This is a genomic window from Streptomyces sp. NPDC008125 (assembly GCF_042957125.1).
Classification (GTDB): Bacteria; Actinomycetota; Actinomycetes; order Streptomycetales; family Streptomycetaceae; genus Streptomyces.
In genome coordinates this window covers 214,431-256,940 of the sequence record NZ_JBIBHR010000013.1, presented here as the reverse complement: position 1 = coordinate 256,940, position 42,510 = coordinate 214,431, and the positions used below count along the sequence as shown (strand labels likewise).

34 protein-coding genes and 3 pseudogenes (1 of these 37 cut by a window edge) are annotated in these 42,510 nt (G+C 71.1%); 15 read left to right on the top strand and 22 right to left on the bottom strand.

Translation table 11 applies throughout. The features are described 5' to 3' along the window. Positions 1-864: 864 nt before the first annotated feature. Entirely contained in the window at positions 865-1,185 is a 321-nt protein-coding gene (locus ACFZAX_RS23275) for a hypothetical protein (protein WP_390963877.1), read from the bottom strand. A gap of 900 nt (positions 1,186-2,085) precedes the next feature. On the opposite strand from ACFZAX_RS23275, the gene ACFZAX_RS23270 reads away from it, so the two are divergent. Beyond that, on the top strand, positions 2,086-2,331 hold the full coding sequence (locus tag ACFZAX_RS23270; protein ID WP_390963875.1) for a hypothetical protein: 246 nt from the start codon (positions 2,086-2,088) through the stop codon (positions 2,329-2,331). A gap of 389 nt (positions 2,332-2,720) precedes the next feature. Here ACFZAX_RS23270 and ACFZAX_RS23265 read toward each other — a convergent pair whose 3' ends face one another. The 3 genes from ACFZAX_RS23265 to ACFZAX_RS23255 all read right to left on the bottom strand — a co-directional run bounded on the left by ACFZAX_RS23265 (position 2,721) and on the right by ACFZAX_RS23255 (position 6,378). After that, positions 2,721-4,427: a hypothetical protein gene (locus ACFZAX_RS23265; RefSeq protein WP_390963874.1), complete on the bottom strand. Its 1,707-nt coding sequence runs from the start codon at positions 4,425-4,427 to the stop codon at positions 2,721-2,723. Between the two features lie 521 nt (positions 4,428-4,948). Beyond that, positions 4,949-5,902, bottom strand: coding sequence for a phosphotriesterase (locus ACFZAX_RS23260; RefSeq protein ID WP_390963893.1), 954 nt, complete (start codon positions 5,900-5,902; stop codon positions 4,949-4,951). A 17-nt stretch (positions 5,903-5,919) separates the two neighbouring features. Then, the gene (locus ACFZAX_RS23255) at positions 5,920-6,378 is read right to left on the bottom strand and encodes a carboxymuconolactone decarboxylase family protein (protein ID WP_390963873.1); all 459 of its coding nucleotides are present in this window, start codon (positions 6,376-6,378) and stop codon (positions 5,920-5,922) included. Positions 6,379-6,459: 81 nt separating this feature from the next. Here ACFZAX_RS23255 and ACFZAX_RS23250 point away from each other — a divergent pair, with 81 nt between their 5' ends. Beyond that, entirely contained in the window at positions 6,460-7,017 is a 558-nt protein-coding gene (locus ACFZAX_RS23250; RefSeq protein ID WP_390963871.1) for an ABATE domain-containing protein, read from the top strand. Positions 7,018-7,501: 484 nt separating this feature from the next. Beyond that, positions 7,502-8,737, top strand: coding sequence for a carbohydrate-binding protein (locus tag ACFZAX_RS23245; protein ID WP_390963870.1), 1,236 nt, complete (start codon positions 7,502-7,504; stop codon positions 8,735-8,737). A 117-nt stretch (positions 8,738-8,854) separates the two neighbouring features. On the opposite strand, the gene ACFZAX_RS23240 is transcribed toward ACFZAX_RS23245, so the two are convergent. The 3 genes from ACFZAX_RS23240 to ACFZAX_RS23230 are packed head-to-tail and all read right to left on the bottom strand — an operon-like array spanning position 8,855 to position 11,740. Beyond that, positions 8,855-9,058, bottom strand: coding sequence for a hypothetical protein (locus tag ACFZAX_RS23240; RefSeq protein ID WP_390963869.1), 204 nt, complete (start codon positions 9,056-9,058; stop codon positions 8,855-8,857). A 7-nt stretch (positions 9,059-9,065) separates the two neighbouring features. Then, positions 9,066-10,172, bottom strand: coding sequence for an alpha-L-rhamnosidase C-terminal domain-containing protein (locus ACFZAX_RS23235; RefSeq protein ID WP_390963867.1), 1,107 nt, complete (start codon positions 10,170-10,172; stop codon positions 9,066-9,068). Further along, entirely contained in the window at positions 10,169-11,740 is a 1,572-nt protein-coding gene (locus tag ACFZAX_RS23230; protein ID WP_390963865.1) for a discoidin domain-containing protein, read from the bottom strand. The genes ACFZAX_RS23235 and ACFZAX_RS23230 overlap by 4 nt, the downstream gene beginning before the upstream one ends. Before the next feature lie 932 nt (positions 11,741-12,672). On the opposite strand from ACFZAX_RS23230, the gene ACFZAX_RS23225 reads away from it, so the two are divergent. Further along, the gene (locus ACFZAX_RS23225; protein ID WP_390963864.1) at positions 12,673-12,948 is read left to right on the top strand and encodes a hypothetical protein; all 276 of its coding nucleotides are present in this window, start codon (positions 12,673-12,675) and stop codon (positions 12,946-12,948) included. 96 nt (positions 12,949-13,044) lie between these two features. Here the strand turns inward: ACFZAX_RS23225 and ACFZAX_RS23220 are convergent, their stop codons facing one another. Continuing rightward, complete coding sequence (locus ACFZAX_RS23220) at positions 13,045-13,197, bottom strand: hypothetical protein (protein ID WP_390963863.1); 153 nt, start codon at positions 13,195-13,197, stop codon at positions 13,045-13,047. 343 nt (positions 13,198-13,540) lie between these two features. Between ACFZAX_RS23220 and ACFZAX_RS23215 the strand changes: the two genes are divergently transcribed. The 3 genes and pseudogenes from ACFZAX_RS23215 to ACFZAX_RS23205 all read left to right on the top strand — a co-directional run. Continuing rightward, a complete protein-coding gene (locus tag ACFZAX_RS23215) occupies positions 13,541-14,710 on the top strand; it encodes a DUF5954 family protein (protein ID WP_390963862.1) in 1,170 nt (389 codons plus the stop codon). Positions 14,711-15,492: 782 nt separating this feature from the next. Continuing rightward, the gene (locus ACFZAX_RS23210) at positions 15,493-16,065 is read left to right on the top strand and encodes a DUF308 domain-containing protein (protein WP_390963861.1); all 573 of its coding nucleotides are present in this window, start codon (positions 15,493-15,495) and stop codon (positions 16,063-16,065) included. A 350-nt stretch (positions 16,066-16,415) separates the two neighbouring features. Continuing rightward, positions 16,416-16,813, top strand: a pseudogene (locus ACFZAX_RS23205) (TetR/AcrR family transcriptional regulator); the annotation flags it as partial. Between the two features lie 154 nt (positions 16,814-16,967). On the opposite strand, the gene ACFZAX_RS23200 reads toward ACFZAX_RS23205, so the two are convergent. The 5 genes and pseudogenes from ACFZAX_RS23200 to ACFZAX_RS23180 form a co-directional block, all read right to left on the bottom strand. Next, positions 16,968-17,441, bottom strand: coding sequence for a TRIC cation channel family protein (locus ACFZAX_RS23200; RefSeq protein ID WP_390963860.1), 474 nt, complete (start codon positions 17,439-17,441; stop codon positions 16,968-16,970). Positions 17,442-17,532: 91 nt separating this feature from the next. After that, a pseudogene (locus ACFZAX_RS23195) lies at positions 17,533-17,739 on the bottom strand (TRIC cation channel family protein); the annotation flags it as partial. A gap of 96 nt (positions 17,740-17,835) precedes the next feature. After that, positions 17,836-19,659, bottom strand: a complete 1,824-nt coding sequence (locus ACFZAX_RS23190) for an alkyl sulfatase dimerization domain-containing protein (protein ID WP_390963859.1) — start codon at positions 19,657-19,659, stop codon at positions 17,836-17,838. Positions 19,660-20,055: 396 nt separating this feature from the next. Further along, positions 20,056-20,310, bottom strand: a complete 255-nt coding sequence (locus ACFZAX_RS23185) for a hypothetical protein (RefSeq protein ID WP_390963857.1) — start codon at positions 20,308-20,310, stop codon at positions 20,056-20,058. A gap of 100 nt (positions 20,311-20,410) precedes the next feature. Next, positions 20,411-21,097 carry a sortase domain-bontaining protein gene (locus tag ACFZAX_RS23180; RefSeq protein WP_390963856.1) on the bottom strand — a complete coding sequence of 229 codons (687 nt, stop codon included), beginning with the start codon at positions 21,095-21,097 and terminating at the stop codon, positions 20,411-20,413. Positions 21,098-21,330: 233 nt separating this feature from the next. Between ACFZAX_RS23180 and ACFZAX_RS23175 the strand changes: the two genes are divergently transcribed. Further along, the gene (locus ACFZAX_RS23175; RefSeq protein WP_390963855.1) at positions 21,331-22,236 is read left to right on the top strand and encodes an NAD-dependent protein deacetylase; all 906 of its coding nucleotides are present in this window, start codon (positions 21,331-21,333) and stop codon (positions 22,234-22,236) included. A gap of 677 nt (positions 22,237-22,913) precedes the next feature. Here ACFZAX_RS23175 and ACFZAX_RS23170 read toward each other — a convergent pair. From ACFZAX_RS23170 to ACFZAX_RS23155, 4 genes and pseudogenes are all read right to left on the bottom strand, one after another. Then, positions 22,914-23,105 carry a hypothetical protein gene (locus ACFZAX_RS23170; RefSeq protein ID WP_390963853.1) on the bottom strand — a complete coding sequence of 64 codons (192 nt, stop codon included), beginning with the start codon at positions 23,103-23,105 and terminating at the stop codon, positions 22,914-22,916. Positions 23,106-23,108: 3 nt separating this feature from the next. After that, entirely contained in the window at positions 23,109-23,621 is a 513-nt protein-coding gene (locus ACFZAX_RS23165) for a hypothetical protein (protein WP_390963852.1), read from the bottom strand. Positions 23,622-23,730: 109 nt separating this feature from the next. Next, positions 23,731-24,237: pseudogene (locus tag ACFZAX_RS23160) on the bottom strand (sugar phosphate isomerase/epimerase family protein); the annotation flags it as partial. A gap of 485 nt (positions 24,238-24,722) precedes the next feature. Then, positions 24,723-25,880, bottom strand: coding sequence for an ROK family protein (locus tag ACFZAX_RS23155; protein ID WP_390963850.1), 1,158 nt, complete (start codon positions 25,878-25,880; stop codon positions 24,723-24,725). A gap of 178 nt (positions 25,881-26,058) precedes the next feature. Here ACFZAX_RS23155 and ACFZAX_RS23150 point away from each other — a divergent pair, with 178 nt between their 5' ends. Beyond that, the gene (locus ACFZAX_RS23150) at positions 26,059-29,250 is read left to right on the top strand and encodes a glycoside hydrolase family 3 N-terminal domain-containing protein (RefSeq protein WP_390963849.1); all 3,192 of its coding nucleotides are present in this window, start codon (positions 26,059-26,061) and stop codon (positions 29,248-29,250) included. A 177-nt stretch (positions 29,251-29,427) separates the two neighbouring features. Next, on the top strand, positions 29,428-31,053 hold the full coding sequence (locus tag ACFZAX_RS23145) for a CehA/McbA family metallohydrolase (RefSeq protein ID WP_390963848.1): 1,626 nt from the start codon (positions 29,428-29,430) through the stop codon (positions 31,051-31,053). A gap of 161 nt (positions 31,054-31,214) precedes the next feature. Here the strand turns inward: ACFZAX_RS23145 and ACFZAX_RS23140 are convergent, their stop codons facing one another. Continuing rightward, on the bottom strand, positions 31,215-32,843 hold the full coding sequence (locus ACFZAX_RS23140; protein ID WP_390963846.1) for a family 43 glycosylhydrolase: 1,629 nt from the start codon (positions 32,841-32,843) through the stop codon (positions 31,215-31,217). A gap of 304 nt (positions 32,844-33,147) precedes the next feature. On the opposite strand from ACFZAX_RS23140, the gene ACFZAX_RS23135 reads away from it, so the two are divergent. Further along, the gene (locus ACFZAX_RS23135; RefSeq protein ID WP_390963845.1) at positions 33,148-34,410 is read left to right on the top strand and encodes an amidohydrolase family protein; all 1,263 of its coding nucleotides are present in this window, start codon (positions 33,148-33,150) and stop codon (positions 34,408-34,410) included. Between the two features lie 23 nt (positions 34,411-34,433). Here ACFZAX_RS23135 and ACFZAX_RS23130 read toward each other — a convergent pair whose 3' ends face one another. After that, entirely contained in the window at positions 34,434-35,309 is an 876-nt protein-coding gene (locus ACFZAX_RS23130) for an acyl-CoA thioester hydrolase/BAAT C-terminal domain-containing protein (RefSeq protein ID WP_390963844.1), read from the bottom strand. Positions 35,310-35,520: 211 nt separating this feature from the next. Between ACFZAX_RS23130 and ACFZAX_RS23125 the strand changes: the two genes are divergently transcribed. Then, positions 35,521-36,348, top strand: a complete 828-nt coding sequence (locus ACFZAX_RS23125; protein ID WP_390963843.1) for a SpoIIE family protein phosphatase — start codon at positions 35,521-35,523, stop codon at positions 36,346-36,348. 57 nt (positions 36,349-36,405) lie between these two features. Continuing rightward, positions 36,406-37,413 (top strand): MASE1 domain-containing protein, encoded by a 1,008-nt coding sequence (locus ACFZAX_RS23120; protein WP_390963892.1) that lies wholly within the window; start codon positions 36,406-36,408, stop codon positions 37,411-37,413. A gap of 21 nt (positions 37,414-37,434) precedes the next feature. Here ACFZAX_RS23120 and ACFZAX_RS23115 read toward each other — a convergent pair whose 3' ends face one another. Continuing rightward, the gene (locus ACFZAX_RS23115) at positions 37,435-38,703 is read right to left on the bottom strand and encodes a D-arabinono-1,4-lactone oxidase (RefSeq protein WP_390963841.1); all 1,269 of its coding nucleotides are present in this window, start codon (positions 38,701-38,703) and stop codon (positions 37,435-37,437) included. A gap of 455 nt (positions 38,704-39,158) precedes the next feature. Here ACFZAX_RS23115 and ACFZAX_RS23110 point away from each other — a divergent pair, with 455 nt between their 5' ends. Both ACFZAX_RS23110 and ACFZAX_RS23105 read left to right on the top strand, forming a co-directional pair. Further along, positions 39,159-39,359 carry an Rv0909 family putative TA system antitoxin gene (locus tag ACFZAX_RS23110; RefSeq protein WP_390963840.1) on the top strand — a complete coding sequence of 67 codons (201 nt, stop codon included), beginning with the start codon at positions 39,159-39,161 and terminating at the stop codon, positions 39,357-39,359. 335 nt (positions 39,360-39,694) lie between these two features. After that, the gene (locus tag ACFZAX_RS23105; protein WP_390963838.1) at positions 39,695-41,515 is read left to right on the top strand and encodes an FUSC family protein; all 1,821 of its coding nucleotides are present in this window, start codon (positions 39,695-39,697) and stop codon (positions 41,513-41,515) included. Between the two features lie 64 nt (positions 41,516-41,579). On the opposite strand, the gene ACFZAX_RS23100 is transcribed toward ACFZAX_RS23105, so the two are convergent. Together ACFZAX_RS23100 and ctaD are read right to left on the bottom strand one after the other, a co-directional pair. Continuing rightward, positions 41,580-41,921 (bottom strand): hypothetical protein, encoded by a 342-nt coding sequence (locus ACFZAX_RS23100; protein ID WP_390963837.1) that lies wholly within the window; start codon positions 41,919-41,921, stop codon positions 41,580-41,582. A gap of 45 nt (positions 41,922-41,966) precedes the next feature. After that, positions 41,967-42,510, bottom strand: the final stretch of a protein-coding gene (ctaD, locus tag ACFZAX_RS23095) for a cytochrome c oxidase subunit I (protein WP_390963836.1). It continues 1,187 nt past the right edge of the window; the window shows 544 of its 1,731 coding nt (coding positions 1,188-1,731); the start codon falls outside the window, past its right edge — the gene reads right to left on this strand; its stop codon occupies positions 41,967-41,969.

Genomic DNA, 42,510 nt, shown 5'->3' with positions numbered 1-42,510 from the left:
CCCGCGGAGCGGGTACCTATCCGCTGCGCGGATAGCAAGCGGGGAATGCGCTGCGCGCATTCTGAAAGGCGCTGCGCGCCTTTTGATAAACCGCTGCGCGGTTTATGGGGAATTCCCGCAGGCGGGAATTCTAATTACCGCTGCGCGGTAATTGAGTGGGGTCTCTCCGCTTGCGCTCCGAGACCGGGCGTCCGCTGCGCTCCCGCCCTCCCGGCTTCGCCGGGGCTGGCTACGGGCGGGGAGGGTGCATCAGGCGCAGGCCTGTGTAGGGCTTGGGGTTTCGGCCCACCACCCCACGGGGCCGGGCCCGGCTGACGGGCCACCAGGAGGACGCGGGAGCAGGGCAGGGACGGCCGGGACGATGGGGTACGGGATTCCGGGTGACGCTGCTTCAGACCGGGGCCGGGATGAACTCTGGAACCAGCCCACTCCCCCACTGCATCAGCTGATGCCGCATGTACCTTTGGCGAAACTTGGCCACACCCCCTGACGGCCCACCACCTCAGTGCATCAACCTGACAGGCCGTGTAGCGATTGGGAATCTGGGCCACCACCGGATTCGTCCGGAGCGCCTTTTGATGCGCGGGTAGAATCACGAACCGACCACCACCACCGACCCCCGGAAGGAGAAGAGATTGTGGTTCTTTTCCTTCCGGATGGACGCGACCATAAAGCCAGCGCGCGAAAAGCCGGGAGGGGTTTCCGGTCTGCTCGGGAAAAACTCCGCGCGGACCGGAAAGAAAGGGGAATGGGCCGGTTACCTGAAACCGGCCCATTCCCGGGTTGAGGGCGGGTGGGGGGACGGCCCGTCCTCAACCCGCCCGAGAGTAGGGCGCTATTTCATCGGCAACAAGGGCGCCCGGGTCACGGTCGCCGGGCGAGAGCGACGACACCGGCAAGGGAGCCCGCCGCCGTGCAGACGGTGCCGATCACGGTCACCGGCACCAGGGCCCCGGGCCAGAGGTGCACGACGATCGCCAGGACCACGCCCGCCAGGAGCAGCACCAGGACGGCGGCGAGGACGGCGGGGATCATCCACGACGGCGCGGTCCGGAACGGAACCGCGGGGGCGGGGGTGGTGGGGGCCGGGAGCGGGACCGGCACCGGCGCAAGGGCGAGGGCGGTGGCGGGGGCGGCGGGGGCGGCGGGGGCGGTGGTGGTGGTCAGCTGCTGGACGGTGGTCACGGCGGGTCTCCTCGGTCGTCGGGTGTCCCCCACCGTGGTGGTGGCGGGGAACCCCGCACGGTCGGCCGGCGGACGCTCGGTCGGGCCGGTCACGGCGGGGCAGACAGCACAGTGCGACGAGCCGGGGCAAGCCGCACAAGCCTCCTACGAAGTACTTATGGGGTGGACGGCCCGCTTTCCCACGGTCCCCGTCCGACTTTGTTGAGGAAGTCGGTCACCTGAGGGCTGCCATGGGTGCTGCCACACCGACACCAGAGGTGGGGGTTGAGGGGAGTCCGTCCAGGTCCAGCACCCATGGCAGCAACCGCGCGGCACCACCTGCGGCAGCACCCATGGCACCACCTGCGGCAGCTGGCCGAACGGCCCGACCGGTGTGGGCCCGGCGCGCTCCGCGACGGGCCGCGAGAGGCCGGCGCAGCGCCGTACGCCTTCCCCGAGGCCCCGTCACCCGTCCCGCCCACCACCTCCATCCAGCAGACAGGCCCGGGGAACGAGGGGAAGTCCGGGGTGCTCACCACGCCGTATCCGGTGTCTGAGCTGCGGTGGGGCGTGGTGAGCGGGCGAGAGGGCGCAACAGATGTTGCTACCCATGCCGCTACGGATGCCGCTACGGATGCCGCTACGGATGGTGAAACCCATGGTGAAACCGATGGTGCTGCCTCCTGGTGGCCACCAGGTCGAGAGCGAGCACGGCGGCCGGGGGCAGGGGCGCCCCGGCAGGTCGCGCCTCTGGTCGCACCGGCGGGGCAGCCACGGGACTGGTCAACACCAGGTCAGGCCGTATTTTCCGGGGCGTGGACGCCGACTTCTTCCCTGGGGGGCCCTGGCGGGAAGCGGGCCGTTTATGGTGCACCTGTCGTTGTCCGGGCCGGTCCCGGGCCGAACTTGAGGGGTGGGGCCATGGAAAAGACCTGGTTCGAGAGCGTGTTCCGCAGGAGACCCCATCCGGTGCTGCGTCTGCTGGGCAACCTGGTGCTCTGTGCGATGCAGGTCGCCTGGGTGATCTGGGGGCTCGTCTCCTTCCACAGTGCGTGGCGGTGGCTCGTCGTCCCGATCGGGCTCATGGTGCTGCTCAGCTACAGCCGGGGCGTGGTCCTGGCGGTCCGGGACCTCCGGAAGCACAACAGCTCCCCCGTACTCGACTGAAACGCCCATGGGCGGGCCGCCGCGGGCCCCGCACCGCCCGGCCACCGCTCCGGCACCACCACCCCGAGCCGTGGTGACCTCCCACCCGCCACCCCGGGTAGCGGTGGCCGACGCGAGACCGAACCCGAACACCGGCCACCACATCACCTCCGCTCGCGCGGAGAGCACTTCACGGTGGCCGGGATGTCCTCCAGTATCTGCGGTTCACCTCCGCTCGTGCGGGGAGCACGCCGCGGCCGGCGGCTGCGGCGGACATTGCGCGATTCCTGACGGAACGCAGTCACCACCGACACCAAACCGAGAAATCGCACCCGACTGGGCCGTCCCGGGCACCGCGCAACTGGTGAGGGTAGCGTCCCTGGGAGGGGAGGTGCGAAGTACCTGGGGCGTCAGCAGTCCCGAGCGAGCACGGTGAGTTCGTGGTCGTCGCCCAAGACGCGGGTGAGTGCGGGGACAAGCTCGGCAAAGAGAGCGGTGGCCTGGCTGCGCTTGCCAGCCTCTCCTGTGTAAAAGGCGTGGTCGTAGCGGGCGTCAAGAGTGTCAGGGTGATCGGGCCCCAGGGCGTCGGTGCGGTCGATGACCAGATCGCTGAACAAGTTCATCGCGCGACGATGATCACCGCTCGCCCCTACACTCGCGGCAAAGTCGCTGCGGGCGCGCAGGGTGTCGATGTGTTTGGGCCCGTGAAGGTGGGTGCGGTCGGTTACGAGCGCCTGGTACTGAATCGCTGCCAGGCCATAGTCACCGACCCCCGACGTGCAGCACGCGCGGAGTTGACGGCCGCTCAGAGTCTTCTCATCATCAGGACCCCAAAGACGCCGGAGGTCCGTGACGAGATCATCAACCAGTTCGGAAGCCTGCTCGCAATCGCCGGCATCAACCAGGTTCGCTACGTATTGCGCACGCGCGTTGAGGGTGTCTTCGTGGGTGAAGGACAGAACATCCGTGAAGTCAGCAACGAGAGTCTTGAACAAAACCACCGCCCCACCATGATCACCAGCAAACCCCACATTAAGTGCGTTGTTGTAACGGGCGCGCAGGGTGTCGATGTGTTTGGGCCCGTGAAGGTGGGTGCGGTCGGTTACGAGCGCCTGGTACTGAATCGCTGCCAGGCCATAGTCACCGACCCTCGACGTGCAGTCCGCGCGGAGTTGACGGCCGCTCAGAGTCTTCTCATCATCAGGACCCCAAAGACGCCGGAGGTCCGTGACGAGATCATCAACCAGTTCGGAAGCCTGCTCGCAATCGTCGGCATCAACCAGGTTCGCTACGTATTGCGCACGCGCGTCGAGGGTGTCTTCGTGGGTGAAGGACAGAACATCCGTGAAGTCAGCAACGAGAGTCTTGAACAAAACCACCGCCCCACCATGATCACCAGCCAACCCCACATAGAGTGCGTTGTTGTAACGGGCGTACAGGGTGTTGATGCCGTCATCACCCTCAACGCGGGCCCATTCGAGAGCGAGATCGCCGAAGAGAGCGGCGGCGTGGGCGTAGTCACCGTCATCCGCCACGCGTCCGGCCCGGTCGTGGCCAGCCAGCAGGGAAGGCTGGCTCGGAAGGTCGTCCGATCCACGGTGCGGGGTGGGAACAGTCTTCTGGGCCGCTTCGGCCGCCAGCCTCTTGGCGCGGGCCGCGAGAGTGGCTTCGAAGCTGGTGGCCTGCGGTGACACCCCGGAAACGACTTCTTCAACGAGCCGCTGGTTCTGTTCGCGCAGTACGCCGACCTCCAGCTGCAGAGAGCGGGCCTGCTCGCGTTGTTCGGAGAGCTCTGTCTCGACCTGGTGGATGTAGTCCTGGGCGTGGCGGAGCTTGTCCTGCTGGGTGTGGACGGTGTCTTGGAGGGTTGCTCGTGCGGCTTCCGTGGTCTGTACGTCGTGAAGTGCCCGGGCCAGTTGGTCGGTGAGTTCTTGGGCTTGGGCTTCGAGGAGAGCCAGGCGGCTGTCGGCGACGTGTCTCGCCTGGCGCTGCTCTTCGCACAGATGGGTCAACTCTTCTCGAAGCTGGAGGATCTGGACGGCAGGGGACCCGCTGGCGGCATGCGCCTGCCCGCACAGACGGTCCAGCCGCTCATCGGTGTCCTGGTCCCAGGGCATGGCCCGGGACGGATCCTGCAGTCATACCCCTGGCCCGATGCGCCGCGAACACGGCCCTCCTCTCGTCAACGGCCTGGGGGGCATCGGTGCAACGGGTGATCGGCGAGAACGAACACGGCCTGGCCGGCATGGGAGTTCAAACGCGTTCTCGCGGTCGCGGCGGACCCTGCGCTGAGTCGGAACCACCGGGGCACCCGGCGGCGAGCCGCCGGCGGCGGGCCAAGGAATCTCGGGTACATCGCACGGCCGGCGGTCACGCGCAGGGTGTAACCCCGGCTGCGCCGTCCAGTCTCCCGGTGGTCGAGCGCGGCACGCTCGTCGGGCTCCAGGTCGGCGCTGCGGAAGCCCTCAGCAGATGCGCTGGCCGACCATGATCAATCCCAGAGCCGACGACCGTACCGATGCCCCCCTCCAACACCCACCGCGTCGGAGGGGAACAGGCCACACCCATCCCGGAGGCTGCTCCACCCCATCGGTACGGCAGTGGTTCACTCACAGCCCGCATCTCCCGGACAGACGGATCAGCGAAGCCCTCCAGGCGTGATCGGCATCCCCGGCGATTGTCGCGCCGGGTCCCGCCAGTGCGCCGCGAAGGCACGGGCAGGGTTGTCGACGAAGATCGCATGGGCCACGTCACTACCGATCTCCTGAGCGATGCGGGGAGCGACCCCATCCAGGACGTGACGCATTCCTGGCCCGTCCGCCGACGAGCGGGCCGACGCCACCACGGTGTCGCCCCCGATCAGCACCCGGTCGGCATACCCGGCGTCGGCAAGTGCCGCCACGCATTCCACCAGTCGGTGGTCACCGGCGTGATGGGCCCGGGAAGGCCCGTCGAACGCCACGTACGCCCCGGCTTCCGCGACACGAAGGTGAACAGCGAGATCGGGATGACGCAGAAGGTGGCCCAGGATCACCCGGTGGGCCGGTACGCCGAGGCCCGCGCAGAGGAAGTGGAGGGTTTCCAGGGCTGCGGTGCCGCCCTCCAGATGGACGCCGATCGGTGCACCGGTGGCGTGATGGGCTGCCGCCGCTGCGGCCATCGTCCGGCGAGCGTGCTCGTCCAGGCGGTGGAAAGCACCAGCGACTTTGATCAGACCCGCTCTCACCGGGCTCCGGGTGAGTTCCCGGACGAAGAGTCCCGCCAACTCGTCGACTCCGCGCGCGAACCGGCCGCCTTCGTAGTGCTTCGCCTGATGCAGGCCGGTCGCCGCGATCAGGTGCACGCCACTGTCCCGGGAGAGCGCCGCAAGGGCGGACAACCGCCGTCCCATGCCCCAGGGCGTCCACTGCACCACGGCCTGCCCCCCGGCCCGCGCGAAAGATTCCAGCTCCGAACGTGCCGCTGCGGTGTCCTCGAGCTCCTCACCGGGAAGACGCGGGCTTCGCAGGAACAGGTGATCGTGGGCATCGCAGACGCCCAGGTCACCGGGGTCGATGTCACCGAGTACGGTCCTCACCGCCAGCCCCGTCATATCGTCCGTCACGCCAGTCACCGGCGATCGCTCCGATCAGCCTCACCCGGGACCGGCGTGTCCTCCAGCGCCGCGGCGGCGACCCGCAGGCCGGCCAGCGCCCTGGGCACTCCGACATAGGGCGCCAGGTGGACGAAGACCTCGACCACCTCGTCGGGTGTCAGGCCCGTCCGTAGCGAGGTGACGACCTGCCCGGCCAGCTGCGGGTCGACGCCGCCGAGCGCCGTGAGCGCCCCCAGGTTCACCAACTGACGCTCGCGGGGGGAGAGTCCGGGGCGCTGGTAGGTGCCGCCGAAGAGAGTGGTGATCAGCCAATCGGGAAAGCCCGGAGCCACATCCTCCAGCCAAGGGAAAAGCGACTGGGTCGCCGGGTCCTGAAGGGTGTCGAGCATCCGATAGCCCGCCTCCCGGTCGAGAAGAGCAGTGGTCAGCCGCTCGGAAAGGGGCACGGGGTCGACAGGTCCGGGATCAGCCATGGTTGGTCTCCTCGTCAGCAGGTAACGGTCAAGGCGTTACGACGCTAACAGAAGTAACGCCTGAGGCGTTACAATCGGGTCATGGCCACCGACGACCTGCACAGCTTCCGCTTCGACTGCGGCGCCACCTGGCTCAACCTGCTCGCCACCCGGGGCCGCGCCTTCAGCACCCACCCGGTCGAACGCCTCGGCTCGACGGATCTGCTCGCGGAATGGCTGAGGATGAGCGAGCTGGCGCCGCACGGCAGGCCCACGTACGCCGACCTGGAACGCACGCGGCAGCTGCGGGAGTGCCTGCGCGCCCTGGCCCTTGCCACCACCCGGGGTCAGACCCCTCCAGATGAAGCAGTCGCCGAGTTGAGCGACTTCATCGCGACCGACGACCCGGTGAAACTCACCGGCGGCGACCGCCTGCGCCGCAGCTCGCCGGCCACCGTCGCCGAAGCTCTCGTCCGCATCGCGCGGCAGGCCGCGGACCACCTGACCGGCGCGGACCGGACCGGGCTCAAGGTGTGCCCCGAAAACGACTGCCAGGGCGTTTTCGCCGATCCCGCCGGCCGCCGCCGGTGGTGCCCCTCCCCGGCGTGCGCCAGCCGCGGACGAGTCCGCGCGCACCGCGCCCGGCGGGCGGCGCCCTGAACTCAGGCGCAAAACCCCCTGAACCGTGACCAGCCCCGTCGAACTGCGCACACAGACGGTCCGTAGGCGCGGCGGGGGTCGCGGTGCTGCCCGAACAAGTCCGTCGCCGTACGGGCCGTCGCCCGGAAGCCCGGGGGCCGGCGAGGCTCCCCGGCGGCGAGATGGGCCCGCTCGTCCGGGGCCGCCGCGCGACTGCGGGTCAGCGGGCGCAGCACGTAGTGCCGGAACACCGCGACGATCAGCCCCTACCGGATTGGCTTGTGGTGCTTGCCGCCGCTCCCCCACCGGATCTGCGCGACCGACTCACAAGTCAGCAACGTGATAACCCCGCGCCCCTCCGGAACCGCCCAACGAGGAGGGCCGGCCGCCATCCGCACTGTCGCAGCTGCGTGTTCTTCAAGAGAGGGCAATGGTCTAGGCCAAATGGTTGACGTGCATGCGTCATCAACCGATTCTGGCGACACCTCTCCCGACAGGAGTCCCCATGAAGCGTCTTCGCGCTCTGCTCTGCGGTGTCGCAACCGCGGCACTGGCCACCGCCGGACTTGCGGCGTTCACCGTCCAGCAGGCTTCGGGTGCGACCGCCGCCACCACCGCACTCAGTAACCGGTGGTACGCCGCCGCGCCGTATCTGATGCCGCACGACAACAACCCGCCGGACGCGGGCGCCATCATGGACGCCACTGGGCTCAAGGCGTTCCAGTTGGCGTTCGTCCTTGCCCCCAACGGGGGCGGCTGCACTCCGACGTGGGACGGGACGTCACCGGTCTCGTCGGACACGGCGGTGGGGGCGGTCGTCAGCGCGATCCGTGCCAAGGGCGGCGACGTGTCGGTCTCCATCGGCGGGTACGGGGGAACCAAGCTCGGCCAGGCCTGTTCCGACGCGGCGTCCACCGCGGCCGCCTACCAGCAGGTCATCACCAAGTACCAGCTGAAGGCGATCGACTTCGACCTGGAGGAGCCGGAGTACGAGAACGCGGCCGCCATCGCCCATGAGATCGGCGCGGCCAAGATCCTCCAGCAGAACAACCCAGGACTCTACGTCTCGGTCACCACCGCGGGAACCGCCGACGGCACCGGCTGGTTCGGCAAACAGATGCTCAACGAGGCCAAGGCACAGGGCTTCACGCCGAACAACTTCTCGATCATGCCCTTCGACGGCGGGTTCAACGGTGCGGCGGCGCAGACGAGCGCCCTGACGAACTTCAACTCCCTTCTGCAGTCCACCTTCGGCTGGGACGCGGCAACCGCGTACGCACACCAAGGGTTCTCCGGGATGAACGGCCGCAGCGACACCGGCGAGTACTTCAGTCAGGCCGATTTCCAGACGGTTCTGGACTACGCCACCAGCCACCGCATGGACCGCTTCACGTTCTGGTCCCTCAACCGCGACCGTCAGTGCACCCCGCCCGACAACAACGGCACGACGTCCGGTACGTGCAGCAGCGTGGCCCAGTCGTCCTGGGACTTCGCCAAGTACTCGGTGAAGTTCGCCGGAGTCACCCCGCCGACGACCACCCCGACGACCACACCTCCGACCACCACTCCCCCGCCGGGCGGCCACTGCTCCGCGGCAGCGTGGAGCAGTGGCGCCGTCTACACCGCGGGCAGCACGGTCTCGTACGGAAGCCACACCTGGAAGGCCAAGTGGTGGACGCAGAACGAGACGCCCGGCACCACAGGTGAATGGGGTGCCTGGCAGGACCTCGGCGCCTGCTGACAGAAAGCCGTCAAGCAAGGTGCGGGCCGAGTACCGCCACACCCCGCAGGGCCGCCCCTCCGGGGAAGGCCCTGCGGGGTACCCGATGCCGCCCCGCCGTAGCGGCGTTCGGCATCTTCAGGAGGCCGTCTCGTACCCCACGACCGCGTTCGGGCACGCCTCCGCGAGCTTCGGCAGCGCGTCGCTCTCGGTTTGGTCGGCGCTCAGCCCCCGGCGGAGCCCGGTCGCCATCCGGTCGCTCACGTGGACGCGGCCCGCGTCCTCGGACGGCAGGTGCCGGGAGCCTGGCCTCGGCGGGCCGTGGGACTCTTGCCCCAGCAAGTGGTGACTACCGATGACCGGCCGTGAAGGTGTGGACCCCCGGTCCCAGGTCCGACAGGGTGATACGGCCGTTGGTGAACCGGACCGATCGGTCCGCCCCCCGGCGTCCGTCCCAGCGCACCGTGTGTCCCTCGCGTACAACCGTCTTGTTCGCGTCGCCGGGAAGGGCGAGGGATCCGCGTGTGCCGGCGGGAACCTTCAGAGTCACGGTGAACCCGGCAGCGGAGTTCTGCCAGGAAACCTGCAATGCACCGTTGGGCGTGGGAAGTTGTCCCTGTGCCCAGACGACGTCACCGGGGTGGGGACGGACCTCCCACGTGGCGTAGCCCGGCGAGGTGGGGCGGGCACCGAGGAGTTGGTGGGTGAGCGCGGGCAGTACGCCGGTGGACCACCCGTGCGCCATGCTCGTGTACGCGTCCTCGTACAGGGAACCGTCCGGCCCGATGCCTTCCCAGTTCGTGATGCCGGGGTCGTTGCGGTCCATCCAGCCGTAGGTGCGGCGGATCTGGTCGAGCGCGGAGTCCGCTCGTCCGGCCTCAAATCTGGCCACGATCTCGGGGTACGACGTGAACGCGTACACACGTCGCGAGGCGCCGTCGAAAATCGTGTCGTTGTCCATGAAGGCGTTGCCGTACGGCTGGCGTGTGGTTGCGTCGAGGTGGGCGAGTGCCGAGGCGGCCCGGCCGGCGTCGGCGACACCCGCCACGACGGCGATCCCGTTGCCGTCCTGGGCGTGCCGCACCGCGCCGGTGCCGGAGTCCAGGTAGGCTCCCGCCTCTTCGTCCCACAGGTGCGCGTTGACGGCTTCGGCCACGCGGACCGCCCGGTCCTCCCACCGGACCGCGTCGCCGGTGTGACCCAGCCAACGGGCCAGGCCGGCCGCGTTGTTCAGCGCGTGCACGTAGAGAACGTTGTAGTACGTGATCCTGCCCGTGCGGTTCAGGAAGGCGTAGTCACCGTAGCCGCCGGTGCCGTTGAGGCCCTTGCTGAGCAGTCCGGCGTCGTCGGTGACGCTGGGGTACCAGGTGTCCAGGACTTTCCGGAGGTTGGGGTAGTACTGGGCCGCGTAGGCGTGGTCACCGGTGTAGAGCACGTAGTCCCAGCTGCACGTCACCCACCACAGCGGATAGTCGAACAGCGGAAGCGTGTAGTCGCTGATCGACGCCGGCGGATCCAGCCGTCCGTCCGCTGGTGGTCGGCCAGGTCGGCGAGTACGTTGCGCGCGGCAGCCGCGGCTTCGTCGTGCGTCAGGTAGAGAGTACGGGCCGAGACCGCCAGATCGCCGACGTAGGGATCCCGGTCACGCTTCGCACCGTCGTGCAGGACCAGCTTCCCCTCAAGGGCCGCACTCCACGCGTTGCGGGGGTCGACGTCGTCGCGGCGGAAGGTGTCGGTGACGAGTTCGTTGGTGTAGGACGCCCCGTACCAGTAGCGGTTCAGGTCGTCGTCGGAGCACAGGAACCAGCCACGGTACGTGCTCGGTGTACCCAGGTACGCGGTGAAGTCCAGGCTCACGGAGTCGATACCGACGGTGCCCCACGACTGCGCGGCGGGAGCGTCCGACGTCAGCGCGTCCAACGTGATCTTGAGATAGCGGAAGCCGTGCAGCCCATCCGCGAAGACCTTGTCACCGGCCTGGAAGCCTTTGTGGTCGAGCCAGTCGGCGCCCTTGGCAGGCACGACGAACTGGTCGGTACCCTGTCCGGCCCCGCCGGCCTGGTCGGAGCGGGTGAAGTCGCTGCGCTCGGTCAGGAACTGCCTGGTCTCGGAGAAGGCCACCCGGACGCCGGGCGAGTCGTCGGAGGCGGAGCTGAAGCGGATACGGGGATGGCCGACGACGACCTTGCCGAAGTCGACCGTGACGCTGGGCGGTTCCTCCACCGCCACGGCCTCGGGCCAGACCTCGTTGATGCGTGTGAACACGCCCTGCGAAGTCTGCTGCACCGCCGTCACGGTGATGCGCACTCCAGACGCCTGGACCGGGGCCGCGAACGGCACCGCTCGCTGGATGACATCGTTGTCAGAGAGTGTGGCGACCCGACGCCACGCGCCGTCGCTCCACACCTCGACGGTGAAGTCGGCGGGCACACCGTCCCTGTTGGACAGCACGGTGATGCCCGACAGCTCACGCGGGGCGGGGAGCGACACGGTCAGCGTGTCAGGGAAAACGTGTTCGGTGTCGTCGTTCCAGAAGGTGCCGGGATCGCCGTCCACGGCGTGGGAAGCATCGTAGGAACGGGGCCGCCCGTCGCTTCCGTTGTTGCCCGCATGCACCGAAGAGGCCTCCGCCGTGGTGCCCTCGGGCCAGCGAGGAGCCGGGGTCGGCTGTGGGCGGCGCAGGACGGTGACCGGCCCGCCGGGCTTGAGCAACGCGTCCGGCCTCACGACGTCGCCGGTCGAAGCCAGGGTGCTTACGGGACGCACGGTCCGGGACGCGGGCCCCTGGACGTAGCGCTGCCAGCCAGTTTCACCCCGGGGCGGACCGGCCGCGGGACGCCGGGGAACGTCACCGCTCGACGCCAGCGCTGGAGCCGCGCCCGCGAGAGGGACTCCGGCCGCCGACAGGGCCACCGCCGCAGTACCGGCCGCGATCACGGAGCGGCGGGTGGGACGGGCGGCGGGGGTGGGCTGCGTGCCGGGGACGGACTCCGTGTCGTTCTCGGACGATCGATCCGGTGTCATGACGCCTCACTTCGTGACGATGCCAACTTTATGATCATGCGACTTGAAACGTTTCAGTCTCGATGGGCGTGGTGACGGTACCGCAAAAGCCGGGGGGCGTACAGGTCTTGGGCAGCCCACCGAGCCGGAATGACGGACCGGCCGAAGTCGCGTACCGCCGAAGCCCCGGCCCGCGTCCACAGCTCGGCGTGCGCAGGATCCGGACTCGTGAGCCCTCCTGCCCGGAGGGCTCAGGGGCGAGAACCAGCACAGCACCGAGATGATCGACGACCTCGGTCAGGACTCGCCGCCGCACTTCGAGGCTGATGGCACGTCCCCGCTCCGTGAGCACGGGGCCACACCTCGCCGATGGCCGGGTGACGGTCGAACGGTCCACTCCGGACCGGCGGGCAGGCGCGCGTGGCGAAGGTGTACAAGTCAGACCGACAGCCGGTCGGCGAAGCCCGTGCGGCGCCTCGCACCGGCACCCGTCGCACGCTTCCTCGGCCGGGGGCCCGACCTGGTGGCGCTCACCGCGACGGTCCCGCCCCGGCCACGAGTTCAGCCAACGAACGCGGCGGTCGGCAGGCCAGTGATACTCCGGTCGTCGATGATCGCTGTGTGCGTCACGTCCCCACCACCCGCCCGTGATCGACGACCCACTGCTCGACGCCCCCATCGCCCACGAGCTCGTCAGACGCCGTTGACGCACCGATGACGAGGCCTGCCGATCGAAGAGCCCCGTTCACTTTCAGCAGCAGCGACTGTCCGGCAGTTCGAGCAGCAGCTGAAGGCGATCGGGCTCGGGGTTCACGACAGGTGTCACCGGCTCGGCTTCCGCGGCGGCCAGCCCGCCGCTGCCGCCTGCCAGACTGACGCCGTACGCGTCGCGGCATGCGACGTCGAGGGGATAAGGAACCGATCACGAGATGCCTCAATGGATAGTCCTGGCCGTGCCCGTCAGCGGCGTGTCGGACGCAGGTCATGACGGGCGGACCATCGCGGAGTTCGAAGGCAGCGTGGAAGAGGCGGAAACGGCTCTCCTGCATGCGGCGCACACGCACGAGCACGGTCTCTGGAAGGTGCGCCGCCGCGAGATCTTCAAGTGTTCGAGCAGGTCCTACTTCATTCGCCTCCGGAATCGTCTGGCGGCGTACGGTTTCCTCATCCAGCTTGCCGAACTGATCCACGACTCCGATACGAAGCAACTGGACCGTCCCGCCACCTGATGGATCACTGTCATGGACGGTCGTGCCAGAGCACGAGCGATGACGTCCGCTCATGGGGGCGGCTCCGCCGCCCGCACGGGTGGCGGAGCCGCCCGTTCAGCACCTGGAAGTGGAGTGCGGGGACGCGTGGTCGAGTTCGCTGTCGCCGAACCCGTCGATGCGGAGCAGGTCGACGCGGTCGTAGCGGGCGATGGTCTTGCCGAGCGCGTTTCCGCCGCCGAAACCCCCGCGCCATGCATCATCGGACACACACCCGCCGCTCCCGGAGAAGCAACGTCTGCCGAGACCTCACACTCGTTCGTACCGAAGCCCGCGCCGGCACTCGCCCCGGCTCCAAGTGCTCGGACTGCCGCGGGCGCAGCGCGCTCGCAGCAGCGCATGAAGGCCCCTCAACGTGATGCGGACCCAGGAAGCCGGCGCCCCGGGAACTCCGGAACCCGGGTGTACGGGCTGCCCGAGTCGCCGAAGGAGCCCCCTCGTCCGCCCGTCCACACGGTCGAAGGGCCGTCACCCGTGCGACAGCCGGGGACTTCGCCGAGCCAGAATGCGCGAAGCCGCAGCGGGCTCGGGACGCGGTCGCCAGGATGGGTGCATGAACCATGACGACGTCACGCAGGCGGGCCGATGGAGGCCACTCACGGTGAGCTCGCCCGAGGGCCCGGTGGCCGCGGTTATGGAGGCCGACGCGGTCGACGCCGTGCGCAACCTTCGGACGCTGCTGGTGCGAGGCCCGGTGTTCGGGGTGGTCGCGCAGCACCCGCGGGAGGCGCCGCGTTGGCGGGTGATCGAAGAGGTGACGGCAGGCTGTCCCCAACTGGCCCGGGACAGCCTGAACTCGACCCTGTGGTTCCGGGCCAAGGACGAGGCCCGGAACCGGGAGGAGCGGCGCGCCCTGCTGGCGGCCGTCGCTCTCCTGGAGAAGGAGCCGGTCGACGAGCTCACCGTACTGGGCACGCGCTACCGGGTGGTGCGCGCCGAGGAGTACGCGGGCGGGGGGCGGGACGACAGCGGGCCCGAGAAGCCCCGTCCGACCGATCCCGAACCGGCCGTCCCGGTCTGGGACAGCCGCGACACCGACCCGCGACCGGATGAGGGCCTGATCCTGGACCCGGACGCCCCGGTCACCCCGGCACAGGCCGCAGAGCATCTGCTGCTGCGCGAACTGACCTACGGCGGACTGCGGTTGTCGCTCTCCGGAGACGTACTGGCCGACTCCCGGCGGGCGTTGGAGAGCCACCCCGAAGTGATGCTGATGCCCACCCTGTTCCGGGTGGTGGAGCGGCGGGGCTCGGGCAGGTGGTCCCCGGGCGGCAGCCTGCACGCCCGGGCGCACGACGCCCGCAGGGCGCTCGAGTTCGGCCTCACCTGGCTGGAGCCGCGGCGGCGGGGACTCATCCCCGAGGACACCATCGACCGTGACATCGACGCCCGCTCGGTGGCGGCCGACACCACCCACCCCGCCGCGGAAACGCTGGCCCAGTACGCCCGCGCCGCAGATCTGCTGCGAGAGAAGCGGGCCGACGAGGTCGAGTGCCACGGCACGGTCCATCGCATCTGCCGTGTGGGGCGGCTGCTGCGCTGGGGCCCCGACGGGCCGGAGCGCGTACGCCCCTCCGACGTCAGCAGCTATCCGCCCACGCGGATCCACCCTTTCCTCGACGACGACGGCATCATCCACCACGACAGGGACGACGACGAGGACACGGATGAGGAAAGGGGTATGGACGGGATCGGGGGCGAGGGCAGAGGTGAGGGTGGTTGAGCGCCGCGTCGCACGTACGCGTCCACGACTGAGGGGCCGGCCGTCCCGCGACCACGGCCCCGCCAACAGTGAGAAAGCCGCCGCCGGGCGGGGCGAGCGCAGGGACTGCACAGCTCGTCCAGCGAACCACTGAACGCAGACCAGCGGCTCGCGCAGAAAGGCCCCGTTCCTGCTACAGCAGGAACGGGGCTTCCCAAGGAGCGCTGGGCAGGCCTTGCACCTGCATTTCCCCGCGGGAAGCGGGGCGTCCTTCCTTGGACGACCAACGCACAGGCAATCGCACCGTCGAAACGACCCGCGCCCTCAAGATCAACTATAGCCCGGGGCGACCGGAGTTTGCACACACCTGGTCGAAGAGGTGCGGGGCGGGACCACGCCTGATCCCCTTACGGCCACACGCCCCCGGGCCCGCGACACGCCGATACGGCGGCGCGCCCCCACGCGACGGGCGAGTTCCCGGTGCGAGGCGCTCGCCGGGTGGGAGCCGCACAGCGACGACCTTCCGGTCCGACTCGGCGCACCACGAGCCGGCCCGGCCACCCCAGGTGGCGACACCTGCGCGGAAAACCTCCGGAGTCCGCGAGCTCGCCGAGCCGGCTCGTACACCCAACGGGAAGAGATAGAACGTTCGGTCTTGACAGGCGGTGGCGACCTGGCCACTCTGGGAACAGAACGTTCGGTCTTGCCAGGTTGGTTTCCCGCGGCATCCGAACCCGCTGGGCCGGCTTCCCCTCCATGGGTTTCCCCTCCGTGTGTCCACGGAGAAAGCGAAAGGGATCGTTGTGAGCGCTGTTGCTGCTTCATCAGGCTTTACCGAAACTGCTTCTGCACTGCGTCGGCTGTATTTCGTACGGTTCGCGTTCGCCATCGTGTGGGCGCTGGTGATGTTCACGATGGCGGAGGAGATCAGCCCGGCCGGGGCCGCGCTGCTGGTGCTGTACCCGCTGTTCGACGTGGCTGCGGCCGTCGTCGACGCCAGGGCGTCCCGCCTCACCGGAGCGCCGGGGACGCCGGTCCTGTTGTACGTGAACATGGCGGTGAGCCTGGCCGCGGCTGTGGGCGTGGGCGTGGCGTGTGCGTCGGGGATTCCGGCGGTGCTGCAGGTCTGGGGCGTCTGGGCGATCGTGTCGGGGCTGGTGCAGCTGATCGTGGCCGTGCCCCGTCGCAAGCTGGGTGGTGGCCAGTGGCCGATGATATTCAGCGGCGGCATTTCCGTACTGGCGGGCGCATCGTTCGTCGCCTCAGCCGGCGCCGACGACCCCGCACTCACCAGCGCGATCGGCTACGCCGTCCCGGGCGGCATCTTCTTCCTCGTCTCCGCCCTGCGCCTCGGCCGCGCCGCGGAGCAGGACTGACAAGAAGACGACCACCATGGGGTTGGCCGGCCGCCCGGCCAACCCCGTTGACCGGTTCACACCCCACTCGGAGTGGTGTCGGAGCGGTGGGCGGTGAGGTTCGCCGACTCGTCGTCGGCGGCCTTTCTTCAACCGGAAACCGGCACCGGCCTCTTCTGTTCGCTGCTGCAGCGCGCGCATGAAGCCCGACGACCTCGATCAGCGTTGGGGCGCGGGAACAAGCAGACCCGACCGACGGCGACGAGCCGGTGACACGGGCCTCGATGTTCCCGATCGCCCCGCTGTCCCCCGCAGCAGGTCTCTTCTGCCGAGACCGATCGTTCACTCTTCCCGTTCGGTGCCCTGGTTGCATGAGCCGGAGGGCGCGAGAGAGCGGCACCTCGGAGGCGCGAACGTGGCTGCTGTCCACGGCGACCGGGAGCTTCTACGCGGAGGGCATCCACTCCGTCGGCGTCGACCGGATCGTGGCGGAGACGCAGGTCACCCGTGCCACGCTGTACCGGCACTTCGAGGGCGAGGAGGAACTCATCCTCGCGTACCCCGGTGAGGCCGACCGGCAGCTCCGGGCGCAGGCCGAGGCCGCTCAGGGCGGGCGAGGTGTGGGCGGCCGACAAGATTCGGGCCGTCTGCCGGACCATCACCGCGGGCCCGCTCCCCCGGATTACGGGGTTGCGCGTTCCTCGACGCGGCGGCGGAACACCCCGATCCGGAACACCCGGTGCACCGGGCCGTCCTGGCCCACCGTCGGACATGTCCGCCGGACGGGAGGACGGCCGCCTGCGGCGCACGAACAGCGCTGAGAACCCCCGGCGGCCGGACCCGCGGCCAGGGCGCACGGAACGTTCTGCGGTGCCGGTTCCGGTGGACCCGACTGCACTGGTCGTCGGGTTCGACGGTCAGGTTCACTGGTCGTCGGGTTCGACGGTCAGGCCGAGGAGGCGCAGTTCGCGTGTGGACTTGCCGGCGATCTTGCGGCCGAGGAAAGGGCGGCCGTCGTCGTGGCGGTACACGCCGGCCGGTTCGGCGGCCAGTGGTTCCTCCCAGCCCCGGTAGAGGGCGGTGAGACGGACGGCGAAGCCGACCAGGAACGCGAGCGGCGCGCTCGCGCCGCGCGGGAGCCCCGCCTGATCCAGGGCGATCCACACGGCTCCGGTGAGCGCTGCGATGACGACGAACCACTCCCCACGGACGAACTGCTTGGGCGGAACACCGCAGGAGACGTCGATGAGGAAGCGCCCGGCGGTTGGCCCCACGACGGCGAGGACGAGGGAACCCACGACGGGCAGGCCGACGTCCGCCCCGGTCTGCGCCCCGACGACGGCGTACCAGGGCAGGGCGAAGGAGGTGACGAACTGGAAGAGGCCCTCGCGGAACAACTGGCCTTCGAAAGTAGGCCAGGTGGTGGCCGATGAGCCCGGCGAGCAGGCACAGCACGACGTAGGAGGAGTTGGTCAGCGCGGCCGGGACGCGGCCGACCATGATGTCGCGGCAGGCTCCGCCGCCGATGCCCCCGAGCAGGGCCATGAGGAGGATGCCGACCACGGTGAAGTTCTTGTAGTGGTCGGGGCGGCGGGCCAGCAGTGCTCCGTTGAGGGCGTTGGTCGTCGCTGCGACCAGGTTGATGAACGTACCGCCACCAGTGAAGGCGAACGACCCGAAACCGGCGGTTCCCATCGCCCACTGTGTCTCGCTCACGGGACTCCTCCGGTGGGTGCGACGGGTGCGGGTCCGACGGGTGAGAATGCAGCGGGGGCCTGCGGGCGCCGGTGGTCAAGGCGTGACGAGGGCGAAGTCGGGGTCCGGGGTGTCGAGCAGGCCCGCGAGCGTCGCGAAGACCTGGGGGTCGCCCTGGACCTTTACGTCGTCCAGCCCCTTGCCGGCGAGGACGGCGAGCAGTTGTGGCTTGGTCAGGGTCAAGGTCAGATCGGCGGCCGGGGCCCGCTCGTCCGTCTCAGGCCCGTCGCTGCGGTAGGTGAGAGCTCCGTTGGAGAGCAGAAGGCGCCAGGTACGTCCCTCGTCCGTGACGTTCCAGTTCATGGTCAGCCTCTCGTCCCACGCCCGTGGGCCGTCGACGCGGATGGCAAGGGAGTCGATGATCATGTCGACGGTGAGCGCCATCGCCATCTCGGGGTTGGTCGTCTCCAGCGCGGTGTGCGCGATGGTGCCGCGCAGTTCCTGGGCGCCCATCAGGTAGAAATTGCGCCACGTTCCGTTCTCCGCTCCGAAGCCGAGCTTCTCGTACACCGACGCGAGCGCCTCCTTGGCCGCCGTGTCCCCGGGAGCGGCGAACACCGCGTGCCCCAGCAGCGTCGCGGCGAAGCGCAGGTCTCCGGCAGCGGCGTACTCCTCGCCCTTGGCGACCATCGCGGGCACACCGCCGTAGTCGGCGGCGAACCGCTTGGCCGGTTCGACCGGCGGGTGCTCCCACAGATGGGCGGGGTTGCCGTCGAACCAGCCCATGTACCGCTGGTAGATGGCCTTGACGTTGTGGCTGACCGAGCCGTAGTAGCCGCGGTCGGCCCACCGGTTCGCGATGGCCGGCGGCAGCTCCATCCGCTCGGCGATCTCCGGGCCGGTCAGCCCCTGGTTGGTCATGCGCAGGGTCTGGTCGTGCAGATAGGCCCACATGTCGCGCTGACCGGCCAGGTGCTCGACGATGTGCTTGCGGCCCCAGGTGGGCCAGTGGTGGGAGGCGAAGGCGACCTCCGTCAGGTCACCGAACAAGGCGATCGTCTCGCCCAGGTAGTGCGCCCAGATGCGGGTGTCGCGGACCACCGCGCCGCGCAGGGTCAGGATGTTGTGCATGGTGTGGGTCGCGTTCTCCGCCATGCACAGCGCGCGCCGGTCGGGGAAGTAGAAGTTCATCTCCGAGGGTGCCTCGGTGTCCGGCGTCATCTGGAAGACGATCCGCACCCCGTCGAGGATCTCCTCCTGGCCGGTGCGGGTGATGTCCAGAGTCGGCGGTACGAGGGTGATCGTGCCCTTGGAGGTCGTCATGCCCAGCCCGGCACTGATCTGGCCGGAAGGACCCTTGCGCAGTTCGGCCCCGTACATGTAGACGGCACGGCGGGTCATCGCGCCGCCCGCGTACACGTTCTCCGCGACGGCGTGCTCCAGGAACCCGGCCGGGGCGAGGACGGGCACCGGCGGGTGGCCGTGCGGCAGGATCCCGCGCGAACCGCCGAAGTGGTCGCCGTGCGAGTGCGTGTAGATCAGTCCGGTGACCGGGCGGTCCCCGCGGTGCTCGCGGTAGAGGGCGAGGGCGGCGGCCGCGGTCTCGGCGGAGATCAGCGGGTCGATGACGATGACCCCGGTGTCGCCCTCGACCAGCGTCATGTTCGACAGGTCCAGGTTACGCACCTGGTAGATCCCCTCGGTGACCTCGAACAGGCCCTGTTTGTTGCACAGTTGGCTCTGCCGCCACAGGCTGGGGTGCGCGGTGTCGGGGCACTCGTCGTCGAGGAACGCGTAGGTGCCGCCGTCCCAGATCACCCGGCCGTCGTCGGTGCGGACGACGGCCGGCGAGAGAGCGGCGACGAAGCCCCGCCCGGCGTCCTCGAAGTCGGACCTGTCGGCGTAGTCGAGATCACTCATGGGCAACGCATAGCCCATGGAGCGTCACATCGCCCGGTCATGTCCCGCGCGCCTCGCGATGTGGTCCCGATGCCGGACCCACGGGGCCGGGGACGGAGAGGTACCCGATGACGGGACGGTGGTAGCTCTTGTTCCCCCCGGTCCGCTCGAGAGCCCTGTGCTCGGCCCCGCACGTGCGGACGTACCCGTCGCACACCGCGAGTTCACCGACCGGTTCGCCCGGGCGCGTCCGGCTCCGGAGACGAGGCCGGGGCCGGCCCCCCAGGACGGGCCGTGGAGGGGGGACGACGGACGACGCGCCCTCCGCTTCGCACCCGTCGCGTCCCGCGCCGGAGCGCGAGACAGGAGAGACCGGTCGGGTCGAACCGACTTCCGCACTCGGGAACAGGGGCCCGGTCAGTGGCTCCCACCGTGGAAGGGGCGCGGCTCCGGGCGACGCGGGGCCCGTACGTGGCGTCCGGAGGAGCCGGTGGTGGTCGGGGGTTCGCCCTCGTACCTGGGGCATCCGGGGTTGTGGCACGGACCCGGGACCCAGCGGGGTACGAAGATGCCGAGGGTTTTGCGCCGTGCGACCACGCTCTCGACGGGCTGCTCACATGCCGGGCACACGTCGTCGGCCTGCCGACCGGCCGGGCGTTCGGTTCTGGCCATGGCTTTACGGTAGCTCGGTGCCCGGTCGCCCGACACAGCTCGCCCGGGCGCCGGGCGCGGTGTTCCCGGCAGGGAGCTCCCGACATGCACGGTTCATGGTTCAGGCCGGCCGAGCGGACACCAGTACTCCGATCTTGTCGATGCGGTGCTCCGGGTTGTCATGGGCGTCGCGCCAATGATGTCCGGCCGCGTCGTCCTCGGGAGTGGCGCAGGTGGACACCGTGATCATGGCCCGGATCGGTTTCTCGCCCGGTTTGCCCGGAACCTCGGCCCGCTGCTCGGCGAGCGAGCGGGCGGAGCGGAACGAGGTCTCCCGGGTTCCGGTGATCCGGTACTCGTACACCGTGCCGTCCTCCGTCACGAGGACGACGTCGCCCCTGCCGAGCGACGGAAGATCGTGCAGCGGTCCCCCGGCGGCCAGCCGGTGGGCCGTCACCAGGTAGTTCCCGATCTCACCCGGCCCCACGCCTCCGTCCTCGCCGTACGGACTCGCGGCCTCTCCGCCGTCCTGGATGCGGGTACCCGGAGTGTCGTCCGTCGTGCCCTCGTACGGGACGACGCGGAGGTCCGTGATGCCGATCGCCGGAATGGCGAGAGCGGCGGCCTCGGTACGCGGATCCCTCCTGTCGGCCGGCGTACCGGGGGACGCGAGGGAAACGACGGCGGCGTGCACGCCCGGAGCGAGCTCGGCCGCGGCGGCCGCCGGAGAGACTACGGCCAGTAGCGCCGCGACGGCGACGACGGCCCGGGGAATCCGTCTCACGACAGATGAGTGGGAAAGGCGCATGGCAGGACCCGGGGCAGAGGGAAGGCTCGGAAGGCGGAGCACCTCCGGGGCGTTTCCGGGGCGCCTCCGCCTTCCCCAGTAGACCACCGGCGGTCACGCCCCGTCCTGTCGGACAGCCTTCCTTCGTGCGGGCTGATCGCCGAGCCCGGGGTCTGCGCCCTGGTCGCGGGCGGGCAGTGGGGCCGGTGACCGTCTCCGGGACCCGCCGCTCGGGGCCGCCGTAATCTGGGGGCATGCGTATGCGTCCCACTCTGACCTGGACCCCGCCCGAAGACCTGCCGCCCGGAACCACGGATCCGTCTCCGGTCGTCGAGGCGCTGGCCACCGGCGGTGTGCTGGTGCTCAGCGGCGCGGGCATCTCCACGGAGTCGGGAATCCCCGACTACCGGGGGGACGGCGGGAGCCTGAGCCGGCACACCCCGATGACCTACCAGGAGTTCACCGCCGACGCCGCTGCCCGGCGCCGCTACTGGGCGCGCAGCCACCTCGGGTGGCGCACGTTCGGCCGGGCCCGCCCCAACGCGGGGCACCGGGCGGTGGCCGCGTTCGCGCGGCACGGCCTGGTCTCGGGGGTGATCACCCAGAACGTCGACGGTCTGCACCAGGCGGCCGGCAGCCGGGACGCGGTGGAGCTCCACGGGAGCCTGGACCGGGTCGTCTGCCTCTCCTGCGGCACCTTCAGCGCGCGCCGCGAGCTCGCCGCCCGGCTGGAGGAGGTCAACGAGGGGTTCGCGCCGGTGGCCGCCGGCCTCAATCCGGACGGTGACGCCGACCTCACCGACGAGCAGGTCGGGGACTTCCGGGTGGTGCCCTGCGCGGTCTGCGGCGGCGTCCTCAAGCCGGACGTGGTGTTCTTCGGCGAGGCCGTGCCCGCGGAGCGGGTGGCGCGCTGCCGGGCGATGGTCCGTGAGGCGTCGACGTTGCTCGTCCTCGGGTCTTCCCTGACGGTGATGTCCGGTCTCCGGTTCGTGCGCCAGGCGGCCGGGGAGCAAAAACCGGTGCTGATCGTCAACCGGGACGCGACGCGGGGCGACACCCACGCCGTCACCCGCGTCGCGCTCCCGCTGGGGCCTGCCCTCACCGCCGTGGCGGGCCGGCTGGGGATCGCCGTCGACGACGAGGCCGCCGGGGCCCGCTGACTCCCGGGGCGCGCAGGGCGCGGTTGATGTGGACGGGGCGGCCGACGGGGTGATCCCGTACTCGGAGAGGACCACGACGGTGCGGTTCCCGGCGCGGGCGTCGTCCAGCAGCGGTGCTCTCACGGCGTCCGTCTCGGCGGCGGCGCGGTGGGAGCGCGGGTCGTCGGGGTGGCGGGCGGCGTAGGGGCCGACAGCGGCGGCCAGGAGCCGGGTGTCGTTGGTGCGCGGCGCGTCCGGGCCCGGTACGAGGGCGGGCAGGGCGTGCAGGACGGCGCGGCGCTCGTCGGCGGTGCCCTGCCGGTCGACGCGGGCGAGGGTGTCGGCAAGGGCCGTACGCAGCAGCAGGACGCGGGCGGCGTCCGCGTGTGCGGCGCCGCAGCGGCGGCCGGCTTCGGCGAGGCGCGCCTCCCATGCGGGCAGGGGGCCGTGGTCGCGCGCGGGCGCGGTGGCGGTGGCGTCGGCGAGAGCGCGGTCCAACCAGGTCCGGGCGGCGGGGTGGAGCCGGGTACGCAGCAGGGCGAGCAGCGCTTCGGGGGTGGTGGCGGCGATGGTGGTGCCGGCCGGCCCGGTGGTGCCCGAGCCGGAGGTCGCCGAGGCCGTTGGTGCCGTACCCGAACCGCAGCGGCACGGGGGTTCCCGAGGTCTCGGGGAGGTCGGTCCGGGGGCTCATGTGATGCTCACTTTCCGGGCGAACCTGGCGGCGAGGGGGCCAGTGCGGCGGTCAGCAGGGCGGTGGCCGGGGCGCCGGAGCGGGCGCAGAGCGCGGCCTGGAGCGAATTGGTGGCGCGGATGCCGCCGCCGACGGTGCGCTGGGTGAGGGCGGGTGACGGGTTGAGAGCGGTGTGGAGGTAGGGGCGGGCGGCCGTCATGGCCTAGCCGGTGGCAGTACCGGCGTGCAAAAGGTCCCCGGCGGCCCTGGACGGGGCGGGCGTGCCGGATGTTCCGCACGCGCCGGGCCGGCCGCCGAGCATCAGGGTGAGGGTGGCGAGCGGTACGAGCGGGGCGCCGCCGGTGGTCTCCCGCCGGGAGACGGCGGTGACGGCCGGGGTGTGGCCGGCGAGCAGTGCCGCGGAGGGTGCCGCGTGCCGGACGCTGCGGGTACCGGGCCGGGTCGCCGCCGCCCCGAGGAGCAGGTCGAGACCGCGTGCCGCCGCCATCGCCGCCGGGCCGGCCGGGGTCCGTTTGAGCCCCAGGTCGTACGCCCACACCGCCGCTGCCAGTGGGATCGCGACGGCGAGGGCGGGACGGCCCGAAGCGGCGAACGGGGGTGTCTCGGTGACCATTCCGGTGGGCGGGTGCAGGCCGGCGGCCACGGCGGCGCAGCCGGCGACGGTGGTGGCATCGGGGTATGCACCAGGCCAGTGTTGGCGGGTCAGGCCGGGCACCGCCTGCCGGAGCTCCTTGATCCGGATTTCGCGGCGGGACCACCCGGCCCGCGGGACCGGTCGTTCCGGGGCGGTGACGGCTGCGGCCCGGTCTCGGCCGTCACCCGGGTCAGGAGGGCTGGGTGACGAAGGCCGCGTCGAAGGACGCCTTCGGCGGGTCGAAGTCGAATGCCTTGAGCCGGGCCAGGGCCTCAGGGGCGCCGTGGAGCCGGTCCATGCCGGCATCCTCCCACTCGACTGAGACCGGCCCCTGGTAACCGATGGAGCCCAGCATCCGGAAGACGTCCTCCCAGGCGACGTCGCTGTGGCCGGCGGAGACGAAGTCCCAGCCGCGGCGGGGGTCGCCCCACGGCAGGTGGGAGCCGAGCCGTCCGTTGCGGCCGTCCAGGCGTTTACGGGCTTCGTTGCAGTCGACGTGGTAGATCCGGTCGCGGAAGTCCCAGAGGAAGCCGACCGGATCGAGGTCCTGCCACACGAAGTGGGAGGGGGCGAAGTTGAGTCCGAAGGCGGGCCGGTGGCCGACGGCTTCCAGGGCGCGCCGGGTGGTCCAGTAGTCGTAGGCGATCTCGCCGGGGTGGACCTCGTGGGCGAAACGGACACCCTCGGCGTCGAAGACGTGCCCCTAGCCACAACACCGCGTGTCCGTAACGGACTTGCGGCTCCTGCTTTTGGTGGAACGTAGCAGCCAACGGCAGGGTCGTGAAGAAGTCGTGCGTCGATTCGCGCAGACTTTTTCCGCTGGGAGGACAAAGTCCCTGTTGGACGGCCTCGTTCGTCGAGTGCGGGATCGCGAGTCGGCCGGTACGGCAACTCACCGGCCCGCGCCGCTTGCCTGGACCGGCGGATACGGGACCGGACTGGGACCGGACTCTCGCGCGCCGCGGCCACGTCCGCCCCACGGCGCCGGCCGGCCGCGGAAGGCCCTCGCCCCACGCATCCCGTTCCGTCGCCGATCCGGTGGCCGTGGTCCGGTTCGACGACTTCAGCTCCTCGTCGACTCCGGCCGGTCACGCCGGTCAGGCCCGGTCCGGGCGTCCGCCTGAGGACGCACGGGAGCGCCCCGTCCCGCGCGGGAGCGCTCCCATGGCCTTCGGCTCCCGGTCACTTCCGTGCGAAGGCGGCACCGAGCGCCGCCGCGCCGATCAGCTCCGCGTCCCTCCCCAGCTGGGCGGGGAGGATGTCGAGGGACGCGGCGATCGCGGGCTGGGCGCTGCGGTGCACCGTCGCCGCCACACCTTCGAGAAGGGCGCCGCCGGCTGCGCCGAGTTCCCCGCCGATGATGACCGCGGCCGGGTTGAGCAGGTTGCTCAGGACGGAGAGCACCTCGCCGAGGATGCGGCCCGCGTCGTTCAGGATCCGCCAGGTGGTCGGATCGTCCGGCCGGTCCACGAAGGAAACGCCGGCACCCAGGCCGGGATGGGTGTGGGCGATCTGCGCCTTGACGGACTCGACCGAGACCACCGCCTCCAGACAGCCGCGTCTGCCGCACCGGCACAGCTCCGTGTAGCCGGGCAGCGGTGTGTGGCCGATCTCCCCCGCGATACCGAGAGCTCCCCGGTACGGCTCACCGCCGAGCACCATCCCCGCGCCGATGCCGTGGGACGCCTTCACGTACAGGAAGTCGGAGTAGCCCTGGCCGGCGCCGCACCGCAGTTCGCCCCAGGCCCCGAGTACGGCGTCGTTCTCGACGTGGACCCGCAGGCCCAGCCGGCGTTCGAGTTCCCTCCCGGGGTCGAGGCCGACCCAACTGGAGAGGATCGTGGGCGAACGCACCAGCCCGGTCGCGGAGTCGAGCGGCCCCGGGATCCCCGCGACCACGGTCGAGAGGTCGTCGACGGCGTGCTCGCGGCGGAGCTCCGCGAGCATGTCCGCCGCCGCGTCCATGGCCTCGGACGCGCACAGGTCGACGTTCAGGTCGGCACGCCGCTGGGCCAGCATCCGGCCCGTGTCGTCGACGACGGCGACCTTGACATGGGTGTGCCCGAAGTCGAGTGCCACCGAACTGGCCCCGCCGGGAACGCATCTCAGCACCCCCGCCGGGCGTCCGCTGCCGCTCCCCGGCCCCTTCGCCCCGGGGTCCTCCTCCTTCACCCGCTCCTCGGCGATGAGCCGGGAGACCGCGTGATTGACGGTGCTCCGGGACAGACCGGTGGCTTCCACGAGTTGCGCACGCGTGAGAGCACCGCCGCCCTGGATGACCCGGAAGATCTCTTCCCTGGTTCTGTTGCGGGGTGAGGGGCGATCAGAAGCCACATCCATGGGCCGAATGATAGTGGCACAGTCCGGTTTTACCCGTCATTGGCCAAACGGTACGTTCCGCTCCCTGCAAAACCGCGAACTATATCTGTTTTCAGTTATTGACGGCCAAAAAGTTGCTCCATAGCGTCCTCTCTGCGTCCGGTCTCCCTGCCGGACTCGGACGAAGAGGACGCCGTCGATGAAAATCACTCCGCAACGCCCCCGGCCGAAGCCGGCGCTCGCGGCCGTCATCGCCGCCTCGGTCGTCGCGGCGGCCCTGCTGTCCGGCGTGCTGCTTCCCGCCGAGGCCGCGACCGACCCCCGGCCCTCCGCCCTGGAGCTGGCCGACGCGACCCTGTCCCGCCGGGCGGCGGCGCAGGGCATGGTCCTGCTGGAGAACCACGACCGCGTGCTTCCGCTCTCCGCCACCGGCAACGTGGCCCTCTTCGGCGCCGGCGCGTACCGGACCGCCAAGGGCGGTACCGGCTCCGGCGACGTGAACAACCGGTACACCGTCAGCGCCCGCCAGGGCCTGGAGAGCGCCGGCTACACCGTGACCACCGGCGACACCTACTGGTCCGCCCTGACGAGCGCCTACGACGCGAGGTACGGCAGCAGTTCCTCCGGCGGCTTCGCCCCCAAGGTCGACTACGCCGCCGTGGAGCAGCCGTTGACCGAGGACACGGCGAAGCCCACCGCGAAGACCGCCACCGCCGTCTACGTCCTCGCCCGCAACTCCGGTGAGGGTGCGGACCGTTCCTCCGGCAAGGGCGACTACCTGCTCGGTGACACCGAGCGGGCCGACCTCGAATTGCTCGGCCGCACCTACCGGCACGTGGTCGTCGTCATCAACTCGGGCGGCATCGTCGACACCAGCTTCTACCGGGAGATCAACGCCGCCCGGAAGGACGCGTCCGGCGGCCGGGCGCTCGACTCCATGCTGCTGATGAGCCAGGCCGGCCAGGAGAGCGGCAACGCGCTGGTCGACGTACTGAACGGCACCACACCCCCCTCCGGCAAGCTCACCGACACCTGGGCGTCCAGCTACTCCGCCTACCCGGCCTCGGCGACTTTCGCCGACAATGACGGCGTCCCCGGGAGGGAGGAATACAGCGAGGGAATCTACGTAGGTTATCGCTGGTTCGACTCCTTCTACCGGGCGCTCGACCGCGGAAATCCCGCATCCGTGGTCAACTACCCGTTCGGTTACGGTGGTTCGTACACCGATTTCGGTGTCCAGGCCCAGCAGGTGACGGCTGACGCCCAGCAGGTGACGGTCACGGCCAAGGTCACCAACACCGGACTCCGCTACAGGGGCAAGGAGGTCGTGCAGGTCTACGTCTCCGCACCGCAGTCCGGCGCGGACAAGGCGTACCAGCAGCTGGCCGGGTACGCCAAGACGGACAACCTGGCGCCGGGCGCCTCGCAGACCGTGACGGTCGCTTTCGACACCTCCGCCCTGGCTTCCTACGACGAAACCCGCGCCGCCTACGTCCTCGACGCGGGCGACTACGTGGTCCGGGTCGGCGACTCCTCCCGCAACACCCGTGTCGCCGCCCGGCTGGACCTCGCGAGGTCCGTCGTGACCGAGCAGCTCCACAACGAGCTGGACGACCAGGAGCCGGCCCAGGAGCTCACCAGCGATCCGGCGGACTTCTACACCTACGCCGGGGAGAGGGAGGAGATCGCCTCCGCCCGGCGCATCGGTCTCGATCCCCGCTCGTTCCGCACCGTCCACAACGCCTCGGAGTACGAGCAGAACGTCACCGCCGGCCCCGCCTCCCCGTACCACGTGCTCGACGGCGCGAAGGTCTCCTCCACCACGGTCGCCCTCGACCGGAACCAGACGGACTGGGAGGGCACCGGCGCCCCCTACCGGCCCAAGACCGGCGAGAAGGTCTCCTACGTGGAGACCCGTCCCGGCCGCACCCTCTTCGACGTCGCCAGGGGCAGGACATCCATCGAGCAGTTCGTCGCCGGGCTCTCGGTGGCCCAGCTCGCCGACATCGTGGAGGGGGCGGGCATCAGGGGCGGCACCACCCTGTCCGCGGTGGGAGCAGCCGGGTACACCACCGGCGCCCACGAGGATCTCGGCATACCGAGCATGACCCTGTCCGACGGACCGGCGGGTCTGCGGCTCACCCGGAAGACCGCCACGAACCCGCCGGTCTACCAGTACGGCACGGCGTGGCCCATCGGCACTCTCCTCGCCCAGACCTGGGACCGCGACCTGGTCGACGCGGTCGGTACCGCGGTCGGCAAGGAGATGAACGCGCTCGGCGTCTCCCTCTGGCTCGCCCCCGGTATGAACATCCACCGCGACCCGCTGGGCGGCCGCAACTTCGAGTACTACTCCGAGGACCCGCTCGTCTCGGGGCTCACCGCCGCCGCGACCACCGAGGGCGTCCAGAGCAACCCGGGGGTGGGCGTCACCGTCAAGCACTTCGCGGGCAACAACCAGGAGACCGACCGCAGCTCGGGAAACGCCGTCGTCGGCGAGCGCGCACTGCGCGAGATCGAGCTCAAGGGATTCGAGATCGTCGTCAGGGCGGCCCAGCCGATGTCCGTCATGAGCTCGTACAACAAGGTCAACGGGACGTACGCCTCCGGCGACTACGACCTCCTCACCGACGTACTGCGCGGTGAATGGGGCTTCGAGGGCACCGTGATGACCGACTGGGGCGGCGCGCACGGAGCCACCGGCACCATGTACTCCGGCAACGACCTCATCGAACCGGGCGGCCGGCCCGCCGACATCGTCAACGCCACGGTGAAGGCCGCGCCGGCGTTCGACGTCGACGGGCTGCCCGCGTACACCAGAACCGTCCGGAGCACCGGTTCGACGCGCTACGTCTTCCAGCTGGGAGGGCTCACCCTGGCGGCCACCGGGGCCGAGACGGTCTCCACCACCGTCGACGCCACGACCGACCTGTCGAAGACCCCGCTGTCCGGGACCACCACGATCGACGCGATCAACAACCAGACCCACAGCGCCAACCCGAAGTTCACCGCGGTCGACGACGCCTACCGGGCCGTCCGGGCTCTGCTCGCCTCCTCCGCCCTGACCACCGCCCAGAAGGCGGCCGTCACGGTCTCGGACGTGACGCACACGGCGGCGGACGACGCCACCGGTCCGGTCATCTCCTACAGGATCACCCTCACCGGTGACTACCCCGCCCCGGACGGCTGGACCATGCGCCTGGGCGACCTCCAGCGCAGTGCCGCCCGGATCCTCACCACGGCGTCCCGGACCTCGTCGTTCCAGCAGCTGGCCGCCTCGCAGAGCGTCAGAGGCATCTCGGTGGGTCCCTACACCCGGCAGTTCGGGAACCTCGACCCGGCGGTGACGTCCTCCAAGGGCCGCGTCCAGAACCCCCGCCACCAGCGCTGACCGATCGTACGAAAGAGGCGGGGCCTCGGGACTTCGAGCCCCGGGCCCCCGCACCGGCATGCTTCCGCCACCGTCGATACCTCACGCCGTCACGCCTGGGCCACGCCGCGTTAACGAAGATCACCAAGAGTCGAAAGGAACAGGATTTCACCAGAACACACACTTTTAGGACGACCCATGTGCCTTGACGGACACTGCGAGCACCAGGTGGACATCCTCCACCCCGACGCCGGGCGGACCGACGAACCCGGGGGCGGGCCGGGGCGCCGCGGGCTGCTGGCGGCGGGCGTCGCCGGTGCGGCTGCCCTCACCCTGGCTCCGATGACGTTCGCCCCGTCGGCCCGGGCAGCGGAGTCCGCCCCGCAGGGCCCGGAGGCGACCCATGTCATCAGTGGCCATCTGGCCACCGGCGTCGCCGACTTCGTCCACCTCCCCGTTGAGGTTCCGTCCGGCGTACGGAAGATCTCCGTGTCGTACGCGTACGACAAGCCCGCGGTCCCCTCCGGCACGCCCGGCAACTCCTGCGACATCGGCATCTTCGACGAGCGCGGCACCGACCTGGGCGGGCGCGGCTTCCGGGGATGGTCCGGCGGTTCCCGTACCTCCTTCGAGATCAGCAACGGCGAGGCGACCCCGGGCTATCTGCCGGGCAAGGTCGGCCGCGGCACCTGGCACATCGTGCTCGGGCCGTACCAGGTCGCACCGCAGGGGCTGAACTACCAGGTCCAGGTGACCCTGACCTACGGCGAGCCCGGCCCGGCCGCCCCCCGCAGCTTCCCGCCGCAGCGGGCCAGGGGCCGCGGCCGTGCCTGGTACCGGGGCGACTGCCACCTGCACACGGTCCACTCCGACGGCAAGCGCCTGCCTGCCGAGGTGGCGGCCGGTGCGCGGGACGCGGGGCTGGACTTCATGGTCTCCACCGACCACAACACCTCGTCCTCGCACGCGGTGTGGGGCGAGTACGCCGGTCCCGACCTGCTGATCATCACCGGTGAGGAGGTCACCACCCGCAACGGGCACTGGCTCGCCCTCGGCCTTCCCCCCGGCGAGTGGATCGACTGGCGCTACCGCAACCGCGACGACGCCTTCCCCCGCTTCGCCCGTCAGGTGCGCCGCGGCGGTGGCCTCGTGGTGCCCGCCCACATGTACTGCGCGTACGTGGCGAGCCAGTGGAAGTTCGGCTTCGACGACGCGGACGCCACCGAGGTGTGGACCGGCCCGTGGACGTACGACGACGAGCATGCCATCAGCACCTGGGACCAGAAGATCGGCGAGGCGGTGCGTTCGGGCGGCCGGTGGCTGCCGGCGATGGGCAACAGTGACGCCCACAGCACCCCGCAGGTCATCGGCCTGCCGCACAACGTGGTGCTCGCCGACGACCTGCAGACCGACTCGATCATGGACGGAATCCGCGCCGGGCGCAGCTGGATCGCCGAGTCCGCCGCGGTGGAGCTGGCTTTCACCGTGAGCGGCGACGCGCGGCAGGCCGGGATCGGCGAGACCCTCAGGGCGCCCGCCGACGCGCCGGTGGATGTCCGCCTCGATGTGAAGGGCGTGCCGAACGGCACGGTCCGCTTCATCACCGACGAGGGCCAGATGCACCAGGAGTCCCTGAGCGCCGAGGGCGCGGGCACGGTGGTGTGGCGTACGACCACCTCGCTCGCCGCGTACGTGCGTGCCGAGGTCCGCCATCCGATGGCGAACGGTTCGGCGGGGCAGGGCAACACCATGGGCGACGCCCTGATGTTCGGCCCGATGGCCGCCCTCACCAACCCGGTCTTCCTGGAGACGTCGGGGCGCTGAGGGGCGAGCCAACGGGGGGGCCGGCTCGCACCGGTCCCCGCGCCGTGTTTCAGCGGCGGGCGAGCCGCAGGTGACCAGCCCGAACGGGCGCGGGGTGAGAGCCGTGGCCGCCTCGGTGAGCTCCGGCGCCGCGGTCTCGGGGCCGTACCGTCGGGCCCCGCTCACTCCTCGGCTGTGAACGTCGCCCCGTCGTAGTCCGCGTGGTGACCTCTTCCGGTGAGGTCCCAGACCCACAGTCCGACGAAGGCGCCCGTGAAGCCCATGGATCTGACCTGCCCCTGGTGGACGTCCTCGGCGTGCTCGTCGGAGAGCACGGTCGCGTCGGCAACCTCGCCGAAGGGGCGCCGGCCCGAGCCGGTGTCGTAGTGGAAGCGCAGTTCCCGGCCGTCCAGTTCGCACCCCAGGCGCAGCCTGGCGATGCCGTCGAGAGGAATTCCGCCGGCCTCGTCGACGGCCAGTACGCCCCGGTCGCTGCTCGCCCTGCGCAGGAGGGGCCGGCCTTCGTCGTCGGCGGTGACGTACAGGTAGTACCAGTTGCGGGTGTTGTAGTACGCGGTGATTCCGGCGAGGTGCTGGAAGGCCTCGGGGCGGTACTCCATGGTGGCTTCGAAGGAGCAGCGGGGCGCGGTCACGCGCTGGGCCACCAGGCTCGGCCCGACGAGGCTGTGCGGGGCGCGACCTCCCCGGATCCGGAGGTGGGAGGGGCGGTCGGTGAGCGACAGCCACTCCGGTGCCGCTGGGCGCCGGAGCGTGGACCACTGGGCCCCCAGGGCGGGCCGGTCGAAGCCGTCGGCGAGGTGGACGCCCGGGGCCGGGGCGTCCTGCGGGGGTGCCGCGCGCCGTACGGCGGCGGGGGCGGCCACTTCCAGGGCGGGTTCGCCCGTCGGGACGCGGGGCCAGTCCTCAGGAGTCCAGGTCACGGGTGCCAAGGCCGTCTCCCGGCCCAGGACGCACGGACCGTGCCGGCCGAGCGGGCGCGCCACGAGGTAGGCCAGGTACGTCTCACCGGCGGGCGTCTTCACGAGGCTGCCGTGACCGGCCTTCTGCAGGGGCAGGTCCGGGCGGTGGCGTGCGGTGATGAGCGGGCCGCCCGGATCGCGTTCGTACGGGCCGGTCAGGGTACGGGAGCGGGAGACCGTCACCTTGTGGTCGTAGCCGGTGCCGCCGTCGGCCGTCAGTAGGTAGTACCAGTCACCGACGCGGTAGAGGTTGGGGCCCTCGATCCAACCGTCCCCGGGAGGCAGGCCGATGAGGACGGGGTCGCCTCTCAGGGTGCGGGCCGCCCGGTCGTAGCGGGTCGCTTCCAGGCCGGCGGACCCACCGTGCCCGGGCCGCCAGTCGTGGACGAGGTTGATGAGCCAGCTGTCGGGGCCGTCGTGGAAGAGGGACGCGTCGAAACCGCGCGCGTGCAGCGGGACCGGCTCGGACCAAGGGCCGTGGATCGAGGGAGCGGTGACGAGGTGGTTGGGGGCATCGGAGAAGCCACCGGTGTACGCCGACACGTTGCTGTAGACGAGGTGGAACAGCCCGTCGGCGTGGCTCAGGCTGGGCGCCCATACGCCGCCGGAGTCCGGACATCCGGTCAGGTCCAGTGTCGGCGGGCCCGTCAGCGCGCCACCCAGGGGCTCCCAGCGAACCAGATCCCTGGAATGGTGCAGGCGGACTCCCGGACACCATTCGAACGTCGAGGTCGCCAGGTAGTAGTCGTCGCCGACCCGCACGATGGAGGGATCGGGGTGGGAACCGGGCAGCACAGGATTCCGTACGACCCGCGCAGCTCCGTCTCGCACGCGCTTCTCGGCCTTCCACTGGGTTCCCCGGGGTCCGGGCTCCTGATGATCAAGGGCGAACGTAGCGTCGAACAGGCGCATCGACAACCGTCCGCCGCTGGGCCGGACGGAGCCGCGGCGGAGGTCGGGTCACGCGTCACCGGTCTCCCCGCACGGGAGGGTTTCAGGACCAAAGACGCGCGGTAGGCAGAGGAACCGGCCCGGTTCTCCGCGCCGGTCCCTGGCGCGGCAGGCGTCCTTCGCCTTCGTCGCCCCCCGCCCGCAGTCCGCCGTCCCGCGTCCCCCGTCCGCAGAGAGGAACCCCATGGGCTCCGTACCGGTCCTCATCCGTGACGTCCGCATTTTCGACGGGCTGAGCAGCGAGGTCTCGGGACCTTCGTCGGTGCTCGTCGAAGACCGCAGGATCGCCGCGATCGGTGGCGGCACGCCGCCGCACGCGCTGGTGGTCGAGGGCGGCGGACGGGTGCTCATGCCGGGGTTGACCGATGCGCACGTGCACCTCTTCGCCGCCGGGAACACCGAGGTGGGACTGGCCATGGGCAGCACCGGCTCGGGCTACTACCGAGCGCTGGCCGAGGCGGGCCGGATGCTCCTGCGTGGCTTCACCTCCGTGCGGGACATGGGCGGGGACGTCACCGCGCTGCGGCAGGTCCTGGACGCGGGCGCCTTTCCCGGCCCGCGGATCTATCCGAGCCAGGCGGCGCTCTCGCAGACCTCGGGGCACGGCGACTTCTCCTGCGCGTACGACGACGCCACGACGTTCGGCGGTGCCCCGTCGCGCGCCGAGGGGATCGGGTTCATGCGGGTCGCGGACGGCCGGGACCAGGTGCTGGCGGCCGCCCGCGAGCAGCTGAAACGGGGCGCCACCCAGATCAAGGTGATGGCCGGCGGCGGAGTGACCTCGGCCCACGACCCGCTCGACGTGGTGCAGTACACGGTGGACGAGCTGCGCGCGGCGGTCGAGGCGGCCGCCGACTGGGGCACGTACGTCAGCGCACACGTCTTCAGCGACGAGGGGATCCGCCGCGCGGTCGCCGCCGGGATCAAGTCCGTCGAGCATGGTCACCTCGCCTCGCAGGAGACCATCCGTCTGCTGACGGACGAGGGCGTCTGGCTGAGCACCCAGCCGTTCCTGGAGGGCGACCACTCCTTCTCCTCGCCGGAGTCCACGGCGAAGAACAAGCAGGTGTGCGACGGCGTGGCCCGGACCTACGCGTGGGCGCGGGCCGCCGGGACGCAGATCGCCTTCGGAACGGACCTGCTGCTGGACCCGTCCAGGGCCACCCTCCAGAGCGAGATGCTCACCCGGCTGTCGAGCACCTTCGGATTCACGCCCGTCGACGCACTGAAGATGGTCACCTCGGGCAACGCCCGTCTCTTCCGGCTCTGCGGGGAACGCGACCCGTACAAGGCGGCCCGCATCGGCGAGGTCACGGTCGGCGCCTGGGCCGACCTGCTCGTCGTGGAGGGCGACCCCACCCGCGATCTGAGCGTGCTCGGCGCGCCCGAGGAGAATCTCGCCGTCATCGTCAAGGACGGCCGGGTCCACCGGAACCGGCTGGCCTGAGAGACGGCGCCCGGCCCCGCGGATCAGCCGCCTGACCGGGCGGCGGGGGTTCCCCGGAGCGCGGAGACGATCAGCGGCCAGGCCTCCGCACCGAGCAGCGCGTCCGCCTCCGAAGTGCCGCCGTGGAGATGTTCCGGGGACGGCGGCAGGGCTCTTTCGCCGGGGAACCGGATGCGGTGACCGGCGTCGGCACTGCTGATCAGAGTGACGCTCGCGCCCGCCGCGCGCCGCCGGGCGGCCAGCCGTTCGGCGGCCGGGGCGGAGGGCCACATAGCGTCGTCGCCGCCGGCGACGAGGACCACGTCCGCGCGGGCGCGCTCCACGGGGATCGCCGCTTCGGGGAGCAGGTGGCCGAAGGCGCGACGGCTGAGTTCGTACCAGCCGGTGATGGCGACCGGCTCGCCGGCGGGAGTCCCGGGTCTCCAGGACTCGTCCATGGGGAGGAAGGGCAGCGGCCGGCCCCGCCAGGTCCACGAGGAGCGGTACGGGTGGTTCCTGCCGTCGTGGCCCGGTCCCACGTTGCACCAGACGGAGTCGGTCGGCGACAACGCGACCACCAGATCCACCCGCGGGTCGCGCACGGCGGTGAGCAGGGCGGCTTCGGCTCCTTTGGAGACCCCGAGTATCCCGATCCGCGACGCGCCGGTGGATCGCAGCACGCCGACGGCGTTGGTGAAGGTCTCCAGGGGTATCTCGCAGATGCCGGGCGGCTGGCCGGGCCCGCCGAACCAGCGCATCGCGAGTGCGGTGAGCCCCTGGCCGGCGAGCAGCCGCGCCCGTTCCCGCTCCACCCGCCCACTGGATCCGGCCAGCACCAGGACGCCGCAGTCGCTTCCTCCCGGGGGAGACGCGAGGACTCCCTCCCACGGAGGGTCCAGTTCCCGCTCGTGCACGTCCATGACTGCCCCTCCCGCGCGCGTCCCACCACCGGCGAGCCCCTCACGGGCCCCGCGGTCCGGCCCCGGCTCCGGAACGGATCGTACGGTGCCGGGGCCGGGCGGCGGACAGCGGACCGCGCCGGACGCGGCCCCGGCCGGCGGTACGCCGCCGGGTCGCCGGAGCGGCCCACGCGAAATAGTCTGCAGAGACCGATGCGCACTGGAGCAGCCGATGACTCGCCGGAGGAATCCCGCCCCAGCGAGCGCCGCGGATCTCCTCGGCACCCTGCAGCAGCTCACCGCCCGCGCGCGGCAGGAGGTGGAGCTCCATCAGGCCCGGGTCGAACTCGCCGAGGCCCTCCAGCGCACCATGCTGCCGGGCGCGCTGCCCTCGGTCCCCGGTCTGCAGACCGCGGCCCGCTACCAGCCGACCCACCACGGGCTGGACATCGGCGGCGACTGGTACGACGGTTTCGCGCTGCCGGACGGCACGCTCGGCTTCGCGATCGGTGACGTACAGGGGCACGACGTCGAGGCGGCGGCCGTCATGGGGCAGATCAGGATCGCGATGCGGGCCATCGCGGGCAGCACCTCGGACCCCGGCGAGGTCATGCGCCGCACCAACGATCTGATGATGTCGGTCACGGCGCCCCTGTTCGCGACCTGCACCTTTCTGCGGGTGGATCCGGTCACCCACGAGCTCCACTCCGCCCGCGCCGGCCATGTGGCGAGCGTGTGGGCCACCGTCGACGGCCGGTCGGGGATCGTGGAGAGTCCGGGCGGACTGCCCCTGGGCATCCAGAACGGCGAGGTGTACCCGGTCACCCGGCACTCACTGGACGTGCCCGGCGCGGTCGTCCTCCTGACCGACGGACTCGTGGAGGGTCCCTCCCTCGATCTCGACGAGGGTCTCGAAGGGATGCGCAGGCTGGTGAGCGCCCATGTGACCGCCTCCGCCGAGGAGCTCGCGCAGACGGTGCTCGGGGCCGCGGACGTGACGGGCCACGAGGACGACGTCGCCTTCCTCGTCCTCCGCCACGGCGGCGTACCGGCCGGCTGACGTCACCGTGCGTGTCACCGCAGGTGTCGCGTGCGGGGCCGGTGTCTGATGACGTCTGTGATCCGCAGCGAGAAGGCCAGACGCCGGGCCGTGGCCACCGCTCAGCTCCTGGGCGTCGCCGCCCTGTACTACCTGTCCGGTCGTCTGGGGCTGCTGCGCAGGGTGGAGGCGTACCAGTCGGTCGTGACGCCACTGTGGCCTCCCACGGGAGTGGCGCTGGCCGCCCTGCTGTACTTCGGCGTACGGATCTGGCCCGGCATCGCGCTCGGCGCCCTGTTCGCCACGGTCTCCATCAGTGGCTCGTTCTCGCCCCTGGGGCTCGGCATCCTGGCCGGCAACACGCTCGGCCCGATCTGCGCGTACCTGGCGCTGCGGTCGGTGGGTTTCCGGGAGGAACTGGACCGGCTGCGGGACGGCGTCGCGCTGGTGTTCCTGGGTGCCTTCGCGGGGATGCTGGTCAGCTCCGCGCTGGGGTGCGTCACGCTGGTTCTGACCGAGAAGCTGCCGCTGGAGAGGTTCTGGCCCGTGTGGGCGTGCTGGTGGGCGGGGGACGTCATGGGCGTACTCGTCGTGACGCCCATCCTGCTGGTCCTGCGGCGGGCGCGGATGCCCCGGGCCACGGACCGCTGGCTGGAGGCCACGGGCCTGTTCGTCGTCATGACGGGCGTCACCCTGCTGGCGACGACGAGCACGCTCGCCATGCTCTATCTGGTGTTCCCCGTCCTGATCTGGGCGGCGCTCCGCTTCCAGCTGCCGGGCAGCGCCCCCTGCGCCTTGCTCGTTGCCGTACTCGCGGTGATCTCGGCGACGCACCAGGCCGGGCCGTTCCGGGGGCACGAGGTGCTGGAGGTGATGCTCAACCTCGCGCTCCTCAACGGCTCGGTGACGCTCACCTCGCTGCTGCTGTCGGCGGTCGTCACGGAGCAGCTGAACATCCGCCGCGAGATGGAGCACGCCTGCGTGGAGCTGGCGGAGCTGGTCGAAGAGCTGACGCCCCGGTCGGACCGCCGCGCCCGGAGGCCCGCCTCCGGCGAGCGCCCGGCGATGCGGCCGGGGCTCGGGTGAGGCGGGCGGCCGGGCGCGGGGTCAGTCCCCGGACCGGGGAAAGAACCGGCGCAGGAAGTCGTTGCGGAAGACTCCCTGGGGGTCGTGGCGGGCGGCGAGCTCCTCGAAGCGGGCCCAGTCGGGGTACAGGCCGCGCAGTCCGCCGGGGTCCATGGGGAACACCTTGCCCCAGTGGGGCCTCGCGCCGAAGGGGGCCAGGGCCTCCTCGACGGCGTGCAGCACCGGAATCACCGCCGCGGTGTCCGGCTTCCAGGTGAAGTGGAAGGCCACGGAGTCGCGGCCCCGGGCGGGGCTCAGCCAGAGGTCGTCGGCGGCGACCGTCCGGATCTCGGAGATCAGCAGATGGGGTGCGATGCGGTCCCTGATGCGCTCCAGTGCCTCGAAAGCCGCGGGTGCGTCGCTCCGCGCCACGAAGTACTCCGACTGCAGTTCGTCTCCGCTGCTCGGGGTGAATTCGAGGCGGAAGTGGGGCAGCCGCTCGTGCCAGGGGCCGCGTGTCCCCTGCTGCGGGGTGCAGTTTCCGGCCGGCATGCCGGGAACCGGGTGGCGGGGGCCGTCGGCGAGCACCGCGCCGCGCCACTCGGCGGGGGCCTGGTGCGTGTCCTCGCCGTCGACGGCACGCTTCACCCACACCTGGTCGACCGGCCGGTCGCGCCAGCTCGTGAAGAGGCTGACGCTGTAGCCCTCGGCCATGATCTCGTCGAACCCGTGCACCGCCTGGTCGCGGGGCAGGTCTTCGTAGACCCATTGCCGGACGTCGAAGGTGGGGACGAGGTCGAGGGTGAGCCGGGTGACGACGCCGAGCGCGCCGAGCGACACCACCGTGCCGGCGAAGTCGGGGTGACCGCGCTCCACCGTGGTGAGGGAGCCGTCCGCGCGGACGAGTTCGACGGCGCGGACCGCTCCGGCCAGCGAACGGTTGCCGATACCGGAACCGTGGGTCCCGGTGGCGCAGGCTCCGGCGACCGAGATGTGCGGGAGCGAGCCGAGATTGTGGAGTGCGAAGCCGCTCCCGTGAAGGGTGCCGGTCAGCTCCCCGAACCGCAGTCCGGCGCTCACCGTGGCGGTCCGGGCGGTGGAGTCGATGTCGACCACGCGGGGCAGTCCGGCGACGGAGACCAGGTCACCCCGAGTGTCGGCGATCTCGTTGAAGGAGTGCCGGGTGCCCAGGGCGCGGAGCTCGGTGGCCGATCCCACGATGTCGCGAAGTTCGTCCACGGACGTGGGGGCCAGCAGGCGCCGGGCGCCGAAGGTGACGTTCTTGGCCCAGTTCCGCTCGGGCGCGTTCACGCGGCACTCCCCCGCCGGGCGGCCCGGCGGTTCGTACGACGGGTGAGGCGCGAATCAGGCGGCGGCGGACACGCGGCGGTTCCCTGCTCGGGACACGAGCGCGGGCGAGAGTGGTCGATCATGCGTACGAAGCTTAGTCGCGCGGCTCCGGATGCCGGGCGCCGGTGGGGGCGTCCGGCGCCTTCAAGCGTCGTCAGTAGGGAAGCGGCCGGCCGGACGGCGTGCGCAGGTCGAGCGGGGGCGGCCCCGAGGGCTGGGGCGGACGGCGGACGATCCTGATGCGGCCCATTGCCACCACCTCCTGTTGGTCAACCGGTATCTGCCCATGGGGGCGGTGTTCACACTTCCGCGCCTGTGCGGGCTTCGCATCCCGGCGCGGAACCGGGGATGCGGAGTGGGCGCGGTCCGGCGAACCTTGAGGGAACCCGGGGGGACGACGACGGAAAGGACACGTCATGTCGGCGATGGACAAGATCAAGAAGATGCTCAAAGGCCACGAGGACCAGGCGGGCAAGGCCGTCGACAAGGGCGGTGACATGATCGACAAGAAGACCGGCAACAAGTACCGGAGCCAGGTCGACTCGGCCCAGGACGGCCTCAAGCGGCAGTACGGGGCCGGGGGCGAGCGGGGCGAGGGCGATCCGCCGCGCCGGTAGGCCCTGCGGCGGTGGCCCGGGGCGGTCCGTGATCCGCAGGTCACCGCCCGCTGCCCCCCGGCCGGGACGGCCACCGGCGGGGCCGGCCGCCTGCCCGCGCGGCGCTCGGCCGGCCCTTACCGCTGAGGGGCCCCTGGGGTCTTCACCTTCCCGAAACGGCCGGGTAGCACGTTCTCCATGTCGCTCCCCTACGCTTGGTGCACGAAGCCAAGGCCGAGGACGTCCACCGGCGCACCATGTCACCGCTGGACGGGAGCCCCGTGTTCCGAACCTCCTTGCCCGTCTTCCCCTTCCCTCTTCCTTCACGTCCGCTGCCCCGCTGGCTCGGACATGTCATGAAGATGCAGCGTGCCCCGGTGCCCTGGGGCGCCGTGCTGCGGGGCGGGCCGGCCGTACTGCCGCTGCTGCTGTCGGTCCTGGCCGACCGCCCCTCGTTGGGGGTGCCCGCCGCGCTGGGAGCCCTGCTCGCGGGGATCAACGACCGCCCGGGCAGCCGACGCGGCGCGGTGCTGCGGCTGGGGCTCCCCGCGGTGATCGGCGCCATCGGGCTGCTCCTCGGCGCCTGCCTCGGCGGACTCGACGGCGGCCGGCGTTCCCTGGTCGTCCTGCCGCTCGCGCTGGGCGTGCTGGGGCTCCTGGCGGGCGCGCTCAGCTCGACCGGGCCGGTGGCCTCCGCCTGTGGGACCCAGCTGCTGGTGGCGGCCGTGATCGGCGCCGGGATGCCGTTGCCCGAGCCCGGCCGGCAGCGCGCGGTCCTGTTCCTCGTCGGCGCGGGATGGCTGCTGGTACTGCGCCTGGTGCTGCCCTCCCCGGTACGTTCCCGGACGGGAGCGGGCGCTCCGTACGTGCTCGACGGGGAACGCGAGGCCGTGGCGGCGGTGTACACGGCCGTCGCCGATCTCCTGCGGGCCGCAGGAAGCGACCGGGCGCCGGGCCGGCGCGCGGCGCTGAGCGCCGCGCTCGACCACGCGCAGGACACTCTGTCCGGGCCGAGGCTGCGGCGACACGCGAGTTCCGCCGCCGAGCGCAGACTGCACGCCCGGTATGCCGCCGCGTTTCCCCTGGCCGAGGCGGCGACCGCGCTGGCCTGGGCGGGGCAACCACTGCCCGCCCGCATCGCCGAGGGACCCGACCGGCTGGCACGGGCCGTCCTCACGGGCACCCGCTGCGGCGCGCTTCCGGCTCCGGCCCGGTCCGGATCCGGGCTGCGCGCGCTCGACGAGGCGTTGCTGCGCGCCGCCGCGGACTTCGACAGCCGCGAAGGCCGTCGGCTGCGGACCGGCGAGGCGTCCGGCCGGCCGTCCCTGCTGCGGCGTGCCTTCGGCCCGGCCGGGCGCGCGTACGGAATCCGGGTGGCCCTCTGCTGCGGGACGAGCACCGCACTCGCCCAGGTGCTCCGGCACGACCACTGGTACTGGCTGCCGGCGACCGCGGTGTTCCTGGTCAAGCCGGATCTCGGGCCGCTGGCCTCACGGGTGCTGTGCCGGGCGGTCGGGACGGTGGCGGGGGCAGCCTTCTTCGCGGTGCTGCTGGCGCCGTTCGCCGGGCCCGCGGTCGCGGTGGGAGCGGTCGCGGTGTGCGGGGCGCTCGTCCCCGTGGCCAGTCGGCACTTCGCGGCCCAGACCGCGGTCGTCACCGTGCTCGTGCTCTCGCTGGTGGCGCTGACCGGTGAGCCCTCCGCCGGTGCGGGACGTGTCGTGGAGTCCTTGCTGGCCTGTGGGCTGGTTCTGGTGATCGGCCACGTGCGGATGCCGGGACATCGGGTGGCCACGGTGCGCTCGGCGCTCGACACGGCGAACTCGGCCGCGTTCCGGTATCTCCGTCACGTGCTGCACGATCCGCGGGACGGAGAGCGGCGGGGTGATCTGCGCCGGGACGCCTACCGGTCCCTGGCGGCGGCCCGGAACGCGATCGAGCTGTCGGCCGCCGAGCTTCCGCCGGTGGCCCGGCGTACGGCGGGGTCCGCCGAGGTCGCCCAGGCGCTGGAACTGCTGATCGACACGACGACCGCCTGCGCCGTGCACCTCGACGGCCGCCCGGCCGGGCTGTCCCGCTCGTACGCGGACCGGCTGACCGCCCGGTTGTCCGCTCTGGACGCCGCGCAGGCGGGGGTGTTCGGTCCCAAGCGGGCAGGAGCGCAGGTGGCGGCGGTGTGAATGTGCGACGTACCGGGTCCCGCCGCGGACGTGGTGCCCGCGGCGGGACGCCTGCTGGACCGGGTCAGCGGGTGAGCAGGGTCAGCGCGGCGAAGGCACCCGTCACCGCTCCGGCCCCGGCGACCGACAGGGCAACGCAGCGCTTCCTGAGTTGCTCGTAGCGTTCGGTGTACTCGGCGCGGAGCTCGACGGCCCGCCCGGCGACGCGGCTGAACGACTCACGGCAGACCGCCACCCGGTCGGTGACGTAGACGCGTTCCACGTCCTCGCGCTGGGCGGTGGTGAGCCAGGGGAGCTGGTCGGTGAAGCGGCCCGCGCGGCGGCGCGCTTCTTCGACCTCGGCGTTCCACAGGAGGTAGCCCTCCATGCGGGCGAGGCCCCGGGCGCAGTCCGGATCGGGTTTCACGGGTTCCTCTTCTCGTGGCGGCGGACGTCGTCGGGCGGGCACCGTCTACTGCTGCTTGTCTCCGGGGGCGACGGTCACCGACGCGTCGGGGACGTTGGTCGCGTCGTCGAGCGCCCGGACGTACGGGTGGTGCAGGTCGAACGCCGGGGATTCGGAACGGATCCGCGGCAGAGTGACGAAGTTGTGGCGCGGCGGCGGGCAGGAGGTGGCCCACTCCAGCGACCGGCCGAAGCCCCACGGGTCGTCGACTCCGACCATCTCGCCGTACTTGGCGGTCTTCCACACGTTGTAGAAGAACGGCAGGACGGACAGGCCGAGGAGGAACGACGAGATCGTCGAGATCGTGTTCAGCGCGGTGAAGCCGTCGGCCGCCAGGTAGTCCGCGTAGCGACGCGGCATGCCCTCGGCACCGAGCCAGTGCTGCACCAGGAACGTGCCGTGGAAGCCCACGAACAGCGTCCAGAACGTGATCTTGCCGAGCCGCTCGTCCAGCATCTTGCCGGTGAACTTCGGCCACCAGAAGTGGAATCCGGCGAACATCGCGAACACCACGGTGCCGAAGACGACGTAGTGGAAGTGCGCGACGACG

Excerpts from the sequence above, each read along its gene's own strand:
- ACFZAX_RS23270 (WP_390963875.1), top strand. The coding sequence starts at position 2,086 with ATGGAAAAGACCTGGTTCGAGAGCGTGTTCCGCAGGAGACCCCATCCG.
- ACFZAX_RS23265 (WP_390963874.1), bottom strand. The coding sequence starts at position 4,427 with ATGCCCTGGGACCAGGACACCGATGAGCGGCTGGACCGTCTGTGCGGG.
- ACFZAX_RS23260 (WP_390963893.1), bottom strand. The coding sequence starts at position 5,902 with ATGACGGGGCTGGCGGTGAGGACCGTACTCGGTGACATCGACCCCGGT.
- ACFZAX_RS23255 (WP_390963873.1), bottom strand. The coding sequence starts at position 6,378 with ATGGCTGATCCCGGACCTGTCGACCCCGTGCCCCTTTCCGAGCGGCTG.
- ACFZAX_RS23250 (WP_390963871.1), top strand. The coding sequence starts at position 6,460 with ATGGCCACCGACGACCTGCACAGCTTCCGCTTCGACTGCGGCGCCACC.
- ACFZAX_RS23245 (WP_390963870.1), top strand. The coding sequence starts at position 7,502 with ATGAAGCGTCTTCGCGCTCTGCTCTGCGGTGTCGCAACCGCGGCACTG.
- ACFZAX_RS23230 (WP_390963865.1), bottom strand. The coding sequence starts at position 11,740 with ATGACACCGGATCGATCGTCCGAGAACGACACGGAGTCCGTCCCCGGC.
- ACFZAX_RS23215 (WP_390963862.1), top strand. The coding sequence starts at position 13,541 with ATGAACCATGACGACGTCACGCAGGCGGGCCGATGGAGGCCACTCACG.
- ACFZAX_RS23190 (WP_390963859.1), bottom strand. The coding sequence starts at position 19,659 with ATGAGTGATCTCGACTACGCCGACAGGTCCGACTTCGAGGACGCCGGG.
- ACFZAX_RS23185 (WP_390963857.1), bottom strand. The coding sequence starts at position 20,310 with ATGGCCAGAACCGAACGCCCGGCCGGTCGGCAGGCCGACGACGTGTGC.
- ACFZAX_RS23180 (WP_390963856.1), bottom strand. The coding sequence starts at position 21,097 with ATGCGCCTTTCCCACTCATCTGTCGTGAGACGGATTCCCCGGGCCGTC.
- ACFZAX_RS23175 (WP_390963855.1), top strand. The coding sequence starts at position 21,331 with ATGCGTATGCGTCCCACTCTGACCTGGACCCCGCCCGAAGACCTGCCG.
- ACFZAX_RS23170 (WP_390963853.1), bottom strand. The coding sequence starts at position 23,105 with ATGACGGCCGCCCGCCCCTACCTCCACACCGCTCTCAACCCGTCACCC.
- ACFZAX_RS23155 (WP_390963850.1), bottom strand. The coding sequence starts at position 25,880 with ATGGATGTGGCTTCTGATCGCCCCTCACCCCGCAACAGAACCAGGGAA.
- ACFZAX_RS23150 (WP_390963849.1), top strand. The coding sequence starts at position 26,059 with ATGAAAATCACTCCGCAACGCCCCCGGCCGAAGCCGGCGCTCGCGGCC.
- ACFZAX_RS23145 (WP_390963848.1), top strand. The coding sequence starts at position 29,428 with ATGTGCCTTGACGGACACTGCGAGCACCAGGTGGACATCCTCCACCCC.
- ACFZAX_RS23135 (WP_390963845.1), top strand. The coding sequence starts at position 33,148 with ATGGGCTCCGTACCGGTCCTCATCCGTGACGTCCGCATTTTCGACGGG.
- ACFZAX_RS23130 (WP_390963844.1), bottom strand. The coding sequence starts at position 35,309 with ATGGACGTGCACGAGCGGGAACTGGACCCTCCGTGGGAGGGAGTCCTC.
- ACFZAX_RS23125 (WP_390963843.1), top strand. The coding sequence starts at position 35,521 with ATGACTCGCCGGAGGAATCCCGCCCCAGCGAGCGCCGCGGATCTCCTC.
- ACFZAX_RS23110 (WP_390963840.1), top strand. The coding sequence starts at position 39,159 with ATGTCGGCGATGGACAAGATCAAGAAGATGCTCAAAGGCCACGAGGAC.
- ACFZAX_RS23105 (WP_390963838.1), top strand. The coding sequence starts at position 39,695 with ATGAAGATGCAGCGTGCCCCGGTGCCCTGGGGCGCCGTGCTGCGGGGC.